The 57,671-nt window shown below is 47.9% G+C and carries 48 protein-coding genes and 2 rRNA genes (1 of these 50 running past the window's edge); 30 read left to right on the top strand and 20 right to left on the bottom strand.

Annotated elements, in window-relative coordinates:
* From H3001_RS07720 to H3001_RS07735, 4 genes are all read left to right on the top strand, one after another.
* A 23S ribosomal RNA gene (locus tag H3001_RS07720) occupies positions 1-109 on the top strand; the annotation flags it as partial.
* A gap of 103 nt (positions 110-212) precedes the next feature.
* Positions 213-322: ribosomal RNA gene (rrf, locus tag H3001_RS07725) — 5S ribosomal RNA — on the top strand.
* Between the two features lie 435 nt (positions 323-757).
* Positions 758-2,083, top strand: coding sequence for an alpha-L-fucosidase (locus H3001_RS07730; protein WP_181214610.1), 1,326 nt, complete (start codon positions 758-760; stop codon positions 2,081-2,083).
* A gap of 256 nt (positions 2,084-2,339) precedes the next feature.
* Positions 2,340-3,857 (top strand): peptide MFS transporter, encoded by a 1,518-nt coding sequence (locus H3001_RS07735; RefSeq protein WP_181214611.1) that lies wholly within the window; start codon positions 2,340-2,342, stop codon positions 3,855-3,857.
* A gap of 171 nt (positions 3,858-4,028) precedes the next feature.
* Here the strand turns inward: H3001_RS07735 and H3001_RS07740 are convergent, their stop codons facing one another.
* Complete coding sequence (locus H3001_RS07740) at positions 4,029-5,570, bottom strand: peptide MFS transporter (RefSeq protein WP_181214612.1); 1,542 nt, start codon at positions 5,568-5,570, stop codon at positions 4,029-4,031.
* A gap of 245 nt (positions 5,571-5,815) precedes the next feature.
* Here H3001_RS07740 and pnuC point away from each other — a divergent pair, with 245 nt between their 5' ends.
* Complete coding sequence (pnuC, locus tag H3001_RS07745) at positions 5,816-6,406, top strand: nicotinamide riboside transporter PnuC (protein WP_178244174.1); 591 nt, start codon at positions 5,816-5,818, stop codon at positions 6,404-6,406.
* Between the two features lie 10 nt (positions 6,407-6,416).
* Positions 6,417-7,094, top strand: coding sequence for a thiamine diphosphokinase (locus H3001_RS07750; protein WP_178244175.1), 678 nt, complete (start codon positions 6,417-6,419; stop codon positions 7,092-7,094).
* Positions 7,095-7,158: 64 nt separating this feature from the next.
* Here the strand turns inward: H3001_RS07750 and H3001_RS07755 are convergent, their stop codons facing one another.
* The 7 genes from H3001_RS07755 to H3001_RS07785 form a co-directional block, all read right to left on the bottom strand.
* Positions 7,159-7,764: a tetratricopeptide repeat protein gene (locus H3001_RS07755; protein ID WP_181214613.1), complete on the bottom strand. Its 606-nt coding sequence runs from the start codon at positions 7,762-7,764 to the stop codon at positions 7,159-7,161.
* A 117-nt stretch (positions 7,765-7,881) separates the two neighbouring features.
* Positions 7,882-8,589 (bottom strand): LytR/AlgR family response regulator transcription factor, encoded by a 708-nt coding sequence (locus H3001_RS07760; protein ID WP_181214614.1) that lies wholly within the window; start codon positions 8,587-8,589, stop codon positions 7,882-7,884.
* A gap of 12 nt (positions 8,590-8,601) precedes the next feature.
* Entirely contained in the window at positions 8,602-9,660 is a 1,059-nt protein-coding gene (locus tag H3001_RS07765) for a sensor histidine kinase (RefSeq protein WP_246368522.1), read from the bottom strand.
* A gap of 65 nt (positions 9,661-9,725) precedes the next feature.
* On the bottom strand, positions 9,726-10,907 hold the full coding sequence (locus H3001_RS07770; protein ID WP_181214615.1) for an ABC transporter permease: 1,182 nt from the start codon (positions 10,905-10,907) through the stop codon (positions 9,726-9,728).
* Between the two features lie 18 nt (positions 10,908-10,925).
* Positions 10,926-11,672, bottom strand: a complete 747-nt coding sequence (locus tag H3001_RS07775; RefSeq protein ID WP_178244179.1) for an ABC transporter ATP-binding protein — start codon at positions 11,670-11,672, stop codon at positions 10,926-10,928.
* Positions 11,673-11,690: 18 nt separating this feature from the next.
* The gene (locus tag H3001_RS07780; RefSeq protein ID WP_181214616.1) at positions 11,691-12,920 is read right to left on the bottom strand and encodes an efflux RND transporter periplasmic adaptor subunit; all 1,230 of its coding nucleotides are present in this window, start codon (positions 12,918-12,920) and stop codon (positions 11,691-11,693) included.
* A 40-nt stretch (positions 12,921-12,960) separates the two neighbouring features.
* The gene (locus tag H3001_RS07785) at positions 12,961-14,307 is read right to left on the bottom strand and encodes a TolC family protein (protein ID WP_178244181.1); all 1,347 of its coding nucleotides are present in this window, start codon (positions 14,305-14,307) and stop codon (positions 12,961-12,963) included.
* A gap of 253 nt (positions 14,308-14,560) precedes the next feature.
* On the opposite strand from H3001_RS07785, the gene recR reads away from it, so the two are divergent.
* From recR to H3001_RS07840, 11 genes are all read left to right on the top strand, one after another.
* A complete protein-coding gene (recR, locus tag H3001_RS07790; RefSeq protein ID WP_178244182.1) occupies positions 14,561-15,178 on the top strand; it encodes a recombination mediator RecR in 618 nt (205 codons plus the stop codon).
* A 104-nt stretch (positions 15,179-15,282) separates the two neighbouring features.
* Positions 15,283-15,735 (top strand): hypothetical protein, encoded by a 453-nt coding sequence (locus H3001_RS07795; RefSeq protein WP_178244183.1) that lies wholly within the window; start codon positions 15,283-15,285, stop codon positions 15,733-15,735.
* A 60-nt stretch (positions 15,736-15,795) separates the two neighbouring features.
* Positions 15,796-16,320, top strand: coding sequence for a GNAT family N-acetyltransferase (locus tag H3001_RS07800; protein WP_181214617.1), 525 nt, complete (start codon positions 15,796-15,798; stop codon positions 16,318-16,320).
* A gap of 363 nt (positions 16,321-16,683) precedes the next feature.
* On the top strand, positions 16,684-17,694 hold the full coding sequence (gap, locus tag H3001_RS07805) for a type I glyceraldehyde-3-phosphate dehydrogenase (RefSeq protein WP_178244185.1): 1,011 nt from the start codon (positions 16,684-16,686) through the stop codon (positions 17,692-17,694).
* A 531-nt stretch (positions 17,695-18,225) separates the two neighbouring features.
* Positions 18,226-19,530, top strand: a complete 1,305-nt coding sequence (locus H3001_RS07810) for a Na+/H+ antiporter NhaC family protein (RefSeq protein ID WP_178244186.1) — start codon at positions 18,226-18,228, stop codon at positions 19,528-19,530.
* 241 nt (positions 19,531-19,771) lie between these two features.
* Entirely contained in the window at positions 19,772-23,260 is a 3,489-nt protein-coding gene (gene ileS / locus H3001_RS07815) for an isoleucine--tRNA ligase (protein ID WP_181214618.1), read from the top strand.
* A gap of 68 nt (positions 23,261-23,328) precedes the next feature.
* Entirely contained in the window at positions 23,329-23,709 is a 381-nt protein-coding gene (locus tag H3001_RS07820; RefSeq protein ID WP_178244188.1) for a TraR/DksA family transcriptional regulator, read from the top strand.
* Positions 23,710-23,830: 121 nt separating this feature from the next.
* Complete coding sequence (locus tag H3001_RS07825) at positions 23,831-24,478, top strand: lipoprotein signal peptidase (RefSeq protein WP_178244189.1); 648 nt, start codon at positions 23,831-23,833, stop codon at positions 24,476-24,478.
* Positions 24,475-25,347 (top strand): DUF4296 domain-containing protein, encoded by an 873-nt coding sequence (locus tag H3001_RS07830; protein ID WP_181214619.1) that lies wholly within the window; start codon positions 24,475-24,477, stop codon positions 25,345-25,347. Before H3001_RS07825 ends, H3001_RS07830 begins: the two co-directional genes overlap by 4 nt.
* Before the next feature lie 8 nt (positions 25,348-25,355).
* The gene (locus H3001_RS07835; protein WP_181214620.1) at positions 25,356-25,748 is read left to right on the top strand and encodes a hypothetical protein; all 393 of its coding nucleotides are present in this window, start codon (positions 25,356-25,358) and stop codon (positions 25,746-25,748) included.
* A 13-nt stretch (positions 25,749-25,761) separates the two neighbouring features.
* Entirely contained in the window at positions 25,762-26,418 is a 657-nt protein-coding gene (locus H3001_RS07840; RefSeq protein WP_246368523.1) for a DUF1847 domain-containing protein, read from the top strand.
* 179 nt (positions 26,419-26,597) lie between these two features.
* Here H3001_RS07840 and H3001_RS07845 read toward each other — a convergent pair whose 3' ends face one another.
* Both H3001_RS07845 and H3001_RS07850 read right to left on the bottom strand, forming a co-directional pair.
* Positions 26,598-28,067, bottom strand: coding sequence for a S41 family peptidase (locus H3001_RS07845; RefSeq protein WP_181214621.1), 1,470 nt, complete (start codon positions 28,065-28,067; stop codon positions 26,598-26,600).
* 105 nt (positions 28,068-28,172) lie between these two features.
* Entirely contained in the window at positions 28,173-29,549 is a 1,377-nt protein-coding gene (locus H3001_RS07850; protein WP_181214622.1) for an MATE family efflux transporter, read from the bottom strand.
* 172 nt (positions 29,550-29,721) lie between these two features.
* Here H3001_RS07850 and miaA point away from each other — a divergent pair, with 172 nt between their 5' ends.
* The 4 genes from miaA (at position 29,722) to serS (ending at position 33,908) form a co-directional block, all read left to right on the top strand.
* Complete coding sequence (gene miaA / locus H3001_RS07855; RefSeq protein ID WP_178244194.1) at positions 29,722-30,648, top strand: tRNA (adenosine(37)-N6)-dimethylallyltransferase MiaA; 927 nt, start codon at positions 29,722-29,724, stop codon at positions 30,646-30,648.
* 84 nt (positions 30,649-30,732) lie between these two features.
* Positions 30,733-31,665 (top strand): diacylglycerol/lipid kinase family protein, encoded by a 933-nt coding sequence (locus H3001_RS07860; protein WP_178244195.1) that lies wholly within the window; start codon positions 30,733-30,735, stop codon positions 31,663-31,665.
* Between the two features lie 35 nt (positions 31,666-31,700).
* Entirely contained in the window at positions 31,701-32,510 is an 810-nt protein-coding gene (gene kdsA, locus H3001_RS07865) for a 3-deoxy-8-phosphooctulonate synthase (RefSeq protein WP_181214623.1), read from the top strand.
* Between the two features lie 123 nt (positions 32,511-32,633).
* On the top strand, positions 32,634-33,908 hold the full coding sequence (serS, locus tag H3001_RS07870) for a serine--tRNA ligase (RefSeq protein ID WP_181214624.1): 1,275 nt from the start codon (positions 32,634-32,636) through the stop codon (positions 33,906-33,908).
* A gap of 104 nt (positions 33,909-34,012) precedes the next feature.
* Here serS and uvrB read toward each other — a convergent pair whose 3' ends face one another.
* Positions 34,013-36,037: an excinuclease ABC subunit UvrB gene (gene uvrB, locus H3001_RS07875; protein WP_181214625.1), complete on the bottom strand. Its 2,025-nt coding sequence runs from the start codon at positions 36,035-36,037 to the stop codon at positions 34,013-34,015.
* Between the two features lie 171 nt (positions 36,038-36,208).
* On the opposite strand from uvrB, the gene H3001_RS07880 reads away from it, so the two are divergent.
* From H3001_RS07880 to H3001_RS07890, 3 genes are all read left to right on the top strand, one after another.
* Positions 36,209-37,042: an outer membrane protein assembly factor BamD gene (locus H3001_RS07880; protein WP_181214626.1), complete on the top strand. Its 834-nt coding sequence runs from the start codon at positions 36,209-36,211 to the stop codon at positions 37,040-37,042.
* A gap of 30 nt (positions 37,043-37,072) precedes the next feature.
* A complete protein-coding gene (locus H3001_RS07885; RefSeq protein ID WP_178244200.1) occupies positions 37,073-37,408 on the top strand; it encodes a DNA-directed RNA polymerase subunit omega in 336 nt (111 codons plus the stop codon).
* Positions 37,409-37,521: 113 nt separating this feature from the next.
* A complete protein-coding gene (locus H3001_RS07890; RefSeq protein ID WP_178244201.1) occupies positions 37,522-37,971 on the top strand; it encodes a DUF4293 domain-containing protein in 450 nt (149 codons plus the stop codon).
* Between the two features lie 75 nt (positions 37,972-38,046).
* Here H3001_RS07890 and H3001_RS07895 read toward each other — a convergent pair whose 3' ends face one another.
* From H3001_RS07895 to prmA, 5 genes are all read right to left on the bottom strand, one after another.
* Positions 38,047-38,919 (bottom strand): hypothetical protein, encoded by an 873-nt coding sequence (locus H3001_RS07895; RefSeq protein ID WP_178244202.1) that lies wholly within the window; start codon positions 38,917-38,919, stop codon positions 38,047-38,049.
* A gap of 221 nt (positions 38,920-39,140) precedes the next feature.
* On the bottom strand, positions 39,141-40,775 hold the full coding sequence (locus H3001_RS07900; RefSeq protein WP_178244203.1) for a B12-binding domain-containing radical SAM protein: 1,635 nt from the start codon (positions 40,773-40,775) through the stop codon (positions 39,141-39,143).
* A 149-nt stretch (positions 40,776-40,924) separates the two neighbouring features.
* Complete coding sequence (locus H3001_RS07905; protein WP_178244204.1) at positions 40,925-41,863, bottom strand: ribose-phosphate pyrophosphokinase; 939 nt, start codon at positions 41,861-41,863, stop codon at positions 40,925-40,927.
* 84 nt (positions 41,864-41,947) lie between these two features.
* Positions 41,948-42,556, bottom strand: coding sequence for a thiamine phosphate synthase (locus H3001_RS07910; RefSeq protein WP_178244205.1), 609 nt, complete (start codon positions 42,554-42,556; stop codon positions 41,948-41,950).
* 290 nt (positions 42,557-42,846) lie between these two features.
* Positions 42,847-43,692, bottom strand: coding sequence for a 50S ribosomal protein L11 methyltransferase (gene prmA, locus H3001_RS07915; RefSeq protein ID WP_178244206.1), 846 nt, complete (start codon positions 43,690-43,692; stop codon positions 42,847-42,849).
* Between the two features lie 377 nt (positions 43,693-44,069).
* Here prmA and H3001_RS07920 point away from each other — a divergent pair, with 377 nt between their 5' ends.
* From H3001_RS07920 to H3001_RS07945, 6 genes are all read left to right on the top strand, one after another.
* Positions 44,070-47,153: a SusC/RagA family TonB-linked outer membrane protein gene (locus H3001_RS07920; RefSeq protein WP_178244207.1), complete on the top strand. Its 3,084-nt coding sequence runs from the start codon at positions 44,070-44,072 to the stop codon at positions 47,151-47,153.
* A gap of 23 nt (positions 47,154-47,176) precedes the next feature.
* A complete protein-coding gene (locus H3001_RS07925) occupies positions 47,177-48,796 on the top strand; it encodes a SusD/RagB family nutrient-binding outer membrane lipoprotein (RefSeq protein ID WP_178244208.1) in 1,620 nt (539 codons plus the stop codon).
* A 31-nt stretch (positions 48,797-48,827) separates the two neighbouring features.
* Complete coding sequence (locus H3001_RS07930) at positions 48,828-49,934, top strand: endo-beta-N-acetylglucosaminidase family protein (protein WP_181214627.1); 1,107 nt, start codon at positions 48,828-48,830, stop codon at positions 49,932-49,934.
* Positions 49,935-49,956: 22 nt separating this feature from the next.
* On the top strand, positions 49,957-51,135 hold the full coding sequence (locus tag H3001_RS07935; RefSeq protein WP_181214628.1) for a BT_3987 domain-containing protein: 1,179 nt from the start codon (positions 49,957-49,959) through the stop codon (positions 51,133-51,135).
* A 275-nt stretch (positions 51,136-51,410) separates the two neighbouring features.
* Entirely contained in the window at positions 51,411-52,700 is a 1,290-nt protein-coding gene (locus H3001_RS07940) for a hypothetical protein (RefSeq protein ID WP_181214629.1), read from the top strand.
* Positions 52,701-52,729: 29 nt separating this feature from the next.
* A complete protein-coding gene (locus H3001_RS07945; protein ID WP_178244212.1) occupies positions 52,730-54,337 on the top strand; it encodes an OmpP1/FadL family transporter in 1,608 nt (535 codons plus the stop codon).
* 74 nt (positions 54,338-54,411) lie between these two features.
* On the opposite strand, the gene H3001_RS07950 is transcribed toward H3001_RS07945, so the two are convergent.
* The 4 genes in view from H3001_RS07950 to H3001_RS07965 are tightly spaced (at most 13 nt apart) and all read right to left on the bottom strand, a layout consistent with a single transcriptional unit that may run on beyond the window.
* Positions 54,412-55,482, bottom strand: a complete 1,071-nt coding sequence (locus H3001_RS07950; protein ID WP_181214630.1) for a DUF4421 domain-containing protein — start codon at positions 55,480-55,482, stop codon at positions 54,412-54,414.
* A gap of 12 nt (positions 55,483-55,494) precedes the next feature.
* Positions 55,495-56,484, bottom strand: coding sequence for a Gfo/Idh/MocA family protein (locus tag H3001_RS07955; protein ID WP_181214631.1), 990 nt, complete (start codon positions 56,482-56,484; stop codon positions 55,495-55,497).
* Between the two features lie 13 nt (positions 56,485-56,497).
* A complete protein-coding gene (locus H3001_RS07960) occupies positions 56,498-57,325 on the bottom strand; it encodes a transporter substrate-binding domain-containing protein (RefSeq protein ID WP_178244215.1) in 828 nt (275 codons plus the stop codon).
* Positions 57,326-57,338: 13 nt separating this feature from the next.
* Positions 57,339-57,671, bottom strand: partial view of a putative porin gene (locus H3001_RS07965; RefSeq protein WP_181214632.1) — the 3' portion only. It continues 1,776 nt past the right edge of the window; the window shows 333 of its 2,109 coding nt (coding positions 1,777-2,109); its start codon lies off the right edge, out of view; it ends in the stop codon at positions 57,339-57,341.

The following is a 57,671-nucleotide window of genomic DNA, read 5'->3' on the forward strand; positions in this document are numbered from 1 at the left end:
CAAGATTAGATTTCTCAGGGTCGTCAAAGACGATGACGTCGATAGGATGCAGGTGTAAAGGTGGAGACACCAAAGCCGAGCATTACTAATTGCCCGTTCACTTTCCTTATCCCGCAGGATTGATTCCCGCGGATAAGAATATGGATGATACATACCTTTGGCTTGAGAGTCCAAAGTTTGCTTCTTGTGAGTCATGAATACATAAAGGATATTCAGGTGACTATAGCACGAAGGTTCCACCTCTTCCCATTCCGAACAGAGAAGTTAAGCTTCGTCACGCCGATGGTACTGCAGACTGTGGGAGAGTAGGTAGTCGCCGTTTTATTCAGAATCCCCGGAGTGGTCAACACCCCGGGGATTTTTTTGTTTGTATACCTCTGATTGGTTTGTATGCTTCTGTCTTTGGATAAACTTCTTTCTCATATTTTTTTCGCTGATATTTTCTGCATCGTTATTTTTAGTCATCCTCTAGTCATCCTTTCTTATAGCTCGTCATTATTGTCTGTGGATTTCGACTACTCTTGCTGACGCCGAAGTAAGCATCTTTATAGGAGAATGCTGAAATTTATTTTGCTTATCATTGTTGGGAGGGTTGTTTTCCTGCAGACTCTTTCCCAATAAAATTTACTTTTCTTTAACTGAAATAGAAAAACATATCGTATATTTACACTCATAATGGTCTTTTCGGAAAGGGTAGGCGATTTCATGATTGGAAAACCTGCCAGGGGCCATAATAAAATACATTAAAGTTAAAGCTATGAAACACAAATTATCGAAAAAATTACTCCTTTTTTGTTTGGGAAATATGGCATTCTTCTCTTCTCAGCCGCTTTTTTCTCAATCTGGTTATCAACCCTCAGAATTAAATTTGCAAGTCAGAGAACAGTTTAATGATGATCGTTTTGGAATCTTTCTGCATTGGGGCATATACAGTATGTATGCACAGGGAGAATGGTACATGCAAAATGAAGGAATCGACTGTCATGAATATGCCAAGGCTGCTTCCGGATTTTATCCGTCGAAATTCAATGCGCACGAATGGGTTTCTGCTATCAAGGCTGCAGGTGCAAAATATATCTGTTTTACAACTCGTCACCATGACGGTTTCTCCATGTTTGATACTCAATATTCCGATTATGATATCATGGATGCAACGCCATTTAAACGTGATATCGTGAAGGAACTGGCAGATGAATGTGCCAAGCAAGGCATTGCCCTTCATCTGTATTATTCTCATTTGGACTGGACAAGAGAAGACTATTATCCGCTGGGACGGACTGGCAGAAACACCGGACGGAAAGGCCATGGAGAATGGAGTACTTATTTCCAATTCATGAATAACCAGCTGACAGAGCTTCTGACTAATTACGGTCCGATCAGAGCCATCTGGTTTGACGGAGTGTGGGATCAGCCGGATGATTTCAACTGGAATCTTGGAGAACAGTATGCATTGATTCACAAATTGCAGCCGGGTTGTCTGATTGGTAATAATCATCATAAGACACCTAATGCTGGTGAAGATTTTCAGATGTTTGAACGGGACCTGCCTGGAGAAAACAAGGCCGGCCTGTCGGATGAAAGCGTAATCAGCAAACTTCCCTTGGAAACTTGTGAGACAATGAATGGAATGTGGGGATATAAGATCAAGGACCAGAACTATAAATCGGTATCTGAACTGGTCCGTCTGCTGGTGAGAGCTGCCGGAAAAGGGGCCAATCTTTTGATGAACATAGGTCCTCAGCCCAATGGAGAACTCCCTGCAGCTGCACTTGAACGTCTGAAAGGAATGGGAGCCTGGATGGACAAGAACGGTGAGACCATATACGGCACTGACGGTATGGGAATCTATGCCGACTGGGGAACCGTTACCCGAAAGGGAAATACCCTGTTTATGCATATCCTGGCAGATGTAATGCCTGAGGTGATCAGTATTCCATTGTCGCAGAAAGTAACAAAGGTTTCACTGTACGAGGACGGAGCACCTGTAAACTATCAGTATAACTCCAAGATGAAGTGTCTGACCGTACAGACATCAGGACTGAAAACGGACATTGACCGTATTCTGAAAGTCGAACTGAAATAGTGAGAATATTCTTCAGGAGATGGTGGATAAGTAAATGCATGAGGTGTCATAACCGATATTAATTTATCGCAGATAGACAACTCATGCATTCTCAATCTTGCTTTTTGCTAGCATTTATATCATAAAATGGGGAATAAACTATCCATTTTATCAATAGATGTTACTAAAAAAGTCAAATCCATATGGAAGATTCACTACTTCTGTGTATATTTGCGTTTAATTTATAAATTAATAACCATTAAATTTTTATTTACTTATGTTTGACAAACATCCTAAAGGGTTGGTTGCAGCATCATTGGCGAATTTGGGTGAACGTTTCGGTTTCTATACCATGATGGCCATTTTGGTGCTCTTTTTACAGGCTAAGTTCGCTCTGAGCGGAAAAGAGGCCGGTTTGATTTATTCTACATTCTATTTTTCAATTTACATTTTGGCATTGGTCGGCGGTATTATTGCCGACAAAACCCGTAATTACAAGGGAACCATTCTGACAGGTATTGTACTGATGGCATTGGGATACCTGATGCTGGCGATTCCTTCTGACACTCCTGTGCAGAATCCGACACTGATGTTGACAGTTACATGTGCCGGACTTTTTGTAATTGCTTTTGGTAATGGTCTTTTTAAAGGAAACCTGCAGGCCTTGGTAGGTCAGATGTATGACGATCCGAAATACTCAAGCATGCGTGACTCTGGTTTCTCACTGTTCTATATGTTTATCAATGTAGGTGCGATTTTCGCTCCGATGGCAGCTGTAGGTATGCGTAACTGGTGGCTGATGAAGAATGGTTTTGAATATAATGCTGATCTTCCTGCTCTGTGTCACGGATACCTGGCCGGAACTTTACAGCCTCAGGCTGCGGAAACATTGACTTCATTGGCTGCATCTGTCAGCGGCGGACCGGTAGCCGATCTGGGTCAGTTCTCCAGAGATTATTTGAATGTCTTCTCTACAGGTTTCCATTACGCCTTTGGTATTGCAATCATTGCAATGGCCATATCATTGCTGATCTATGTGGTTAACCAGCGCAGATTCCCGGATCCAAGCAAGAAATCAGCAGCCAAGACAGCTGCTTCTGCAGCTACCGTAGAAATGAGTGCACAGGAAGTGAGACAGCGTATCCTTGCCCTGTTCGCAGTGTTCGCAGTGGTTATCTTCTTCTGGTTCTCGTTCCATCAGAATGGTCTGACACTGACTTTCTTTGCAAAAGAATATACAGAACTGTCATTGTTCGGCATGCCTATTACAGCCGAATTGTTCCAGTCGCTGAATCCGATCTTTGTTGTTACACTGACTCCGGTGGTAATGGCTGTTTTTGCCCGTCAGCGTGCGGCAGGTAAAGAGCCTTCTACTCCGAAGAAAATCGCAATCGGTATGGGTATTGCCGCTACTGGTTTCGTAATCATGGCCATCGGTTCATACGTAGGCAACCTGCCTTTGCATCAGGATATCGTGGCTGCCGGAACATCACCGGTTAAGGTTACTCCATGGTTACTTGTAGCCACTTATCTGGTACTTACCGTAGCAGAGTTGTATATCTCACCGCTGGGTATCTCATTCGTTTCTAAAGTAGCTCCTCCGAAATACCAGGGTATCATGCAGGGAGGATGGCTGGGAGCTACCGCTATCGGTAACCAGTTGCTATTCATCGGTGCTGTATTGTACGAATCTATTCCAATCTGGATGACTTGGACAGTATTTGTAGTAGCATGCTGTATTTCTATGTTTACCATGCTGTTCATGCTGAAATGGCTGGAAAGAGTCGCAAAATAAGCCGGCCGTAAGCGCGATAAGCTTCGGACGCTGAAAAGAAACCGGGCATCTCTCAAAAATACCTCGAGAGATGCCCGGTTTTCTGTTTCAATATTTTCTGTCAGCCGGTTCGGTTTCTTATCTTCTGTTTTTTCTTTTTGATTTTTGGATAATCCCTTGCCGGCATGCAGTTTATTCATTGTTGTCCATCATTCGCTGCAGTTTGCTTGAGAGCAGGAATAAGATGATGGCAGCAGCCCCGCTCATGAAAACGAACAACATGAAGAAGTTGAAAAGGTTTTCCACCTGATAGCCCAGGAAATGCTTGACCACTCCATTCTCCGGATAATACCCGCTGAGCATTCCTGCCAGCTTGTTGGCTGCAGATGTACTGAGATACCATACTCCCATGAGCAAGGAAGAAAAACGTACCGGAGAAAGCTTATAAACCAGTGAGAGCCCGATCGGTGCCAGACACAGTTCTCCCATGGTATGAATGAAATAAAGTCCCGCCAGCCAGAACATGCTGACCTTTACTCCCGGTTCAATGTCTTTTACTCCGAAAGCGATGAACAGGTAGCCCATGGAAAGCAGGAACAGTCCGATAGCCTGTTTGCGTGGAGAACTGGGTTCAACGCCGCGTCTTCCCAGGAACGACCAGATTGAGGCGAAAACAGGAGCCAGGGCAACCAGCATGATCGGGTTGAAAGACTGGAAGTAAGCCGCAGGCATTTCCCAGTTGCCGATGTGACGGTCGGTTTGCTCATCGGCAAAGAATGTCAGCGAAGCCCCTGCCTGTTCGTAAGCCGCCCAGAAGAAGATTACGAAGAACGCAATGATATAAATGATTCCGATTCGGATTTTTTCATTCTTTTGAAGACTGTGGTCGGTAATGATAATAAGAGGCATTACGATCGTAGTTGCATAAATAAGTGAACCGATCCAGTCTGCTCCTTCCCAATAATGACCTGCAGTCGCATTCCAGTTGACAGAGAAAAGAAGGGTAAGCACTACCGTACCTCCAATCATCCACAGAGTACGTTTGGAGAAACCGCTACCGGTATTATTTTCCGCAACTTCCTTCTTCTCAGGCACAGTTCCCACCGGTCTTCCCTCCGGATCACAGATATATTTGTTCTTGAAAATCTGGAAGACAACCGCTCCAATCAGCATTCCGATACACGAAGCCAGGAACCCCCACTTGAAGTCCTCCGGATGTCCTGTATTACCGATAAGCCCGCATACCAGAGGAGCCAGGGTAGAGCCTACATTTACTCCCATATAGAAAATGGTGAAAGCCGCATCTTTCCGTTTATCGTTATCTGCATAAAGCCGGCCTACCATTGTCGAGATATTAGGCTTGAAGAAACCGTTTCCCATAATCAGCAGTCCCAGACCGCAGAACATCAGCCACTTGGCCAGTTCAGTCTGATGGAAATAGCAGGCACTGAGGAAAAGCAGGAACTGCCCGATAGCCATTACCAATGCCCCGATAACGATAGACCGCCGGTTTCCCCAATATTTATCGGCGATGTATCCTCCGATGAGCGGAGTCAGGTAGACCAGCCCCGTATAACTTCCATACACTTGGGAGGCCATTTCTTTGTCGAACAGCAGTGCCTGCACCATATAAAGCATGAACAGCGCGCGCATTCCATAGTAACTGAATCGCTCCCACATCTCAGTCACAAATAAGAGATAAAGTCCTTTTGGATGTCCTTTTGTTTGATTCATTCCTTTTTAATTGATAAAATGTCATTTGATAATTTGCCTGCAAAAGTAAAAAAATCATGCAGAAATTCCAAGTAAAAATGATTTTACGGCCTGTATTCACTGTCTTACGGTAATTCTGCCTGTCTGGAGTCTGTCTGGTTGGGATAATCTTGATTCAGGCGTTTTGAAGCTTTTCTTCTGTCATATCCCTGAAGAATATACTTACTTTGTATGATAGTTTCCCGACTTCCCCTTATCTTTGCACCATGAATTACTTGGAACTCTTGGGCACTCTTGTCGGAGTGGTTTATTTGTGGCTGGAATACCGTGCCAGCATCTACCTGTGGCTGGCCTGTATCGTCATGCCTGCCATTTACCTGGTGGTGTATTATCGTGCAGGCCTCTATGCCGATTTTGGAATCAACATTTATTACCTCTTGGCGTCCGTATATGGCTGGATGGTGTGGAAAAGAGGGGAGCGCCGGAGGCACAGGGAGGCCATTCCGGCGGCAGATGCTTCCTTGCCGATTACCTCTATGCCGGGGCGGATGTATCTTCCGCTTGCGGCGGTTCTGATAGTCTGCTGGCTGGGAATCGCCTGGATACTGATCCGTTATACAGACAGCAATGTACCCTGGATGGATAGCTTTACCACGGCATTAAGTATTGTGGCGATGTGGATGCTGGCCCGCAAGTATGTGGAGCAATGGTGGGCATGGATGATTGTGGACTGGGTATGCTGTGGGCTGTACCTGTATAAAGCCCTTTACTTTACCTCCGCTCTTTATGCCCTGTATGCGGTCGTGGCCTTTTTCGGATGGAGAAAGTGGTTGAAATTGATGGAAACTGAAAAATAGAATTGCAGCAATGGACAAGACAGACAATACTCAGGAGAAGCTGGAAAAGAAATATGCCTCTTTCCTGCCATTTGTTCCGGAAACGGTGGTCGTAGGCAATGGTGAATTCCCGGTGCATCCGCTTCCTTTGTCAGTACTCGACAAGGCAACCTTTGTGGTGTGTTGTGACGGGGGTACCAATGCCCTGGTGGCAAGCGGGCGCGTGCCGGACCTGATTGTGGGGGACGGGGATTCGTTGTCGGAAGAGAATCGTTCCCGTTTCCAGTCTCGGCTTTATGTGAATCCCGACCAGGAAACGAATGACCAGACCAAGGCGGTCAGCTGGCTGGCCGCACGGGGCATACGGCGCCTGGCTCTTCTGGCGGCTACCGGAAAGCGTGAGGATCATACGCTGGGCAACATCAGTCTGTTGCTGGAATATCAACGGATGGGATTGGAAGTAGTGTTGCTGACAGACTACGGTTATTTTCTGCCGGCAGAAGGAAATCGGGGATTTGCCGGTTTCCCGGGACAGCAGGTCTCTGTATTCAACTTTGGTGCCACCTGCCTGAAGAGCAGGGGATTGAGATATCCCATATATGATTTTACGGCCTGGTGGCAGGGCACGTTGAATGAAGTGACGGGAGCGTCTTTCAGCATATCGGCAGAAGGTGCTTATCTGGTATATGGCACGTATGAACCCAAATAAAAAAAGAGGATGAACTGCTTTTTGAAAAGCGTCCATCCTCAGTAACTTTATATACCTCAGAAAATCATTTGGCTGCAGTCGCACCCTGATAACTTTCTGTCACTTTATCAAAGAAGACCGGATCGGGGTTGGTTTCCAGCAACTGCATCAGCAGGTCGTATACATCGGCATGACTGTCCAGTTTCAAGGCCGTCTGCAAGTCGGCCAGGGAAGCTTCGTACTGTCCGTTGTTCATCAGAATCTCCGCGCGGGTCTTATAGTTCTCCACATCCTTGGGAGCCAGGCGTATAGCCTCGTCCAGATCCTTTTTTGCCAGGTCATAAGCCTGGGTATGCATATACAATGTACCGCGTGTGTAATGTGCGAATGAATGATATTCGGCATCCTCTTCGGGAATCAGTTCCATACAGGTATTGGCGGCATGCATCGCCAGTTTCAGGTCGCCGTAATAACTGCAGACCAAAGCCATGTAGCAGTGTGCGTATCCATTGTCCGGATGTTCGTTGATTTCCGCATTCAGCAGGTGATAAGCCTTTTCCGCATTTCCCTCGTTCAGTGCTTCTACACCGTGAATGTAATTTTCACTTTGGGGACGTTCGATGGCCTGTGCATGTATAGCAGGAAACAATGCTACCAGGCAGCAGAAAATGTTTGTAATCAGTGTTCTCATAAATCTTAGATCGTTTAGTTGTGGCGGCAAAACTAGAAACTTTTTTCGGAATGGGCAAACCTCCTTGCCGATTTTTTTTATGTTTTATATCATGACTTTTGTCGGCACACAGGGGCATCAGAGGGTTTTCCCGTTCAGGTAATCCTGCAGTTCCTGCCGGTGACTTTCCGATACGGGGATGTACTCTTTCCCGAAGACAATCCGTCCGCGGTCGATGACCCGTATTTTGCTTTTCTGGACGATGAAGGAGCGGTGCACCCTCAGAAAGAGGGAGGCGGGGAGCTTCTCTTCTATCGATTTCATGCTGATTTGCGACAGGATGGGCCGGGATTCGTTCTCAAGGTAAAACTTCACGTAATCTTTCAGGCCTTCAATGTACAGAATCTGGGAAAGCTGGATCTGCACCAGTTTGTAGTCGCTCTTTACGTAGATATAGCGGTTGTCGGTCTGTGGTTCGTTGTTTTTCAGTTCAAACCACTGGACCGCCTTGTTGACCGACTCAAGGAATTCTTTGTAGCTGATGGGTTTCAGCAGGTAGTCGAGGGCATTTACCCGGTAGCCGTCGAGTGCATACTGGCTGAAGGCCGTAGTAAACACAATGCGTGTGTCTGCGCCCACCATTCTCGAAAATTCAAGTCCGTTCAGTTCCGGCATCTGTATGTCCAGGAACAGCAGGTCGACCGCCTCGTTCTGCAGTCCTTTCATGGCTTCTACCGCACTGGCATATTTCCCTTTCAGGATCAGAAACGGAGTTTTCTGTACGTAAGCCTCCAGCAGGTCGAGTGCCAGAGGTTCATCATCAACAATTGCACATGTAAGCGTCATAGGTTACTCTTTTTATTTGATACGGATAGACAAGTAAGACGTATAGGTACGGTGGTCCTCACTGAGGGAAACCTTCCACGTATATTTTCCCGGGTATATCAGTTCCAGTCTTTTCTTCACCTGCTCCAGTCCGATACCGCTTCCGCTCTTGTCCGATTTGTTCTTCGGGTGGTTGCTGTTGCTGATTTCGCAGCAGACAGTATCCTTTTCCTCCCGGATGCAAATATGGATAAAACTGGGCTCCGTGGAACTGATTCCGTGCTTGAACGCATTCTCAATGAGGGAAATGAACAGCAACGGGGCAATGGGCGTCTGACTGTTCCGCTCCGTCTGTATATCTATTTTGGTCTGTACGTCCTTGTGTACACGGATGCGCATCAGGTCGATGTAGTTCTGGATGAAATCGATTTCCTTGCACAGCGGCACATGGTTCAGCTGACTCTCGTATAAGACATAACGCAGCAGCCGGCTCAGGTCTTGTACGGTTTGCTGTGCCTTTTCTGTATCAAAGGCAATCAGGGCATAGATATTGTTCAGCGTATTGAGCAGGAAATGAGGGTTCAACTGATTTCTCAGGTTTTTCAGTTCGGCTTCCTGGCGTGCCGTTTCCGCCTCCTGCCACTGGCTGCTCATGCGGATGGTGGCTCCCAGTCCTGCCGTCAGTCCCAGCATGACCAGGTCCCGGGCAATGAAGACCATCCGGGGAGGGCGGGGGAAACCGTTGTTGACCGGCTTGAGGTTTTGGGTCGCCTCGTGAATCTCACGCATGTAGGGGAGAAGCCATCCATGCTGGAAGCACATGAATCCGGCAATCATGACGACATTGTATACCAGATACCTTACATACCGTTTCTGCATGTAGTACTGTGGAACCAGCAGGCAATAGTTCAGGTAAAAGATGATGCAGAATATGACAGGCATTTCTACATGATAAAGATAATTTTTCCAGGAAAAATGGCTTGTCCAGTCCTCGAAAATAAGCGGAGAGGCAAAGATCAGTATCCAGATGACCACGTGGATGTATACGGCCAGTGGCTTTGAGGAGCGCTCCATCGGGTTGTTTGGCATCATATTCATGGCTTTCTCAGGTGTTTTTTTATCTCCACCCTGTCTGTGCAGGGCGGAGATATGTCAGGTTATTCGTAGCGGATTGCTTCAATCGGGTCAAGGCAGGCCGCCTTCTTGGCCGGATACCATCCGAAGAAGATACAAAGTTGTATATATACCGGCCAGTGAACTACAACTTTTACGATCCAGCAGGCTCCACAGCCGATGAGCACGCCTATCAGACCTCCGGTGATGCTGATCAGTACGGCCTCTATCAGGAACTGGCTGAGGATGTCGATGCCTCTGGCACCTACTGACATCCGCAGTCCGATTTCCCGCGTGCGTTCGGTCACGGATACGTACATGATGTTCATGATACCGATACCTCCCACAACCAGTGAGATTCCGGCAATGCAGGCCAGCAGGGTAGTCATCAGTCCGGTGGTCGAACTCAGCATCGAACTCAGCTCCTGTTGTGAGCGGATGGAAAAGTCATCGTCGTCGGTGGCTTTCAGCTTATGCTCTCTTCTCAGGATACGGCTGATTTCATCGGTGGCATAGTCGGTCATGTCTTCCGTCAGTGCCGATGCAAAGATACCTTCCAGGTAAGTGACCGCCAGCAGTCTTTTCATCACGGTAGTATAAGGTGCCAGTACAATGTCGTCCTGGTCCATACCCATTGAGTTATATCCCTTGGATTTGAGCACACCCACTACCCGGAAAGGAATCTTGTTGAAGCGGATGATTTTCCCTATCGGACTTTCTCCGTCGGGGAAAAGGTTGTCTACGATGGTTTTTCCGATGACGCACACTTTGGCCGATGTCTTGATGTCGGCCTCGGTAAACATGTCTCCCTGCTCAACAGTCAGCTGGCGGATTTTCAGGTAGTCGATACTGACTCCGCTAACGGAAGAAGGGTAGTTGTTGGCCCCGTGAATCAGCTGGCCGGAGGAAGAGACCTGCGGACTGATGGCCGAAAGGTACGTACATTCTTCGCTCAGTGTCTGGTAGTTTTCCAGTTTCAGCGTCTGCATTTCCGACGGATCCTGACGGACTCCTCCACGCATTTCACCTCCCGGATGAATCATGATCATGTTGGAACCCATTTCAGAAATCTGTGCCTGAATGCTCCTTTTGGAGCCTTGACCGATGGCCAGCATGGTGATGACCGACGCGACACCGATGATGATGCCCAGCATGGTCAGAAATGCCCGCAGCTTATTGTTGGTCAGGGCTCTTAAGGCGATTTTTAAAAGATTATTGATGTTCATGTCACTTCTTTTTGAGGGTTAGTCTTCGTCGTTGCGGGGCAGTTGGGCCAGGGTCTCCGCAGCCGACAGAATCTTCGGGTTGATACTGTCTTCGATGACGTGGCCGTCGCGCAGCCGGATGTTGCGGCTGCTGTATTGGGCCAGGTCCGGATTGTGCGTCACGAAAATGATGGTACGTCCTTCGCTGTGCAGTTTCTGGAAAAGCACCAGAATCTCAAAGGAAGTACGGGTATCCAGGTTTCCGGTGGCTTCGTCGGCGAGGATCACTGCCGGGTTGTTGACCAGGGCACGGGCAATGGCCACACGCTGCATCTGTCCTCCCGACATCTGATTGGACTTATGTTCCAGCCGGTCGCCCAGGCCCACGGCTTTCAAGGCTTCAATGGCACGCTGCCGGCGCTCGCTGGCCGTTACATTCGGATTGTACATCAGCGGGAGCTCTACGTTTTCCACTGCCGTAGTCTTCGGCAGCAGGTTGTAGTTCTGAAAGACAAACCCGATTTTCCGGTTGCGCAGCACGGCACGTTGCGATTTGCTCATGGTCCGGACAGAAATCCCGTCCAGGTAATACTCTCCGCTTGTCGGGGTGTCCAGGCACCCCAGCGTGTTCAGCAGGGTCGATTTTCCGGAGCCGGAGGTTCCCATGATCGTGACAAATTCTCCTTCCTGGATGGAAAATGATACTCCCCGGAGAGCATGTACAGTCTCTTCTCCGACAATGAAATTTCGCCTGATATCTTGTAATTGTATGACCGTCTTGCTCATAGCTTTTCGTTCTCTTGATTATTCCTGTTTACTGTTCTTGTTTTTGTTGCGGTCGGGTGGGCCGAGCATGAACGGACTGCGTTCGCCTTGCTCCTGCATGGCCGGACCGGCCTGCAACTGGGTCTCTGCCTCACTCACTACCATTGTACCTTCGGTGATGCCGCTGATAATTTCGGTATGGATACCGTCACTCAGACCGATTTCTACCGGATGTGCCTGGAATACATGGTTTTCGTAGGTCCATACTTTATGCGGTGCGTCACAGTCGTTTACTACGTCTTCCTTACCCAGAAGCGGTTTTTCCGGAGTGAAGCGGAGGGCTTTCGAAGGAATGCAGAGCACCCCTCTTTTGTCGGTAATGTAGATTGATACATTGGCTGTCAGTCTCGGCTTCAGTTTCAGGTCCGGATTGTCGGCCGTGATGACCACTTCATAGGTAACCACACTTTCGCTGGTGGTGGTACTGCTGGTCGAAGATGAACTCTTGGTGCTTCCCAGACGGACCTGCCGGACGTATCCTTCGAAGGTATCTTCCGGATAGGCATCTACGGTGAAGCTGACACGCTGTCCTTCCTTGACCCCGCCTATATCGGCTTCGTCCACGTCGGCAACTACCTGCATTTTGGTAAGGTCGGCGGCAATGGTGAAGAGGGTCGGTGTCTCGAAGCCGGAAGCTACGGTCTGTCCTTCTTCCACATCCTTGCTGGTGACTACTCCGTCAATCGGAGAGGTGATGGTGGCATACGACAGGTTTCTACGGGCTTTGTCGTAGGCAGCCTTCGCACTCTCGTAGCTGCTTCTGGCACGCTGGTAGTTGTAAAGATATTCTTCGTATTCCTTGTTGCTGATCAGTCCTTTTTCATGCAGTTTCAGGTTCCGGTCATAATTTTTCTTCTGGTACTCAAATTCGGCCTTGGCCCCTTCATAGTTTCCTTCTGCCGATTTGAGGTCGCTTTCCAGGGTTACCTTATCCATTTCAGCAATCAGTTCTCCTTTTTTGACTACAGAGTTATAATCGATGTAAATCTTGTCAATAATACCGGATACCTGCGTTCCCACTTCTACCTCAGTTACCGGTTCGATGGTTCCGGTCGCAGTAATGGAGCTGCTGATGGCTCCTTTTTCTACTTTTGCTGTGAGAAACTGGATACGGGCTTTCTGTTTTGAGCTGCTCAGCAGGCCATATCCGGCTCCTGCCACCACGATGAGGGCAGCCAGCACCGTTGTTATTTTCTGTTTCTTGTTCATTGTGATGAAAGTTTATATGATAAGATTGTAGTTGTTTGTCTTACAGTTCGATTTTATCGTTGGCATAGAACATCAGCAGGGAGCGGTTCAGGATGGCCATGTATTTGGCCTGTATGCGCTCTTGCTGTGCGCTGAGCAGGTTGTTCTTCTCGGTCAGCAGTTCTACCGTATTTTTCATTCCCAGGCTGAACTGCTCATTGACCAGGTTATAGCTGCTCTGGCAGCTCTTCAGCTTGCTGTCGGCGGCAACGAACTGCTGCTGGGCGTTAGTGGCATCCAGCCACATGGTCTCGATGTTCCGGTACAGTTCCTTCTCGGCGTTCGTCATGTCAAGTTGCGTACTCTTGTATTGTATTTTCGCTTTTTCTACGGCACTTTTGGTCTCCCGGTTCTGGAAGATAGGAATGCTCAGCGTCAGTCCGATGCTGTTGTTCCATCCGTTCTTTACCTGTTCGCTGAAAGTGAAGTCACTGCCGCTCGTATGATTGGTTCCGATTCCCGCACTCAGACTGAGGTTCGGCATGTATCCTGATTTGGCAATCTTGACGGAAAGGTCGGCAGAGCGGATACTGGCCTTGTTGCTCTGGATTTCCGGACGGATGGCAAGGGCCGACTCATATACGAACTGCTTGTCGGGCAGGGGAGCCAGGACGGTCTCTTCGTTCAGTTCCGGTACGCTGAGCACCAGTTCTTTGCCGTTGTCTATTTCCAGAAGCTGTTTCAGCTGCAGGTTATAGTCGGCAAGGGTGGCCCGGGCAGTGACCAGCTGGTATTGGTCGTTGCTGACCTGCGACTCCAGCTGTGCCAGTTCACTTTTGGAGATGTCGCCCGCTTCCAGCAGCTGCACACCCCGCTCGTACTGAGCCTTGCTCAGCTCCACTGTATTTTCATTGATGTGTACCGACTCCTGTGCATACAGAATCTGCACATAGAGCTTGGTGATTTCTTCCTGCAGCAGGTTCTCCTGCTCCTGTACCGTCAGTGCAGCCATCTCCTCTGCAATCTGCTGCTGCTTGATGGTGTTGCGGCGGCGGTTTCCGTTCCATACCGTCCACGAAGCATTCAGTCCATAATTGCCGTTGTAAGATGTATTGTTGTTGCTGCTGATAATCTCGGTTCCGCTTACACTGGCACTGTTTTCCTGATAGGGGCGGTTGACTACATTCTGGCTGGTGCTGAAAGACAGACTGGGGAAAAGAGCCGCTTTGGCTGTCTTGACATCAATCTTGCTCTCTTCCAGTGAAAGCCGGTTCTGTTGTAACTGAATATTCTGCTCCATGGCATACTGGAGGCAGTCATCCAAAGTCCATCTTAGCGTGTCACTTTGTGCTGAAGCCGCTTCCGTCACGAGGAAGGCGGCCATCATCCATGCAATTCCTTGTTTCATCAGATTTCTATATTGGTTTTGATGATACAAAAATAAAAGTCCCTTGATGGGATTGCAACTGGAATAGATGAGGCGGATTTTTTCGGAGAGGAACCCTTGTTTTTTACCGATAAATTCCCCGAAAGCTTCCTCGTACGGGGATTTACGGACAGAGAAGGGGGAATTTTCGATGTTCGCGGGTGCGTTTGTTCGGTTTTTCAGTTTTTTTCCTACCTTTGTGTGTCAATTTAAAGTATAGTGTGGAAGTAAAACGATGAATCAACAATATCCTTCTTTGTTATTGGAGAAAGCGGTCGGGGAGTTTGCCAAATTGCCGGGTATAGGCCGGAAAACGGCTATGCGACTGGTGCTTCACCTGCTTCGGCAGGATTTGCAGACGGTGGAGGCTTTCGGTAATTCGGTCATGACCTTGAAGCGTGAGGTAAAATATTGTAAGGTGTGCCATAACATATCGGATACCGATGTTTGTCAGATTTGTTCCAATGCGGCAAGGGATGCTTCTACCGTGTGTGTGGTAGAGAATATCCGTGACGTGATGGCTGTAGAGAATACCCAGCAGTACAAAGGGCTGTATCATGTGCTGGGCGGGGTAATCTCTCCGATGGACGGGGTAGGCCCTTCGGACTTGCAGATCGACAGTCTGGTGGACAGGGTACGGACGGGAGTGGTGAAGGAGGTCATTCTGGCCTTGAGTTCTACGATGGAAGGCGATACCACCAATTTCTATATTTACCGCAAACTGGCGCCGTATGAGGTGAAACTGACCATGATTGCCCGGGGAATTTCCATTGGCGACGAACTGGAATATACGGACGAGGTGACGCTGGGACGTTCCATTGTCAACCGCACGGTGTTTACCGGTACGATGTAATCTCCGCTTTTGGGGAAACTTTTATTAAAAAAATGAAGTGAGAATGAGACGGTAATCGTCAGTCGCCCGATGAATGACGGTTACAGGATAATAGAGACAAGATTATGACACGTGAAATAAAAAAACTGCTTTTTAGGCTGAGAGTTGAATATGCTTTGTTCTGGGTACTGGCCTTTTTGCTGGTAGTCAGTTACGAACTGGAATGGTTGCCGCAGGGCACTCTGGCAGGGGATGCCCAGGCGGAGTATGTGGTACAGATCAGTTGCGTACTGCTGTCCATCGTATTGATTCCCTTATCCCTGCGCCTGTTTAATCTGTCCCTGACGCGCTATGTGCGGACCTTGCCGCTGGTGGAGGCCATCCAAAGCTACCGCCGCTGGAGCGAGATACGTCTGTCGCTGCTGCTGGCTCCCGTGCTTTGGGATTTGTCGGCCTACTACTGGACGCTGGATACGACCGGTCTGCTCTGTGCCGGTATGGTCTTTGTGGCTGCCATGTTTTGCGTGCCCGGACAGGACCGCCTGCTGAGTGAGATGAATCTGGAGGAACAGGAGTAAGAGCACCTGGTGCCCGCAAGGGAGTTTTTATCAATGAATCATGATTATTAAAGACCGCAGATGAGAAACGATTTTTCGACAGACCGCATACTGCTTCGTGCTCCGGAACCGGAAGACCTGGAGCTGATGTTCTCTCTGGAGAATGAAGAGGATGCCTGCAATGCGTCGGTGGCTACCGGACCGTATTCCCGTTATCAGTTGAAGAAATACATCGCCGAATCGGAAAACGACCTGTTTGCCGACCATCAGCTCCGGCTGATGATCGAGTGGAAGGAGGAGCGGAAGACAGTCGGCATCATCGATGTCTTTGATTTCTCTCCGCGGTACCGGAGGGCGGAACTGGGGATTATTATTAAAAAGGAGTACCGGCGCCAGAAATTTGCCCATGAGGCTTACCGCCTGCTGGAAATGCATTGCCGGAACCTCGGCTTCCGTCAGTTGTATGCATACGTTTCACCTAATAATATATCCAGTCTGCGTTTCCTGCAGGCGGAAGGATTCCAGGTGACGGCTACTTTGCCCGACTGGCTGTGGGAAGGAGGGAAGTTTACGAGCGTGAATTTGCTCCAGAAACTGTTTGTCTGAGGAATCGGCAGGCATGCGGGAGCGGTGCCGGAGGGGCAGATTCAAACTTGAATGCAGGAGACGGGGCTTCCCTGGGGGAATCCGAAAAGGGAAGACAAAAGCCATAAAAACGCAATGTGCAATGTGGGGATGGCAAAATACGAGGTTTGTCTGCCTGCCGGGGAGGATTAATCGAAGATGAACAAAAAAAGCATCGGTTTTTTTTGGTTTTTTCGTACATTTCATGTTTGATATTAGAAAGAATTTCTTACTTTTGCATCGCAATCAAGATTTACGGGGTGATAACAACACCTGCAAATTGACTTGAGAAATAGCATAGAGTGTTTATAAATTTATATTATAAATCTTTTAAATTTAAACAAAATGATTAAAGTAGGTATTAACGGTTTCGGTCGTATCGGCCGTTTCGTATTCCGCGCAGCTCAGAACAGAAACGATATCCAGATCGTAGGTATTAACGACTTGTGCCCAGTAGATTACTTGGCTTACATGTTGAAATATGACACTATGCACGGTCAGTTCAACGGCACTATCGAAGCTGACGTTGAAAACAGCAAATTGATCGTTAACGGTAAAGAAATCCGCGTAACTGCTTGCAAAGATCCTAAAGAATTGGCTTGGGATGCAGTAGGTGCTGAATACGTAGTAGAATCTACTGGTTTGTTCTTGACTAAAGAAAAAGCTCAGGCTCACATCGAAGCTGGTGCTAAATATGTAGTAATGTCAGCTCCTTCTAAGGACGACACTCCAATGTTCGTTTGCGGTGTTAACGAAAAGACTTATGTTAAGGGTACTCAGTTCGTTTCTAACGCTTCTTGTACTACTAACTGCTTGGCTCCTATCGCTAAGGTTTTGAACGACAAATGGGGTATCACTGACGGTTTGATGACTACAGTTCACTCTACAACTGCTACTCAGAAAACAGTTGACGGTCCTTCTATGAAAGACTGGAGAGGTGGTCGTGCTGCTTCTGGTAACATCATCCCTTCTTCAACTGGTGCTGCTAAGGCTGTAGGTAAAGTTATCCCTGCATTGAACGGTAAATTGACTGGTATGTCAATGCGTGTTCCGACTTTGGACGTATCTGTAGTTGACTTGACTGTTAACTTGGCTAAACCGGCTACTTATGCTGAAATCTGCGCTGCTATGAAGGAAGCTTCTGAAGGCGAATTGAAGGGTATCCTGGGTTACACTGAAGATGCAGTTGTTTCTTCTGACTTCTTGGGTGACACTCACACTTCTATCTTCGATGCTAAAGCTGGTATCGCTTTGACTGATACATTTGTTAAAGTGGTTTCTTGGTATGACAACGAAATCGGTTACTCTAACAAAGTATTGGATCTGATTGCTCACATGGCTTCTGTAAACTGCTAATCAGTTAATTGACCATATAGCGAAGGCCGTCCGTTTTCCGGGCGGCCTTTTTTTTGTATGCTTCCGGCGGAACTGGGGTGGAGGACTGCGTGCCGGTCGGTGGTACGAGGGTGTATAAGGGAATATTCTTTTCAAGTATCCGGAGAATAAGTTTCCGTAACCTCGTTGTATTTTTCAGGCAACAGGGAGTATAACTGGCTTGCTGTCGTGGTTTTATCAGTTAACGGCGCGGATTAATAAAACCACGGTGCTGAGCGATGAAATCGGGCAGTGGACGGATTTTTCTTTCTGCGGATGCTTTCTTTTTTCTGCGGGCAGGTGAGGGTATCTGCCGCCTCCGGAGAATAAATGTTTCGTCTTTATGGGACACTTTATCAGCGGTATCGGCAGGGATTCATTTATTTACAATTCTTAAACTTTTAGGGAAAATCTTGTGCTTCCGGATATAATCTGTTAATTTTGCACCCTGTATTTATCTTTATAATCTAACAATAGGAAAATCCCGGACGGGAATATTGGTTTTTTTTGAATATGGAATTAAATAAACTGACCCCTATAGTGAATAAGCCCAATGGGTGGGCATTGATGCCTCTGGTCGTTTTCTTTTTGCTTTATTTTGTTGTCTCTCTGATTATTAATGATTTCTACAAGATTCCTATAGCAATTGCCTTTCTGATATCTTCTATCTTTGCGGTAATTACGACCAAAGGACTGTCGCTGAACGACCGTATCCTGCAGTATTCGCTGGGAGCGGCCAACAAGAATATCATGCTGATGGTCTGGATCTTTATTCTGGCGGGGGCCTTTGCGGCATCGGCCAAGGCCATGGGAGCCATTGATGCTACCGTGGGACTGGCGATGATGTGTTTGCCCAGTCAACTGCTGCTTGCCGGAATCTTCTTTGCCTCTTGCTTCATTTCGTTGTCCATCGGAACCTCGGTCGGTACGATCGTGGCCCTGGTGCCCATTGCTACGGGAGTGGCCGAGCGGGCCGGGATAGACGGGGCGTTTATGGCGGCCCTTGTGGTCGGAGGTGCCTTCTTCGGTGATAATCTGTCGTTTATCTCGGATACTACCATCGCTGCTACCCGGACCCAGGGGTGTGTGATGCGCGACAAGTTCCGGGCGAATTTCATGATAGCGGTACCTGCTGCCCTGCTGGTACTGGGATATTACGTGTTTTACGGAATGGATGTGCAGGTGGCTCATCCGGTTACCTCCGTGGACATTGAAAAGATCATTCCTTATATTATCGTACTGGGAGCTGCCATTGCAGGAATAAACGTGACGCTGGTCTTGCTGCTGGGAATCCTGTCAACCGGAATCATCGGCATTATGGACGGATGCTTCGATTTCTTCGGCTGGTTCAGTGCCATGAATGGTGGTATATTGGGAATGGGTGAACTGATCATTATCACGCTGATGGCGGGCGGACTCCTGGAACTGATCCGCTTCAACGGAGGAGTCGACTATATACTGTACCGGCTGACCAATCATGTGAAGAGCAAGAGGGGGGCGGAGCTGAGCATCGCCTTGCTGGTGAGTATGGCCAACTTCTGTACGGCCAACAATACGATTGCCATCATTACCGTCGGTCCGCTGGCTTCGAACATTGCCGAGCGCTTCCGGGTCGACAAGCGTAAGAGTGCCAGTCTGCTGGACACTTTCTCGTGCGTGGTGCAGGGAATCATTCCTTACGGGGCGCAGATGTTGATTGCGGCAGAGCTGACCGGACTTTCTCCGCTCAACATTGTCGGATACCTGTATTATCCGATGGTGCTTGGTGGGGTGGCCTTGCTGAGTATCCTCTTCCGCTACCCGCGGCAGTTCTCGTAAGAGAGGAAGGAGGAGAGGGGCCGGATGACGGGATGCGGCCTGTGCATGTATCGGAAAAGTGGGGGAAGGACTGTGATACCCGAATATAAATAGTGTGAAAAAAGCGGTGTAAACCATTGGCTGTATCGGGAATTATATCACAAAAGTTTTCTGTATATCCATTTTTCTTATAATTTTGCAACTTGATTTCTTGGATGAGAATCATAGAGATAAAATGATATAAGATAAAAACAACATAGCTATGAGTAAGAAATTTACTGAATATTCGCAGCTCAACCTTTCTGATGTAAACAAGGAAGTGCTGAAAAAATGGGACGAAAACGATGTTTTCTCTCGTAGTATGACGGAACGGGAAGGATGTCCTTCGTTTGTGTTTTATGAAGGTCCTCCTTCAGCAAATGGTATGCCGGGAATTCACCATGTGATGGCTCGTACCATTAAGGATACGTTCTGCCGTTTTAAAACCATGAAAGGTTATCAGGTGAAGCGTAAGGCTGGATGGGATACTCACGGACTGCCTGTGGAACTGGGTGTGGAAAAGGCCCTGGGTATTACCAAAGAGGATATCGGTAAGACGATTTCGGTAGCGGAATACAACAAGCATTGCCGTACCGACGTGATGAAGTTTACTAAGGAGTGGACGGACCTTACTCATAAGATGGGTTACTGGGTGGACCTGGAAAATCCGTACATCACTTATGACAACCGTTACATCGAGACTTTGTGGTGGCTGCTGCAGCAGTTGTACCAGAAGGGACTGTTGTACAAGGGATATACTATCCAGCCGTATTCTCCGGCAGCAGGTACCGGATTGAGTTCTCACGAGTTGAACCAGCCGGGCTGTTACCGTGACGTGAAGGATACAACGGTGGTAGGACAGTTCAAGATGAAGAACCCGAAACCGGAAATGGCACAGTGGGGTACGCCTTACTTTATCGCATGGACCACTACTCCGTGGACATTGCCTTCGAATACGGCACTGTGTGTCGGCCCGAAGATTGACTATGTGGCCGTACAGACTTATAACGGTTATACAGGAGAGAAAATCACTGTGGTACTGGCCAAGCCGTTGCTGTATGCACACTTCAACAAGAAGGCGGAAGAACTGGCACTGGAAGACTACAAGCCGGGCGACAAACTGATTCCGTTCAAGGTGGTAGGTGAGTATAAGGGTACTGACCTGGTAGGAATGGAATATGAACAGCTGATTCCTTGGGTGAAACCGGTGGAAGTAGCGGAAGACGGAAGCTGGAAGGAAGCTTCTCAGAAGGCTTTCCGGGTAATCCCTGGCGACTATGTAACTACGGAAGACGGTACGGGTATCGTACACATCGCTCCGACTTTTGGTGCGGATGACGCGAATGTGGCACGTGCAGCCGGCATCCCTTCTCTTTTCATGATCAACAAGAAGGGTGAGACTCGTCCGATGGTTGACCTGACCGGTAAATTCTATTTGCTGGAGGAACTGGATGAGGCTTTCGTAAAGGAATGTGTCAATGTAGAGGCTTACAAGGAATACGAAGGTGCCTGGGTGAAGAATGCGTACGATCCGCAGTTTACGGTAGACGGCAAGTATGACGAGAAGGCTGCACAGGCGGCTGAGTCACTGGATATCGTGATCTGTATGATGCTGAAGCAGGGCAACCAGGCATTCAAGATAGAAAAGCATACGCACAACTATCCTCATTGCTGGCGTACGGATAAGCCGGTGTTGTATTATCCGCTGGATAGCTGGTTCATCCGTTCTACGGCTGGCAAGGAGCGTATGATTGAACTGAACAAGACCATCAACTGGAAACCGGAATCTACCGGTAGCGGACGTTTCGGCAAGTGGCTCGAGAACCTGAACGACTGGAACCTGAGCCGTTCGCGCTACTGGGGTACTCCGCTGCCTATCTGGCGCAGTGAGGACGGTGAGGAAATCTGTATCGGTTCCGTACAGGAATTGTATGATGAAATCGAAAAGGCCGTTGCTGCCGGATTTATGTCGGAGAATCCTTATAAGAAACTGGGATTTGTTCCGGGTGAATATACGAAGGAAAATTATGAGAAGATCGACCTGCATCGTCCGTATGTAGACGATATCGTACTGGTATCGGAAAGCGGTAAGCCGATGAAGCGTGAAACCGACCTGATTGACGTATGGTTTGACTCGGGTGCGATGCCTTATGCACAGTTGCATTATCCGTTCGAGAACAAGGAAATCGTAGACAACCGTTCTTATTATCCGGCCGATTTTATTGCCGAAGGAGTGGACCAGACTCGTGGATGGTTCTTTACCCTGCATGCAATCGCTACCATGGTATTCGACAGTGTGGCTTACAAGAACGTAATCTCTAACGGTCTGGTGCTTGACAAGAACGGCAACAAGATGTCCAAGCGTCTGGGTAATGCGGTTGATCCGTTCGAAACCATCGAGAAATTCGGTTCTGACCCGTTGCGCTGGTACATGATTACCAACTCATCTCCGTGGGACAACCTGAAGTTCGACAAGGAAGGTGTGGATGAAGTACGCCGTAAGTTCTTCGGAACGCTTTATAACACGTATTCATTCTTTGCACTGTATGCCAATGTGGACGGATTCTGCTATGCGGAAGAAGACGTGCCGATGGATCAGCGTCCGGAAATCGACCGCTGGATTCTGTCGCTGCTGAATACGCTGATCAAGGACGTGGATGCATGCTACAACGATTACGAACCGACTAAGGCTGCCCGTATGATTACGGACTTTGTCAACGATAACCTGAGTAACTGGTACGTGCGTCTGAACCGTAAGCGTTTCTGGGGAAGTGCCATGTCAACCGACAAACTGTCGGCTTATCAGACACTGTATACCTGTCTGGAAACCGTGGCCAAACTGATGGCTCCTGTGGCTCCGTTCTATGCCGACCGTCTGTATACCGACCTTATCGCGGTTACCGGCCGTGACTCAGTGGTATCGGTACATCTTGCCAAGTTCCCGGTTGCCGACGAAAGCATGATCAACAAGGAACTGGAAGCACGCATGCAGATGGCACAGGATGTGACTTCTATGGTACTTGCATTGCGCCGCAAGGTGAACATCAAGGTACGCCAGCCGCTGCAGTGTATCATGATACCGGTGGTAGATGCAGAACAGAAGCGTCATATCGAAGCGGTGAAGGATCTGATCATGAGCGAGGTGAACGTGAAGGAGGTTAAGTTCGAAGAAGGTGCATCCGGCATTCTGGTGAAGAAGGTGAAATGTGACTTCAAGAAACTGGGCCCGAAATTCGGAAGGCAGATGAAGGCAGTGGCTGCTGCAGTGGCAGAAATGTCACAGGAGGCAATTGCCGAACTGGAAAAGACCGGCAAATATGCCTTTACTCTTGACGGAGGTGAGGCAGTGGTTGAGGCGGCCGATGTGGAAATCTTCAGCGAAGATATCCCGGGATGGCTGGTTGCCAATGAAGGTACGCTGACCGTAGCTCTTGAGGTAACCGTGACCGAGGAACTCAAGCGCGAAGGTATCGCCCGTGAGCTGGTCAACCGTATCCAGAATATCCGAAAGAGCAGCGGTTTTGAAATTACCGATAAGATAAATATCACCTTGTCGAAAAATTCGAATACAGATGATGCTGTAAATGAATATAATAATTATATTTGCAACCAGGTTCTGGCAAACTCTCTGGTATTGGTGGACAATGTAGAGGGCGGCACAGAACTGGAATTCGATGATTTCAAATTGAATATTAATGTGATAAAACTGTGATATGAACTCACCCATCCGGGCTATGGGGCCGGATGGGTACTATTATTAACTTTAAAACTTTATATCTTATGGCTGAAAAAACAAGATACTCGGATGCTGAACTCGAGGAGTTCCGTGCCATTATCATGGAAAAACTTCAGCTCGCAGAACGCGACTATGAGAAATTGAAAAGCAGTATAATGAACACTGATGGCAACGATACCGACGATACATCACCTACATACAAGGTGCTGGAAGAAGGTGCCAATACGCTTTCGAAAGAAGAAACGACTCGTCTGGCTGCCCGTCAGCTGAAGTTTATTCAGAATTTGCGTGCGGCATTGGTGCGCATTGAGAACAAGACTTATGGAATCTGCCGCGAAACCGGTAAACTGATTCCTGCGGAAAGACTCCGTGCGGTACCTCATGCTACATTGAGCATTGAGGCCAAACAAGGCGGAAAGAAATAATTTTGGTGCAATTGTCATTCAGAGCGGAGTGAAGGAATACTGTGAGGCCGTGTGTAAGCGTGGTTTCCGCAGCAATTCTTCTGCCTGAGTGACAATTGTGTTTTTTAGGTTAGTTTGATTTATGAAGAAATTTTTGACACAAGGTTGGCTGGCGGCATGGATTGTCATGGCGGTACTGATCATTGACCAGATTATTAAAATCAGTGTGAAGACTCATATGCTGTTGCATGAGAGTATCCACATTACCGACTGGTTTTATATTTTATTTACGGAGAATAACGGCATGGCATTCGGCATGGAGGTCCTGCCCAAGTTTTTCCTTACGGTGTTCCGTATCATCGCGGTAATTGCCATTACGGTATATCTGTACCGCCTTACACACCGGAAGGAGAAAGTGGCTACCGGTTTTATCGTGTGCCTGGCGTTTATCCTGGCCGGTGCCATCGGCAATATCATCGACTGTGTCTTCTATGGTGAGATTTTCAGTGCCAGTACCCGCGATCAGGTCGCTTCCTGGGTTCCGCTGGGACAGGGATATGCCGACTGGCTGCACGGAAGGGTAGTGGATATGTTTTATTTTCCCATCATCGACACTTACTGGCCCGACTGGATGCCTGTATGGGGCGGAGAACGGTTTATCTTCTTCAGTCCGATTTTCAATTTTGCCGATGCGGCAATCAGTTGCGGCATGATTGCCCTGCTGATTTTCTACAGCCGTTACTTGAGTGGAGAAACACATACCGATAAAGTGAAAGGAGAAAAGAAATGAGAAGCGCCCGAAAATATGCGTCTGCGGTGGTACTGGGGATGGTGCTGATGTGTGCTTGCGGAAAGCAGATTCCGGAGGATATCATCCAGCCCGATGCCATGGAGAATTTATTGTATGATTATCATCTGGCGGGAACCATGGGAAATTCCCTGCCTTATAATGAAACGTACAAGAAAGAAGCATATTATGAATATGTCTTCCGCAAGCATCACGTCACTCAGGCGGAGTTCGACTCTTCCATGGTCTGGTATACCCGTCACAGTGAAGTGCTGTCGGATATCTACAATCGTCTGAAAGAGCGTTATATGAAGGTGGAGGACCAGCTGAAACTGCAGGCTGAGAAGCGTGAGGGAGGACTGAATGTCTTTCTGTCGGGCGACAGCATGGATGTGTGGCAGGGCAGGTCGCTGGTCTGGCTGACTACAGCCGGACTGGGTAACAAGGTGGCGTTTGACTTGAAGGTGGATACGACTTTCCATCCGATGGACAGGCTGGTCTTGTCGGCTGACTTTACCTGGCTGCCTGAAAAGGCGGTTGCGGGCCGTTCGGCTGTCATGGCTTTGAAATTTACGTTCCAGAACGACAGCGTGGTGGGAAAGAGTTACCGTATTACGGCTTCCGGACATTATGAACTGGAACTGCAGCCTGATTCGGCATATGAGTTTACGGATGTCAGCGGATTTATTCATTATAACGGTTTGCCGGGAGATGCTTCGGACTTGCTGGTCAACCGGATTACCCTGAAGCGTTATCATATGGACGGGAATGTGCCGGTAGCCGGTGCTTCAGCTGCACCGAAATTGTCGGAAGAACGGAAGGTTCCCGTAGAAACCAAATTGAATGAGCCGAAGCTTTCTTTTGGGAAATAATTGTCAGCATGATGAAATTAGCAAGTCATAGAATATATGATGCAAGATTGTCCCGTCTTTATTCCTTCCAGGTATTGGAAAGGAGGAAGGACGGGACCTTCCGTATATATCCTTTCCGGGAGGAGATATCCGGGACGGAATGGTTGCCGGGGATGTTGATTCTCGCTCCGTTTGCCGTGACCCGTGTGCCGGGAGAGGGGTTCCGGGATTTTCTGACTCGCCTGAAGGTTGCGGCCGGGGAGGAGGCTGCCGGTCCGGTGGAAGAGGAACCTGCCATGAATGCAGGAAATGGGGAAGAAGGATGGCAGGCAGGAAAGGAAACCCGGGTATATTGGATTACGCCTTTTAATGTGACAGACATGGAGTTTCTTCCGGATTCACAGATCCGTGAACTCCGTTGAAACGAAAAATGATATGGAAGATATGGAAAGTGAAAAACAAAGGGAGGTGCAGCATTCTTGTACGGATTGCGGCACTCAGAACTGTAAGTTCCAGAACCGGACTTACCCGGATTTCTGCTTGACGACGCATTTGCAGGAGGAAGACGCGCAGTGGGCTCTGGAGCGTTACGGGGAGGACAGGAATCATGAGATTATGGTGGCAAGTGCTGAAGTGGAGTACGAAGGGTATTGCCAGTGGACGCGGGTACAGGAGATTATGGAATTTGCCCGGAAGATCGGGGCCCGGAAAATCGGTATTGCCAATTGTATCGGACTGATCCGTGAAGCGCGTATGTTTGCCCGTATTCTCCGTGCCAACGGTTTTGAACCGTATGCGGTGATCTGCAAGGTATCCGGTACCCCTAAATCATCGGTCGGCATTCCTAAGGAGTGTGAGCGTATCGGGGCGGCTATGTGTAACCCGATTCTGCAGGCCCGGCTGTTGAACCGGGAGCATACGGACTTGAATGTGGTCATCGGTCTCTGTGTGGGACACGACAGTCTGTTTTACCGGTATTCGGAGGCGTATGTGACTACCCTGGTGACCAAGGACCGTGTGACGGGTAATAATCCGGCAGCTTCTCTTTATACTGCGGAATCTTATTATAAGAAAAAATATCATCTGGACTGAAATCAGTGTGCGGTGCATGTACTGCGATAGTCTGATTGGATGGATATTGTTGAAGTAAGGGAATAGAAAGCCCCCTTCCATGCGTTGCCCGATGAGGGTGGCAATGAATGGAAGGGGGCTTTTTTTATGAGGATGTTATTCCGGAGCAATTCCGGAACAGACAGTGTGCTTTCTACCGCTTACAGGACGGGAGGAAGGAGGATGCGTTTTCCGAAATTGGCTTTTTGCGGAGTCGGCAGTTCTTCCATTATCGTCTTTCCGCTGCGGCTTGCAGGAGCATCCGGATATTTCTTGCCTGCACGTGTCAGGGCGACTTTCAGCATGGCTTCGTTTTCATCTCCCAACTGATAGGGCTGCATGGGATCGTCTTCTGCCTTGACGTTCGGCACCATTCCGTCGGGCATGCACGGAGTCTGGTCGGCTGCGTTTTTGTAGACACTTACCATTACGTACATTCCCCACTCCTGGATGGCGGGCGGCACTTTATCGTAGGCGTCTTTGGCCGAAAGCATCCATCCGGTGCAGTACTTGCCATGCGATTGTTCACCGATGAGTTCCACATCCATGTAAGGCATAAGACCTCCCAGAAGGGCTTCTGAAGCCGATGCGGAATTCTTGGTAATGATTCCGTAAATTTTCTTCAGGCCGATGTTCGCGTCTTTGGTACTGATGTTCAGTCCTTCCTGCGGGTAGCTGTACTCTGTCTGGAAGCGGGTGATGTTGTCTTTTCCATGCTGCTTGAAATAGGCGGTCATCTCTTCGTTGAAGTCTTCTTTCTCAAAGATTTCGTGGCTGCTGACTGCGGCTTGCGGGGCGTACATGGACCCCATGGCGTTTTCTGTGATGACGTATCCTCCACCGTTGTAACGGAGGTCCAGGATGAGTTCCTGCACGCCTTCCGACTTGAATTTCTTGCTGATTTCCACCAGTTCGGGGATGGATTTCAGGTCGAAACTGCTGTATGCCAGGTAGCCTACCTTCTTTCCGTTGAACTCGAAGGTGCAATGATGAAGGACGGGGTTCTCGTACATTTTTACGGCCGTAAGCTGGACCGGCTTGCTTTTCGGCTTGAGCGATTTCGTACTTGGGTCGATGGTGGCCAGGGAGAGTGTGATGGATGCGGAGTTGAACAGTTCCTGATAGTTGTCGGTACTCAGTTCTTTTCCGTTGATCTGGTAGATGAGGTCACCTCTCTTCAGTCCGGCCTTTGCTGCAGGGCTGTCCTTGTAGACGAAGGCAACGGGAGCAATGCACTGGTTGCTGCTGTCACTTACCCGGTAGACGACTGGCTGGTAGCCGAAGGTGGTGGATACTCCTCCCACGTTTTCGGTAAACTGCTTCATGTCGTCGGTCAGCATGGTCCATTTGTCAATCAGGGTGTTTTCTTTGTGATACCGGATTTCCGATACGGTCTTTATCGGATCCGTATTGGTGTTCGGGTCCAGTCGTGCAAGGTCACCCGCCACTTCTTTGTTCCAGTAATAATAGTTCTGCAGGATTTCACCGGCAAACAGGTTGGCGTAATACATCTCATCGGTTGTGCTTCTTTCAGTTTGTGGTGCAGGAGGATCCTGGTCTGAACAACCGGAGAAAAGGCTGCCTGCCAATACCAGACAGGCCAGCTTCCATGTGAAGTTGATCTTTTTCATAATGATAAATAGTTAGTTAAGTGTTACGCTGCAAATATATGAATTCTTATGTAAAATCCATGCAAATGAATGCATATTTTTTGCATATAACGAAAAATTATATCATTATGACAACTGTTGGCAGCAGTTTATTTGATTTTTTTTCAGGATTTTGGGAAACTGCCAGACAAAAATGAGGGTGCAGCAGATGGCCGCCGTGGCGTCGGAGATTCCTTCTGCGGCATATATTCCCGTAACTTCCATGAAATGTGGCAGGATGAGCGCCAGGGGAACCAGCAGAATGACCTTTCGCAGCAGGGCGATGAATACGGATACTTTGGCTTGTCCCAGGGCGACAAACATGTTCTGACAGGCACGCTGGAGACCGAAGATGGTCATTCCTCCCAAAAATATGGGCATCGCACGACTGACGGTTTCAATGAGTTGAGGGTCGCTGGTAAAGATGGAGGCAACCAGGGACGGGAACAGAATCATGAAGGTGACCAGCAGGAAGTTGAAGAGGAACATGACGGTAAGTACAATCTTGAAGCATTCCTTGACGCGAGAGACACTGCCGTGTCCGTAGTTGTAGCTGACAACGGGGACAAAGCCTTGGGCAAAACCGGTGAGGGGAACACTGACGATGAGCATGGCGCTTTGCATGATGGCCAGGGCACTGACGTGGATGTCTCCGAATGTCTTCAGGCTGCTGTTGAGGACGAAGCCTACCAGGCTTTCTGTGCTGGCCATGATGAAGGGAGAGATGCCCAGTGCCAGTACGGAGAGAATGATTCCTTTATGGGGTTTCATGTATTTGCGTTCCAGGGGCAGTGAGGCACGTGGTGAGGTGAGAAAGCGGAGCACCCAGATGGCACTGCAGGCTTGTGACAGGATGGTTGCCAGTGCGGCGCCTTTTACTCCCATGCCGAAAGTGAAGATGAACAGCGGGTCGAGCAGGATGTTCAGTATGGCACCGATGAGTACCGAATACATGGCAATGGCTGGTCGGCCCTGGGTGTTGATGAAGGGGTTCAGTCCGACGGACAACTCTACGAACAGGGTACCTGCCAGGTAAATGGAGAGGTAGTCGGTGGCATATCCGATGGTACGCTCGGAGGCACCGATGGCATACAGGATCGGCTCCATGAACGTATAGACGGTCAGTGAGGTCAGAAGGGTGAAGCAGACCAGCATGAGGAAGCCGTTGCCCAATATCTCACCGGCCCGGCGGCGGTTGTCCTGCCCGAGTGCGATGGCTGCCAGTGGGGCACCTCCTCCGCCTACGATGGCCGAGAAAGACGAGATCAGGATGATGACCGAACCGGTGACTCCGATACCGGCGAGGGCATCGGTTCCGATGTCTGGAATGTGACCGATGTAGATGCGGTCTACCAGGTTGTAAAGCAGGTTTACCAGTTGTGCCATGACGGCGGGCAGTGCCATCCGGAATACCAGCGGTAGCATCCGGTCGGTACCTAATCGGGCTTCGTAGGAATTGTTCATCGTTTGTTGCTGTTTTAAAAGGTCGTGCAAAGGTAATCATTTATCGGTATTGTCGGTCGGTTCTGCAGGGAGTGTTTTATCCCGGACAAATAAAAACAGGTATAGTTTATAGGGATGTGTCTAAAAAAACATATCTTTGTAAACAGAACTTATGGATGAGTGAAGACGTAAAATGATGAACTATGAACTGATTACGATACTGGGTCCTACGGCTTCAGGAAAGACGCCGCTGGCTGCAGCCCTTGCGGCTCGTCTGCAGACGGAGATTATCAGTGGTGACAGCCGGCAGATTTACCGTCGCATGGACTTGGGTACCGGTAAGGACTTGGCCGATTATACGGTGGGCGGTTATCGGGTGCCTTATCACCTGATTGACATCGCCGAACCGGGATATAAATATAATGTGTTTGAATTTCAGCGGGATTTTCTGGAGGCTTTCCGGCAGATACGTGAGAAGGGCAAACTTCCCATCCTTTGCGGGGGAACCGGCATGTATCTGGAGTCGGTGCTCAAAGGGTATCGGCTGATGCCGGTGCCGGAGAATCCGGAACTGAGGGCAGAACTGGAGGAGAAGAGCCTGCCGGAACTGACCGAAATGCTGAAACAATATAAGAAACTGCATAATTCGACCGATGTGGATACGGTGAAGCGGGCCATCCGTGCCATCGAGATTGAGGAGTATTATCTCCAGCATCCGGTGGCCGAACGGGAGTTCCCCGAAATCCATAGTCTGGTCATCGGAGTGGATATCAACAGGGAGCTTCGCCGGGAAAAGATTTCCAGACGACTGAAGCAGCGCCTGGAGGAAGGTATGGTGGAGGAGGTGCGTGCCTTGCTGGCAGAGGGTATCGCTCCCGAAGACCTGATTTACTACGGTCTGGAATACAAATACCTGACGCTGTATGTGACCGGTGAACTGACCTTCGATGAGATGTACCGTCAGCTGGAGATTGCGATTCATCAGTTTGCGAAGCGCCAGATGACCTGGTTCCGCGGAATGGAACGCCGCGGTATTCCGATTCACTGGATTGAAGCGGCTGCACCGGTGGATGAAAAGGTGGAGCAGATCCTGAGCCTGCTGAATGCGGAGGAGAAATGAGAGAGTATAGGTGCTTGCGAAGGCATGCGGTATTTGCCGGAGGTCCTCGGAGCCTGATAATAATAATTCAAAAATAACTGGAGTATGGCAGTAGAACCAACCCGTTGGGGAGTGATTTATAATCCGAAAGCCGGAAGCCGGAAGGCGCAGAAGCGCTGGAAGGAGATACGTGACTATATGGAGGAACGTAAGGTCCAGTTCGATTATGTCCAGTCGGAGGGATTCGGATCCATAGAGCGTCTGGCAAGGACAATGGCGAATAACGGCTATCGTACGATTGTGGTGGTAGGCGGTGATGGCGCGATCAATGAAGCGGTGAACGGCATCATGCATTCGGAAGTGGAGGATAAGCGGGACATTGCATTGGGGATTATTCCTAATGGAATCGGAAACGATTTTGCCCGGTACTGGGGACTGGATTCGGATGACTACAAAGGGGCGGTGGATGTGCTGATCAATCGCAGGCTGCGTAGAATTGATGTGGGAAACTTCTGTTATACGGAGGAGAACCGTACGATTTGCCGGCACTTTGTCAATGCGGTTTACATTGGACTGGGGGCGAGGATTGTGCGGATTACCGACGGTACGCGCCGTTTCTGGGGAATTCCGCTGCTGTCGTATCTTTCCTCCTTGATTCTGGTGGCCTTTGAGCGGAAGCTGCACCGGATGCACCTGAAGGTGAACGATGAACACATCCGGGGAAACCTGATTGCGGTGGCCATCGGCAGTTGCCGGGGTTATGGACTGACTCCCAGTGCGGTGCCTTATAACGGGTGGCTGGATGTGTCATTGATCTACCGGCCGGAATTGAAACAGTTGATTTCGGGTCTGTGGATGCTGCAGCAGGGAAGGTTGCTGAACCATAAGATTGTGAAGCCTTACCGGACGCGTAAGGTGAAGATCATGCGTGCGCAGAATGCGGAAATCAGCCTCGACGGACGTATATGGGGCGACAAGCATTTCCCGATAGAGGTGACCATCGACCTGGAAGCATTGACGCTGATCATTCCTAATTGAAAATACAAATTTGAATATACAGATAATAAACAGTTATGATACAAACAATTGCGGATTTAACGAAAACAGATAATTTTTTCCTGCTGGCCGGCCCTTGTGTCATTGAGGGCGAAGACATGGCGCTGCGGATTGCGGAACGAATCGTGAAAATTACCGACCGGCTGAATATTCCTTATGTATTCAAGGGGTCATACCGTAAGGCCAACCGTTCTCGTCTGGATTCCTTTACCGGAATCGGAGATGAGAAGGCACTGAAGGTGCTTGCGAAGGTGCGCCGGGAGTTCGATGTGCCGGTGGTGACTGATATTCATGCGGCTTATGAGGCGGCAATGGCTGCTCAGTATGTGGATGTGCTGCAGATTCCTGCTTTTCTCTGCCGTCAGACCGACTTGCTGGTTGCTGCTGCCCGTACCGGAAAAATCGTGAACATTAAGAAAGGACAGTTCTTGTCTCCGGGGGCCATGCGTTTTGCGGCGGACAAGGTGGTGGAAGCCGGTAATGACCAGGTGATGCTTACCGAACGGGGAACTACCTTCGGATATCAGGACCTGATTGTGGACTATCGGGGAATCCCTGAAATGCGCAGTTTCGGACATCCGGTGATTCTGGACGTGACTCATTCGCTGCAGCAGCCCAACCAGACATCCGGAGTGACCGGAGGCATGCCGCAACTGATTGAGACGGTTGCCAAGGCGGGAGTGGCTGTCGGTGTGGACGGACTCTTCCTGGAAACCCATGAAGATCCTTCGGTAGCGAAAAGTGACGGGGCAAACATGCTGAAACTGGATTTGCTGGAAGACCTCCTCGTAAAACTGGTGCGCATCCGTCAGAGTATAATCGGCTGAACGGAGCAGGAGCATAGAATCTGAGAAAGACCATCAGATTCTTTGGATATTCTTTTTGTTTGTGTGGATAAAAGAATATCTTTGCACACCGAAATAAATAAAGGGATACAAAAATAACAAGATATGCTTACTATAAAACAAATTACAGAAAATACCGAAAAGGTTATCAGTGGATTGGAAAAGAAGCACTTCGCCAATGCTAAGGAAGCCATTGCACAGGTGCTCGAGTTGAACGACAAACGTCGTAACGCACAGAATCAGTTGGATAAGAACCTGGCTGAAATCAATGCTACTTCGAAGACCATCGGTATGCTGATGAAGGAAGGCAAGAAGGAAGAGGCAGAGGCTGCCAAGGCTCGCGTGGCTGAAATCAAGGAAGTGAGCAAGACTTTGCAGGCCGAAATGGACCAGGCTGCCGAAGACATGCAGAACGTACTCTATACCATTCCTAACGTACCTTATGATGAAGTACCGGAAGGCAGCTGTGCCGAAGACAATCTGGTAGTGAAGATGGGAGGTATGGAAACCGAACTGCCGAAGGATGCGCTTCCACATTGGGAATTGGCAAAAAAATACGATTTGATAGATTTCGACCTGGGTGTGAAGATCACAGGTGCCGGTTTCCCGGTATATAAAGGCAAGGGTGCCCGTCTGCAGCGTGCACTGATTAATTTCTTCCTGGACGAAGCACGTGCTGCGGGTTACGAAGAAATCATGCCTCCTACAGTGGTGAATGCCGCTTCCGGATACGGTACAGGTCAGTTGCCTGACAAGGAAGGTCAGATGTATCACTGCAATCTGGATGATTTGTATCTGATTCCTACTGCTGAAGTTCCTGTAACTAACATCTACCGTGATGTGATTCTGGATGAAAAGCAGTTGCCGATCAAGAATTGTGCCTATACACAGTGCTTCCGTCGTGAAGCCGGTTCTTACGGTAAGGATGTGCGCGGTCTGAACCGTCTGCATGAATTCTCTAAAGTGGAACTGGTACGTATCGACAAACCGGAACATTCCAAACAGTCTCACCAGGAAATGCTGGATCACGTAGAAGGCTTGTTGCAGAAACTGGAATTGCCTTACCGCATCCTGCGTCTGTGTGGAGGTGATATGAGTTTCACTGCCGCTATCTGCTATGACTTCGAAGTATATTCTGAAGCACAGAAGCTCTGGTTGGAAGTAAGTTCTGTATCTAACTTCGATACTTACCAGGCTAACCGTCTGAAATGCCGCTACCGTAACGCAGACAAGAAGACTGAACTGTGTCACACACTGAACGGTTCGGCTTTGGCTCTTCCGAGAATCGTAGCTGCATTGCTGGAAAACAACCAGACTCCGGAAGGTATCCGTATTCCGAAGGCATTGGTTCCGTATTGCGGATTCGATATCATTGACTGATAGTAAATTACTCTTAGATGATAAAAATCAGGGCCTGCCACTGTGGCAGGCCCTGTCTGTATAGAAATCACAGTCGCCCACGCGGGCCACTGTGATTTTTTTTCTTATGCTTTGGTCTTCAGCAAGTCTTCCAGACGCAGCAACTCATCGCGGTATTGTGCCGCTTCGATGAATTCCAGTTTCTTGGCAGCTTCCTGCATCAGCTTCCGGGTACGCTCGATGCTCTTCTGCAACTGCTCCTTGCTCATGTAGCTGATAACCGGATCGGCAGCCACCACGGTCGGTTCCGTATATGCCTGGTAAGCCTTTGCATCGGTCTTTTCCGCAGGTCCGGTTTCCGTAGCCAGCAGGCTGTTCCGGTTTTTCTTGACCTGTCGGGGCGTAATGCCATGCTGCAGGTTGTAATTCATCTGCTTCTCCCTTCGGCGGTTGGTCTCGTCAATGGTCTGCTGCATGCTGTCGGTAATCTTGTCTGCATACATGATTACCTTTCCATTTACGTTTCGTGCCGCTCGTCCTGCAGTCTGTGTCAGTGAACGGTGCGAACGGAGGAAGCCTTCCTTGTCCGCATCCAGGATGGCCACGAGGGAAACCTCCGGCAAATCCAGTCCTTCACGCAGCAGGTTGACCCCAACCAATACGTTAAAGACGCCTTCGCGCAGTTCCTCCATGATCTTGACACGCTCCAGAGTCTCTACGTCACTGTGAATGTACGTGGTACGGATGTTGTGCCGCAGCAGGTACTCCGTCAGTTCTTCGGCCATACGCTTGGTAAGTGTAGTAACCAGCGTACGTTCTTCCGCTTCGATGCGCTGCTGGATTTCCTCCATCAAGTCGTCAATCTGGTTGAGGCTGGGACGTACTTCAATCACCGGATCCAGCAGACCGGTCGGACGGATTACCTGTTCCACAATGACTCCTTCACTCTGAATCAGTTCGTAGTCGGCCGGTGTCGCACTGACATAGATGACCTGCTTGGCCAGTTCCTCAAACTCCTCGAACTTGAGCGGACGGTTGTCCATGGCTGCCGGCAGACGGAACCCGTATTCCACCAGATTCTCCTTTCGGGCACGGTCGCCTCCGTACATGGCACGGATCTGCGGTACACTGACATGACTTTCATCGATGACAATCAGGAAATCCTCCGGGAAGAAATCCAGCAGACTGTAGGGGCGTGTACCCGCTTCTCTGCCGTCGAAATACCGGGAATAGTTCTCGATACCCGAACAATGTCCCAGTTCGCGCAGCATCTCCATATCGTAAGTCACCCGTTCGTACAGTCGCTTGGCCTCATACGGCTTACCGATTTCCTCAAAATGAGCCACCTGCTTGGTCAGGTCATCCTCAATCTGATGAATCGCCCGGAGCGTACTCTCCTTGGTTGTCATGAACAGGTTGGCCGGGTAAATCTTGTACTCTTCAAAACTGCCTACCCGGGTGCCCGATACCGGATCGATTTCCTCGATGGCATCGATTTCATCGTCCCAGAACATGACACGCAGGATGTGGTCCGTATAGGCCAGGTAAATGTCAACCGTATCTCCCTTCACCCGGAAGTTTCCCCGGTTCAGTTCGATGTCATTTCTCACGTACAGACTGTCGACCAGGTGCCGCAGGAACACATTTCGGTCCAGCAGTTTCCCTTTCTTGATGTCAATTACGTTGTTGTAAAAATCTGCGGGATTTCCCATACCGTAGATGCATGAAACCGAAGACACCACAATGACGTCTTTTCTTCCTGAGAGCAGGGCAGAAGTCGCGGCCAGACGCAGCTTGTCTATCTCGTCATTGATGGAAAGGTCCTTTTCGATATACGTATCAGTCGACGGAAGATAGGCTTCCGGCTGATAATAATCGTAGTAGGAAACATAATACTCGACTGCATTATTGGGAAAGAAATTCTTGAATTCACTGTACAACTGTGCGGCCAGGGTTTTGTTATGGCTCAGGATCAGCGTCGGCTTGTTGACATTCTTGATGACATTGGCAATGGTGAAAGTCTTTCCGGAACCGGTTACCCCCAGCAATGTCTGTGCCGGCGCTCCCGAGAGCACGCCCTGGGTGAGCTGTGCAATCGCTTCCGGCTGGTCGCCCGTCGGCTGGTAGTCTGAGATAAGTTCAAATTTCATAAAATCGGTTGCATGGTTGGTTTTGTTCCGGTAAAATTACACAATATTTTCATGGCGCCGCCTCCCGTGAAACGCTATTTTAAAGGAGTAAGTGATTTTTAAATTAAAAAGTGTTCACTTATTGCATTATTCATTGGAAAAGAGTAATTTTGCGCAACTATATCGATTAATATGAAAAGAACTATCATTATAGCGCTTTTCTCTGCCGGAATATTATCTTCATGCGGAGAATACAATAAGGTGCTGAAAAGTACAGACTACGAATATAAATACGAGGCTGCCAAAGGATATTTTGCCAAAGGTCAGAGCAACAAGGCCGCTGTCATTCTGGAGGAACTGATACCGATTATGAAGGGTACTTCCAATGCAGAGGAATCACTGTATATGCTGGCCATGACTTATTATAATCAGGGGGATTATGTGACTGCTTCGCATTATTTCAATACTTATTATACCACTTATCCGAGAGGTGTATATACCGAACTGGCCCGTTTCCACAGCGGAAAGGCCCTGTATCTGGATACTCCGGAACCGAGACTGGACCAGAGCAGTACGTTCAAGGCCATCCAGGAACTTCAGATGTTCATGGAATATTTCCCGGGAAGCAACCGGAGAGACCTGGCTCAGGAGATGATTTTCACCCTGCAGGACAAGCTGGTAGAAAAGGAATACCTGTCGGCCAAACTGTATTACGATCTGGGTTCGTACACCGGAAACAGTTCTTACAGCAGTACCGGAAACAATTACCAGGCAGCAGTGATTACGGCTCAGAATGTATTGAGGGAGTACCCTTATACCAAGATGCGTGAGGAACTGTCTATCCTGATTCTCCGTGCCAAGTACGACATGGCCAAGGAAAGTGTGGCTGAGAAGAAAGAGGAACGTATGCGGGAAGCCATCGATGAATATTATGCATTCAAGAATGAGTTCCCTGACAGCAAGTATACCAAAGAGGTGGAAGCCATCTTTAAGGCTGCCAACCGCTTCGTGAACGATGAATATTAATCATAACTGTTTATAATTAAATAATAAATTATGGATTACAAAAAAACAAATGCTCCTACCAACACTGTTACCCGTAACTTGATGGAAATGTGTGAGGATACTGGCAATATTTATGAAACCGTAGCCATTATCGGTAAAAGAGCCAACCAGATTGCGGTTGAAATGAAGAACGATCTGTCAAAGAAACTGCAGGAGTTTGCTTCTTACAACGACAACTTGGAAGAAGTGTTTGAGAACAGAGAACAGATTGAAATCTCACGTTATTATGAAAAGTTGCCGAAACCTACTCTGATTGCTGCGCAGGAATATATCGAGGGTAAGGTTTACCACAGAAATCCTGCCAAGGAAAAAGAAAAATTGCAGTAATTGTCAATATAGGGAAGAACGCAAAATCGCCAGCATGCAAATGACGGGATTCCGGGAATGTTTTGCATCACGCGCTTTTGTGTTCTTTTCATTTAAAAACAGAGGAATTTATTATGATACAACGAATTCAGACGGTTTATTTGCTGATTGTCGCTATTCTGATGGTGCTGATGATGTCTTTCCCTATCGGATTTTTTTATACGGAAGCGGCTGTAGCCGAGATGTCTAACCTTTCAGTGGCATTGCCTGACGGTGCTTTGGATTATACTCCCTGGGCATTGTTTGTACTGCTGATGCTGGTGGCTGTGCTGTCTCTGGCAACCATCTTCCTGTACAAGAAGCGGATGCTGCAGATTCGCCTGACATTGTTCAGCTCGATTGTACTGATCGGATATTACGCTACTCTGGCTTTCTTTGTATACAGCACACTGAAGGGATACGGAAGCTTCACTTATTCGTGGACCGTTTCCTTGCCGGTAGTATCTATCATCCTGAACTGGCTGGCTATCCGTGCCATCGGAAAGGATGAGATGCTGGTCAAAGCTTACGAGCGTTTGCGATAAGAAGAATCTTATACCCGGTATATGAAGCCGGCGGAAGTGACAGGAGGGAATCCCCCGACACTTCCGCCGGTTTTTTTATGCGAGATTTTTACCGAACCGGTAATACCCGAGCCACCAGTTGCCTGCCGTAAGCAGCCCCAGCATTCCGCTTGCTACTCCCAATATTACCTGTGGGGTGAGGCCCTCCGGTCTGTTTGACGGACCGAGGAAACGAAGGTCAACTGCAGACAAGGCGATTCCGAGCACCACTAAAATCCCCAGCAGAGATCCCGCTGTCTTAAAGAAAGCCCTTTTATGGAAAAAGGTGCCTCCCAAGATAAACAGCGAATGCACCCACACATATCCCATTGCGACGGTAAACAAGTACAACGCATGCGGGTAACCCTCCGGATCCGTTACCGGTTGCTGATGCTGGTCGATGAACATTCTCAACAGATTGGGCAGACAGTACTGCTTGATTTCTGTGGGTGTATCTAGCAAGTAGGCTACCGTTATCCGTGTGACTTCTGCCAGTGGCAGGCAGATAGCGAAGGCTACCGGTACGCTGAGTACCACGTACAAGGCACGGCTTACAAATTTTTCACCCAGCGTTGCAGGAAGCCTCTGATAGGCTATCTTTTTCTCCTGAGTATTCATGCTTTCTGCAATCAGCGAAGCCGAGTATCCGGACAGGATGAGCCACAGCAAACCGACAACGGCCAATATGCCCTGACAGTATTTCTGATAATGTGCTTCGGCTCCCAGTCCGGCAGGAGTGTCGGCGTGAGCCAGAGTGTCGAGAATGAAAAACAGGCACAAGGTGAGATAACACCCAAGCAGGCGGTATATATTTTTCCTTTTGTTTTCCATCAGGTCTTTCTGAAATACGGAGAGCATTCTCCGGAAACTGAAGTGGATGTAGTTGGTACGATTCATCATGTAATAATAAAAAGTAAAAATCTTAATCACAAAGTATTCCTTTATTTATGATTTAGGGACATTGTGCAACATCCCTTTGTCTATTCTGTTAGTTTTTTGCAAATATATTCATTTTTCTGAGCCGACAAAAAAAGCGGAATATTTTTTAAGAAATCAGGGATAGTCGGCAAAACAGAACTCCCCATCATACAGTGATGCTTTGCTGTACAATGGGGAGCCTTATCCTTTGTCGGAGAATATACTTCTATTTTTTAATTTTCTGCGCGGAATACCGGATGAGCATCCTGTGTCTCCGTATCAAAGCCAAACCAGTAGTTGGTTGCCTGTTCCTCCCTTCCCGGGAGCAGACAGAGCTTCATGGATTCCCGATACAGGCCGTAGATAACGTTCCACTGCTCGGGAGGAGTGACATGTTTCGTACGGATGCGCACAGCCGGCTGTTTCTTCAATGACATTCCAGCCTCAATCCACGCCAGTTCCGCCTCTGTTTCATACTCCGGATAGTGTGTCCGGCAGAATTCATACAATAGGATTCCCCTTTTCTCCAGTCCCATCGGTTGGTCGGCCACCCCTTTCTCTATCAGGTATGCCAGCATCCGGGGGAGAAAGTCACCCTGCTCCACAATCAGTTTCCGGGTAAGCGGCTGCCAGACCGGTGTATTGTAAAACGCATCCAGCAAACGCGAGAGCAGTCTTGCCGTCTGCAGTTCGTCGGGAGTAATCTCACGGGTTCGCAACACTTCATAAGGTGGGAAAGGAGCATATTGAATTCCCAGTTCACCGGCCCTTCTTCTCATCTCAGTTCCCGGCAGCAGTTTGAGGGATTCCAGCTGAATCTCTCCCGCACGGAACGAGGCAAGGGTACGGATGTCTTCGAATATCTCTTCCAAGTGATACAGCGGAAGTCCGGCTATCAGGTCCGCATGCGTCTCCATATTGTCCAGGGAACATAAAAAGCGCAAGCCTTCCAGCGCATCCGACAGTTTTCCCATCCGTCGGGCAGTAACCAGCACTTCCTCGCGCAGGCTCTGGATACCGGCTTCCAGGTGCAGGAGTCCGGCAGGCATGGCTTTCAGTTCCTGCTTCAGTTCTTCAGTAAGCAGCGCCGGATGCATTTCGAGGTGAAAGCAGATGTCAGGAAATTCCCTGAACAGGCCGAGCAGCGCCTTGGCATGCCGGTTGTTGTAGTTGAAGGTACGGTCGAGCACGCGGATGTTCCGTATGCCATGCTGATGGATCGTTGCTATCCGTTCCCTGATCTTCTCGATTGGGAGGGAGCGCACCGGTTTTTCCCCTCCACTGACACAGAATGCACAAGTATTGAAGCATCCCCGCGTTGTCTCAAGTTGCACGAAAGGCTTTCCCCAGTTGAAGAACGGACTCGTCTCCGGCGCAGCCAGCCGGTCGAATGCAATGACTCGGGCCAGTCCGTTGTCCTGATAAATACTCTCTTCCCCTTTCAGGTAACAGAGTCCGGTAATTCCTTCCCACATCTCTTTCCGGTTCCAGTATTTCAGCCAGAGAGGGAACATTTCTTCTCCTTCTCCACGGAATACACAGTCCACAAAGCGGTTGCGCCGCAGAAACTCCTCATTGTCTCCCAGAAACTCCGGTCCCCCCAGGATGATGCGGCAGTCGGGCAGCAGGGCCTTGGCCCGCGCAAGCACATGAAGCAGGACTTCATGATTGAAGAGCCAGCAGGTAGCCGCAATGATATCGGGTTGTTTACGGAAGATTTCGCCGGCAGTCATGCCGCTGTTTTCATTGATGGTAGCCGAAACGATGTCCCATTCATAGGAGGGTTCGTCGATCTGCGCATGTAAGGCAGGAAGGGCCAGGGAAGAATGTGCGTACGAACAGTTGAGGTCCAGCCAAAGTATTTTCATGTCTGTGATAGCAAGAAGAAAAAAGAAGGGTTCTACATAAAAAAGCATTTGTCAAAGCCGGTCCGCTGTCTCACCCGAAGGGAAAAGCAGCAAAACGACTTTGACAAATGAATGAATCTCCACATCCGGACGGGATGCGGTTATGCGTATTAAATCAGGTACTGTGAGCTGATAGATTCGTTTGTCATCACGCGGCGGATGGTTTCAGCAAACATGTCAGCGATAGACAACTGCTTAACCTTTGCGCAGCGGTTTGAATAAGGAATACTGTCAGTAAATACCATTTCTTCCAGCTGTGAGTTCTGAACGCGTTCTGAAGCAGGACCAGACATCACGCAGTGTGATGCGATGGCGCGTACTGAACGTGCTCCGGCTTCTTTCATGATATCAGCAGCCTTAGTGATTGTACCGGCTGTATCTACCATATCGTCAATCAGAATTACGTTTTTGTCTTTTACGTCACCGATAATCTGCATAGAAGCAACCACGTTTGCTTTTTCACGAGTCTTGTGGCAAAGTACCAGAGGAACATCCAGGAATTTAGCATAAGTGCTGGCACGCTTTGAACCACCTACGTCAGGAGTAGCGATTGCCAGGTTTTCCAGGTTCAGTGACTGGATATACGGAGCAAAGATAGTAGACGCATACAGGTGGTCAACCGGGATGTCAAAGAAGCCCTGGATCTGGTCTGCATGCAAGTCCATAGTAATCAGACGGTCGATTCCAGCAACGCTCAACAGGTTGGCAACCAGCTTAGCACCGATAGAAACACGCGGTTTATCCTTGCGGTCCTGACGTGCCCATCCGAAGTAAGGGATTACTGCGATGATGCTCTTTGCAGAAGCGCGCTTGGCAGCGTCAATCATCAGCAGAAGTTCCATCAGGTTGTCTGAGTTCGGGAAAGTAGACTGTACGAGGAATACGTGCTGTCCGCGGATAGACTCTTCGTATGACACTGCAAATTCGCCGTCAGCGAAGTGGGTGATGTTCATGTTACCCAGTGGGCATCCTAAACTGTTACAGATCTTTTCTGCGAGGTATCTCGAGTTTGTACCCGAAAATACTTTAAAAGGTGATGTTTCGCTCATTGTAAAAAAATGATAATATTGCCGTTAATTTAGAAAACAAATTTACTTTAATTCTTTAATCCTGACAAATGAAATACGGAATATTTAATCCGCCAGTTGCTTCAGCTTGCGGAAATGATCCAGCAGCTTCCGGTAATTCTGGTCGTAGGCCGGGTCAAACTTGTTCCACAGCCCTCCCATGATGGCGGCTCCCCCAAATCCGTAGTCTTTTACCGACAGGATGTTGTCTTCATCAATGCCTCCCAGAGCTACGACGTGCTTGTCGATGATTCCCTCTTTGGCCGCCTGTCTGATTTCTTCGGGGGTATATGCCGAATAATAATTCTGTTTGGATATACTGTCGAATACCGGACTCAGGAATACGTAGTCGTATTTGTCCTTGCAGTTCTTGACTTCCTGCAGTGAGTGGCACGAAGTACTCAGGTGTCCGGAATAATTGGGGGGAGCTACCGGATTCCGGTGGTTCAGATGAATCCCCTTTAATTTATATTCCTCCTTCAGATAAAAATGCCCATGTACCACGATATGCTTTCTGTATTTCTCGGGAATGAGAGTCAGAAGCCGCTCCGCATAGGTAGGAGTGGTGTTGGGCTTGCGCAAATGGAGGATGTCCAGCCCTTCCTCAAATAATTTGGTTATTATTTTATCTTCTTCCACGAAATACGTGGGGGTGGTAATCAATATCAGTTTCATGCTGAAAATGTATAATTGCGCGACAAAGTTAGTAACATGTTTGTAATATTCCTAGTGGAAGCCGTGATTTATTTTGTGGAAGGGGGCTTCAGACGGGTATTCCTGCCACTTGAGAGAGGAAGAGTAAAGGACAAAGAAAGAAAAAGAAGCGGGTGAAGAAAAGTGTTCCGACTTCCGGGGCGGGGTTGTATAACCTCCGGTGTAAAGTTGTCCGACCTCCGTATGCAGGTGTTATAACCCGCGTACGGAGGTCGGAGAATCTGTATGCTTGCAGCTAAGATACAACAGTGTTATTTCTTGATCAGTTTAACTGCGGCCCAGCGATTCTTTTCCCGGTAACCGACAAACTCCAGTCCCAGGTTTTCACCGCACTGACGGATGGCATCAATATCTTCTACGTAGAAGCCGCTCATATAGATTTCTGAACCGCTGTGCATGCAGTCTACGTAAGCATGCATGTCATTGAGCAGGATGTTCCGGTTGATGTTGGCAATGACGACATCAAACGGTTCGCGGCCCTTGAGCAGCGAAGCGTCTCCCAGCTCCACGGTAATGTTGTTCAGGTGATTCAGGGCGATGTTGTCGCGAGAATTGTTGACACACCAGTCGTCGATATCGATGGCGGTTACCCGGTCTGCACCCCGCATGCTGGCCAGGATAGCCAAAATGGAAGTACCGCATCCCATATCCAGTACCGATTTACCCTTCAGGTCGGCTTCCAGCAATGCCCCGAGTATCGAACTGGTGGTTTCGTGGTGTCCGGTACCGAAAGCCATCTGCGGATTGATTACGATATCGTACTCTGCTTTCGGATAATCCTTGTGGAAGGTACTGTGGATGACACAGCGTCCTTCGATGACGATGGGCTGGAAGAAATTCTTTTCCCATTCTTCGTTCCAGTTCTTGTCTTCCGGCTCGGTGATGGTATAAGTAATCTGGGTATCGGGCATCGGGAAGTCGGAAAGAATGGCCTTTAAGGCCGCTTCATCAAACAAACTCTGCTGCACATAGGCCTGCATGCCTCCTTCACATTCCACGAAACTTTCAAATCCGATTTCTGCCGTCAGTGCAGAGAGGACATCAGACGCTGTTTCGGAATAGGGGAGTATGGTAAAGGTTACTTCAAAATATTTCATAGGGTTATTTAAATTATGAGATAATACATTATTAATATATAGTAAATAGATCCCGATTGTCACACGGTATCTCGGATATATTCTCTATACATGGACAAATGTACTAAAAAACTTTGGAATCGGCAGAGGTAAAAAAAGAAAGAAAGGTAATTTTTATTTTCTCTCTAAAGTAGAAAAATAATTTTTTTTGAAAAAAAATACGTATTTCCGAAAACATTTTAGCGATTTCGTTGTTTTAATAGTAAAAGCATTTATTTAAGTTATGGCAGTTTAAGGTTGTTACTTTATATTATATAATAATACTATGTGTTTAATTTAATTTTTGGCTTGTTAATCTTTAAAAGACAGCCTTGTGTAATCATTTAAATCTTTAATTTATGAAAGTGAGCAAGTTCTCGCATTTATTCTTGTTGCTGATGGCTTCAGGAGGTGCAGCTTTTGCGCTTCCGGGAGGATATCCGAACATGGATATCTCATCAGTTTCTGCCCAGGCAGATAAAGTTACGGTTAAAGGAGTTGTAGTTGATGTTAACGGTGAGCCTTTAATTGGGGTAAGTATTCTTGAAAAGGGGACAACGAACGGTACGATTACAGACATCGACGGTAATTTTACATTGACAACTTCCCGTTCGGCATCTTTGGAAGTCTCTTATGTGGGTTATAAAACATTGTCTTTGGCGGTAAAACCGGACATGGGCCGTATTGTAATGCGCGAAGACACTGAAGTGCTTGATGAGGTAGTGGTGACTGCATTGGGTATCAAGCGCTCGGAAAAAGCATTGAGCTATAACGTGCAGAAAGTGGACAATGAGGCTATTACCGCAGTAAAGGATGCAAACTTTGTAAACAGCCTGAACGGTAAGGTGGCTGGTGTGAACATCCAGCGTAGTGCTTCCGGTGTCGGAGGTGGTACACGCGTAGTAATGCGTGGTAACAAATCCATCCAGGGTGACAACAACGTATTGTATGTGATTGACGGTATTCCGATGGGTAACCAGGCCGACCGTAAGGGAGATGGTACAGGATTTGGTTCGGGTACAACTTCCGGTGAAGGTATCGCCAACTTTAACCCGGAGGATATTGAAAGCCTTTCTGTACTGACCGGACCTTCGGCTGCCGCTCTGTACGGTGCGAGTGCTGCGAACGGAGTCATCCTGATCAATACAAAGAAAGGTGCTGAAGGAAAGACACGCGTGAATGTATCTTCATCTGCAGAGTTCTCCAAGCCGTTTGTGATGCCGGAATTCCAGAATACATATGGAAATGTAGCGGGAGAGGCTTCTTCATGGGGAGCCAGACTGGATACTCCTTCTTCATTCAACCCGGTTGATTTCTTTAATACGGGTACTACATTTACCAATTCGTTCAACCTTTCTACAGGTAATGCCAAGAACCAGACTTATCTTTCTGGAGCGGCAGTTAACTCGAAGGGAATTGTTCCGAACAACAAGTATCACCGTTACAATGCGATGGTCCGCAATACTTCGAAACTGTTCAAGGATAAGTTGACAGTGGACGTATCGTTCAGTTATGTACGTGAATATGCCAACAACATGTTGTCTTACGGTACTTATTTCAACCCGATCGTGGGATTGTACCTGTATCCGAGAGGCGAGAACTTTGAAAAGGAAAAGTATTTCGAACGCTACGATGCTGAACTGGGCTACAACGTACAGTCTTGGGGACCGGGTGATTTCGGTATCGCTGCACAGAACCCTTACTGGATTGCATACCGCAACATTCGTCCGGAAGTAAAAGACCGTTATATGATGTATGCATCTTTGAAGTATGATATTACCAGTTTCCTGAATGTAACGGCACGCGGACGACTGGACAATACTTATACTGAGAAAGAAGACAAGCGCTATGCTTCGACTAACGGTACGTTTGCCAAACCTAAGGGAAGATATTCATACTCTAATCAGAGTTTCAAGCAGAAATATGCGGATATCATGGTGAACTTCGACAAACAGTTTGCAGAACTGTATCATGCAACGGTCAATGCGGGTGCTTCGTTCGAAGAATATGATACCAAGGGAAGAGGTTACGGCGGACAGTTGCTGCTGATTCCGAATAAGTTTACTTATGACAACATTGACCCGACTACCGGTGCTCCTTACCAGGATGGAGGTGACAGCCGTAAGATGAATGCAGCCGTATTTGCTTCTGCAGAACTCTCCTGGAGATCGGCTCTGTTCCTGACACTGACCGGACGTGCGGACAAACCGTCACAGTTGGTAAATACTCAGCATCCGTGGATTTTCTATCCGTCAGTCGGTGTGTCTGCACTGGTTACCGAACTGCTTCCGGAAAATATCAAGGAGGCTATCTCGCCGACATTGAGTTTCCTGAAGGTGCGTGCTTCTTATACGGAAGTAGGTTCTCCGATTCCATATACCGGATTGACACCGGGTACGATTACCAGAGAACAGGAAGGTGGAGTCATTAAGCCGTATAAGTATTATCCGTTGTCGGATCTGAAGCCGGAAAGAACACGTTCTTATGAATTGGGTATTGACAGCAAGTGGTTTAATAATACAGTTTCAGTAGGTGTAACATTATATAAATCAAATACATATGACCAGTTGCTTGAAGCAAAACTTCCGGAATCTGCAGGATATGACTTCTTGTTTGTTCAGGCAGGTAATGTAGAGAACCGGGGTATTGAGCTTTCATTGGGATATGACCAGACTTTCGGAAACGGATTTAATTACTGTACTTCGTTTACGGCTACTGCCAACCGCAACAAGATTATCAGCCTGGCTTCGAATGTGCTGAATCCGGTAACGGGAGAATACATCGACCTGAGTGATATCCGGGTAGGACGTTTCCGCCTGCGTGAAGGAGGTGAAATCGGTACTATCTATGCGGAAGAGCGTCTGAAACGTGACCAGGACGGATATATCATTTACAATGAAGGACAGCCGCTGACTACCGAATCAACCGAACCTTATAAACTGGGTAGTGTGAACCCGAAGTGGAACCTGGGATGGAGAAACGGATTCTCTTATAAAGGATTTAACTTCAACTTCCTGTTGACAGCCCGTCTGGGTGGTATCGTGATTTCAAAGACACAGGCGATGCTTGACCAGTATGGTGTTTCCAAGGCTTCTGCCGATGCACGTGATGCCGGAGGCGTGATGGTAGGAAATGTACTGGTACAGCCAAAGGATTATTATGAATCAGTAGTAAACCTGGATGCTTATAATACCTATTCAGCTACCAATGTGAGACTGCAGGAAGCAAGTCTGGGATATACATTCCCGAACAGATGGTTCAAGGGTACTTCTTTCAATAATGTGAACCTGTCGGTTTATGGAACCAACTTGTGGATGATTTACAACAAGGCTCCATTCGATCCGGAACTGACGGCTTCTACAGGTACATTTGGCCAGGGATACGATTACTTTATGTTGCCTAGTCAGAGAACCATTGGTGTAAGTTTGAAATTTGGATTTTAATTGACGATTAACTGTTTAATAATATGAAAATCAAGAAATATATATTCCCGGTGGTTTCATTGTTGGCATTGGCTTCATGCAATTATCCGGAAGTCAACACAAATGTGTATGGAATCACTGAAGAAGAAATGAAGCAGGGAGGCTTGCTTTACGGTGCTCCGTTCATGGATATGCAAAAACTGGTTATCCCAATCGGTTCACCTACCGAGACCACAGGACCCGGAAATGACCTTGCCAATACGGATATCATGTCGGGAGGTAACTATATCGGTTACTGGGGTATGAACAATAACTGGAACTTTAATACGGAGGCGAGCTGGAACTTTACGGAACCTCGTATGAATTATGCTTATCAGAACCTGTATTCAAAATTGTTCAGATCGTGGAACAGTATTTATAAATATACTAAGGATTCGGAAGACCCGGCTGACAAGCAGGTGGAAGCATTGGTAAATGTAGTAAAGGTAGCCGGATGGTTGCGTGCTACTGACGTGTTCGGACCGATTGTATATACCAAAGCGGGAGATGGAGACATTGCTCCGAAACTGGATAAGCAGGAAGTGGTATATAAGACAATGATGGCAGATTTGCACAATTCTGCAAAAACATTGAGCCAGGTTACTTCAAAGGTGCTTTCTGCATATGATGTCATTTATGATGGAAATGCGCAGAACTGGGCGCGTCTGGCAAACTCGTTGTTGCTTCGTATGGCTGTGCGGGTACATTTCAAGGATGAGGCTTTGGCAAGAGAATATATCGCAAAGGCTTTGGATCCGCAATATGGTGGAGTAATCGAGAATGAATCTCAGGAAGCTAAGATTCAGAGTACGGAAAAGATGCCGCTGATGAACTCCATGCTGCCTATGGTAGTAGATTATAAGGAGGCTCGTCTGGGAGCTACTATCTGGGCGTATTTGTCTGGTTATGGTGATCCACGTCTGAATGCGTACTTTACAGAAGGTGTGTATTGGGGATCAGCCGATTTCTATGCAATCGCTCCAACCAGTGATAAAGCAAAGAGGGAGGGAGCAAATTCGGCTGAATATGCAGCTCGTCCGAAAGTGGATGCCAATTCACCGTTGTTCTGGTTCCGTGCTTCGGAAACCTATTTCCTTAAAGCTGAGGCTGCTTTGTATGGCTTTATTTCAGAAGATGTACAGTCTCTGTATGAGGCAGGAGTAACTCAGTCGTTCAAGGAAAATGGGGTAAGTCTTGGCAGTTACCTGAGTAATGAGAAACTTCCTAAAGATGCTACAAGAGATGTGCTGAAATTCAACTATGGTTACACTTGCGTAATCAGTACAGGAAATGTGGCTCCTAAATGGAATGCAGGTGCAGGAAAGGAAAAGCAGTTGCAGCAAATCATTACACAGAAATACCTGGCACTGTATCCGAATGCGGTAGAAGCTTGGACAGAATATCGTCGTACTGGTTATCCGTATTTGATGAAGCCGGCGGACAAGAGTGCCTACTCTCGTATCAATGGAGAAGCGAGTATGATTACACCCGAGCGTTTCCGCTTCTCTCCGCAGGAATATGGTACAAACCCGAACATGTCTGAGGTACCAAGCTTGTTGGAAGGAGAAGACCAGGGAGCTACTCGTTTGTGGTGGGTACGCAGTGACAGACCTAAACAACCTTAAATGAATAATTAAGTCGATAAATAGTAATATTATGAAATTAATGAAATATTTCGGCGCACTGCTTATTGCGTCAAGTTTTGTAGGATGTTCTGACTGGAACACTCCGGAAAGAGAGGTTTTCGAAAACCAGGAAGGCCTTGAAAAATATATACCGTTGTTGGAGGCAAAAACTGAAGCAGACCTGACTCCAACCATGAGAGAGTATTTTGCCAAAATCCGTGAATACCGTAAGACACCTCATGTGAAGGGATTCGGATGGTTGGGTAACTGGACAGGAAAGGGTAGCAATGCTCAGAACTATCTGAAGATGTTGCCGGATAGTGTAGACTTTGTTTCACTGTGGGGTACTCGCGGTAATCTTTCTGAAGACCAGAAGACTGACTTGAAGTTCTTCCAGGAAGTAAAGGGATGTAAGGCTTTGCTTTGCTGGATTGTGCAAGACTTAGGGGACCAGATGACACCTCCGGGAAAAGACCCTCGTACTTATTGGATTACAGAACAGGGTCAGGGTGATTTCAGCAAAGGTGTAGTGGCTTATGCCAATGCAATCTGTGATACGATTGAGAAGTATAATCTGGATGGCTTTGATTTGGACTATGAACCGAATTATGGTCATAGTGGAACTTTGGCAAATGGAAGTATTATCGGCCCGAACTCTGGACAGAATCAGAACATGCATCTTTTCATTAAGACTATGTCTGACCGTCTGCGCCCGGCCGGAAGAATGTTTGTGATGGATGGACAGCCTGATTTGCTTTCTACGGAGACTTCAAAAATGGTAGATCATTACATTTATCAGGCATACTGGGAAAGAAGCACAGGTTCTGTAATCCGAAAAATCCAAAAAGGTTCTCATTTGGAGGACTGGGAACGCAAGACCATTCTGACTGTGGAATTTGAACGTGGTTGGCGTACCGGTGGTGTTTCGGGATATACAAGTGTGCGTTCCGAAATCAATGCACTGCCGGAAGGTCGTCAGATTCTGGACTATGCAACAATGGACTTACCGAGCGGACGCAGAATCGGAGGTGTCGGAACTTATCATATGGAGTACGACTTTGCCAATGACCCTCCTTATAAATGGCTGAAGATGGCACTTAATTATGGAAATCAATTATTCCCAGGAAATTTTGACTAATTAAAGAAGAATAGATTATATTATGAAAAGAAATATTTACTTAGGCATCCTTCTCGGGGGGCTGATGCTGACTGGATGCCAGAATGAATTATATAAAGATCCGGTAGCTGACTATCAGTCGGGACAAGGAGCATATATTGCAAGTGATGAGATGACTCAGATTTTTGTGGAAGAGGGCAAGGAAATATTGGTGAAGAATATTATTCTGAACCTGACACAGAAAGAGGATGCTGAAAATACGATTCAGGTAGAGGTAGGCAGCCAGGCACAGCTGGATGCGTATAATAAAAAGCATGCTACAGAATATCTGATGCTTCCTCCAGAAATGTATGAGGTATCTAAGGAAGTGAAATTCGGTGCTTTGATGGCTTCGCAGATTCTTCCGCTGAAACTGAAAAATGTGAAATTCTCCTTACAGGGTAATTATGCATTGCCTGTGAAACTGGGAGGGGGAAGTATCAGTGCAATTCCCGGACAGGATGAGGCTTTGCTGGTATTGGAACAGCGTATTAATACGAAGTGCTTGAGAATGAGTGGTAGCGGAAGCGAGAAGGCTGATATGTTCCCGAATGATTTCAAGGTAGATCAGTGGACAATGGAAATGATGATAAACCGTTCTCAATATCGCTTAAACAACCGTGCTCTTGGAGGAACTAAACTGGTTCCCGGTTCAAGTACATTGGATGAAATTTATACTCGGTTTGGAGATGTAACCATTGATCCGAACCAGTTGCAGATGAAGACCGGTAGTTCTCAGATTGATGTGCCGAAAGACAAGTTTGCCGCACAGCCTAATGAATGGTATATGTTGGCTTTCGTATACGACGGTAAGAAAAATTCTATTTATGTAAATGGTGAACTGGTGGCCGACCGTGAAATCCGTACCGGCCCTTATGGCATGATCGGTTTCTGGATCAGTGGAGCGAATGAACTGATTCGTGAAGTTCGTTTCTGGAAAACGGCACGTACACCGCAGCAGTTGAAAGCCTATGCTTGGAAGATGGTTGACGGAAATGATGACAATCTGTTGTTGTATTATCCGCTGAACGGTAAGAAGAGAAATGTAGAGACCGGTGAAATTACGGAGGATGAATCACAACTTTGGGACTGGAGTAAGAATGGCAAGCATTTGCCTAAACCGTCAGGCGCTATTTTTGACGATAACAATGGTGACGGCTTTACTTTCCCGTTGGATAAATAATAACTGAATTCGTTAGATAATATTGAGTGGCAGGAGATATCTGAAAGGATGTTTCCTGCCATTTGTTTATAATCATTAAAGGGCAAAAACGCTGTGCAGTAAAATGAAAAATCTGCCATTTCATTATAAAGAAGAGGCAGGTTTTAGCGGCTTTTGTTCCCTGTTTTAGGGAAACCCCTATACTGAAATAGGGAATTTCTGCATGCGGATCTGTAGATTCTTCTTATCTTTGTATTGGATAAAAAGGAAGTGATAACAATTAAAAACAGATGCATATGAAAGGAAGAATATTGGCTTCGTTGGTAATGGCCTGCTTGCCGTGGCTGGCTATGGCACAGAGTAATGACGACCTCTATTTCGTTCCGAAGAAGGAGAAGAAAACGGAAAAGAAGGTAGAGAAGGCACCTGTGACGAAGCAGAATACTACAACGGTGTATGCAGCTCCCGGTTCTACGGTCGTAGTGAAAGATGCGGCGGGAAATACGCGTGACATTGATGAATACAACCGGAGGTTTACGGCAAGGGACAATAAGTTCTCGGTGCAGAATGATACACTTTATATTGAAGAAAAGCCCTACGGTGAACGCGGCGAATGGGTGAATGGATTTGAAGGTACACAGGACGACTATGAGTATGCCATGCGTATCGTACGTTTCCGCAGTCCCCGTTATGCGATTCCGGTAAGCAGCCCGTTGTACTGGGACGTGGTGTACGGTGCTTATCCGTCGTGGTACTGGAACGTGTACGACGATGGAATGTATGCGTATATGTTCCCGACTTCCAGCAACCCGTTGTGGTGGGACTGGAGATGGAACTGGGGTATTTCAGGACCGCATTGGAGCATCGGATTCAACTGGGGACCGTCATGGTATAGCAGCTGGTATTCTCCGTCGTGGTATGGAGGTTATTGGGGCGGAAGCTATTGGGCCGGTTACTGGAGCGGATACTGGAATCATTATTGGGGCTATTGGGGTCCGGGATGGCATCATCATCCTCCTTATTACGGATGGGCCGGAAGTGGCTGGAGCCGTCCGGGATATACGGACAACCGTCCTTCGAGATATACCAATTATACCTCTTCCCGCAGAAGTGGGGTTTCTGATGGCAGATACATTGTGCCTTCGGGCAGTTCTTCTTCCCGCAGGGGAGCTTCTATCGGAAGGGTAGTCACTCCGGGAAACAATAACGTTTCCGTATCTGTACGTCCGTCGGGACCGTCTACCCGTCCGTCCGGAGGAGTGGGCAACATGGATCGTGTGGGAGTCAGCTCAGACCGTTTGAGACCGTCGTCAGGAACCGTTACCCGTCCGTCGAGAGGTGGCAATTCCAGTTACGTACGTCCGAGCAGTACGGTAGACCGGACCGGATCAATCTATAACCGTCCGAGCAGCACCCGCCGCAGTTCCGACTATAACCGTTCGAACAGCAGGGTAGGTAATACCAACTCGTACAGTCCTAGAACTTCAGGCAGTTCGTTCTCACGAGGAAGCAGCAGTACCCGCAGTTCAATGGGTGGAGGAAGTGTCCGTTCAAGTTCAAGAGGAGGCGGATCAAGTAGAAGATAAGCAGGATTGACTGATAAAAAATGACCAAAATGAAATCGAAAATAATATTAGGAATGCTGGCAGGGGTCTGTGCTTCTGCCGTATCGGCCCAGAATCAGTACGGGGCTTTGAACTTTTTGGGAAATGATATCAACGGAACGGCACGTTTTGTCGGTATGGGAGGAGCCATGAGTGCGCTGGGAGCGGATTTGTCGACCATCTCTACGAACCCTGCAGGTATCGCTCTGTTCCGTGGAAATGATTTTGCTGCTACTTTCGGATATAACAGTAATGTAGCAAAGAGTGACTGGGGAAACAGCGTAATGAAGGAAACCCGAAATAAGGCTTCTTTCGACCAGATTGGTGTAGTATGGAGTACGAAAGTAGGTAACAAGACGGATGTGCGTTATGTAAATTTTGGATTCAATTATCATAAACGGGCCAATTTCAACCGGCAGTTTGCGGCAAAGGGTAACTTGAACGGGAATTCCTTGTCCGGCCAGATGGCTTCCATGATGGCTAATTCCGGAATGTATAATGTATATGGTGACTTTAAGAAGCTGCTGGACAGTGATAATCCGTATACCGACAGCTATTATTTCGGAACTCCGTACCTGGTGGCTATGGGAGCCAGAACCGGATTGCTGGATGTGGCATATAATAAGACTCCTGGAGGAAAAGAGGAGATTACGCAGTTTGTAGGATGGAACGGAAAGGATGGTGAATACTTCAGCCGTGAATCGGGATCCATCAGTGAATATGATTTCAACCTGTCTTACAATGTCCGTGACAGATTTTATTTCGGATTGACACTGGGCCTGTATGACATCGATTATAAGCGGACTTCTTCTTATGGAGAGCATCTGACAAGCGGAGGCTATGTGGGAAGCATGACGCTGAACAATACTACATCGACGGAAGGTATGGGAGTGGACTTGAAGTTCGGGGCAATTATCCGTCCGTTCGAATATTCTCCGTTCCGCTTTGGTATTGCCATACATACGCCTACATGGTATAACATGTCCGACCGATATATGGCGGTATTGGCTACCGATTTGTCATCAGCATCCCAGCCGTATACAGAGAACCTGATGGATTATTTGCCCGGAGGACAGTATGCGTTTGATTATCGTTTCGTAACGCCGTGGCGTTTCAATCTGAGTATGGGTACTGTAGTAGGTGGAGTCATGGCTCTGGATGCGGAGTATGAATTTGAAAAATATTCGGCTGCAAAGTTGCTGAATACGGAAGGATACGACCTGAACGGAACCAATGCCATCAGTGAAACATTGAAGGGAGTGCATACCTTCAGGGTAGGTATGGAGACAAAGGTTACATCGGCTTTCAGTGTACGTGCCGGATATAACTTCCGTTCGGCCCCCATTACTGATGATGCCTTCAAGAATATTATGGTTACCGATGAAACAAGAACGGATCCTGAATACATGAACCTGAAGTCGCGGCAGGCCGTTTCTGTCGGACTGGGTTACAGGGGCAGAGTGATTTATGCGGATATCGCTTACAAATACGATTTTTATAAGGCTGATTTTTATCCTTTCGATGGTGGAATTGACCAGAGTGGAAATCTGTTTGTTCCGGCTACCAAGGTAACCAATGAGCGTCATCAGGTATTGTTTACTTTAGGGGCACATTTCTGATTGTGTATCGCTTTCATTGTGAAACGTCAAAATATGGATTAATAGGGGATATGGATTTATTTCATATCCCTTTTTTATTTTCCTCGGTATTCGCGGCGTTTCCAGAAATTGAATCCGGCATAGACGCGCAGGCTGCCGAATGAATTGGTCATTGATATCCGGTCTTTCCGGTAGTCGTAGGTGTTGATTACCAGTGATGCTCCGACGTAGTATTTCTGGTTGTTCCATACAATTCCTGCACGGGTAATCAGGTCGAAGTTGATGTCTTTGATCCAATCCATCCATTCAGTGTCCAGCGGATTCTCTTTTCCGTTGATTTTGGCTTTCTTATAAGCGATGGCAGGCATCAGGGAAAGGTTCAGCAGGCAGTTCTTCGCAAATACCCAGTTGTAGCCGTATCCGAAACTTAAATTGTAATCGTGATACTGCAGGTCGTTGAACTTCAGTGAGGGACGGAGCTGGGCTGCCATATCATCGGGCAGTTTGGTATAATCGAACGAAATGTGATGCCGTGAATAAGAGAAGCCTGCCATGAACGAACCGCAGCTCTTCCGCTGGTTCGTACTCTGGCTGTAGGCGGCAGGATAAGAAAAGTGCTTGCTGTTGAAAATCCAGTACGTGTTCAGTCCGATAATCTTGCTCTGGAAGCCTTCGAATTTCTGACCGATGTACGTATCCGGAAGGTTGAAATTGGAGTAAGACGTAATCCGGAAATCATTGCCGGTCTTGCGGTAGTACAAATCGAGTCCGATACGGGCACTGTACAGGTTGAACACATATTCTTCCTTGTTTGTTTCGCCCGTGCTTTTCCCTATCAGGTCCGGAATACTGAAAGACATTCCCAGAAAAATCCATCTCCAGCCGAAGTAGGCTCCGATTTTCGGTGTGACCGAAGGAGCCAGACTGATACTCTGTGTCTGATTGTCAAGGTGAGCCTTCAACCGGTAGCGTTCGTACCAGAAACTTTGCTCGGCCATGACCGTCAGGTTATAACGGTTGGGGGAGATATACGTAGTATCCGTCTCGCTGAAAAGTTTTACCACTTGTTGCATGAAAGTCCCTTTGCTTTTCTCCGTCTGTGCCTGAGCGGGCATGCAGACAAAGAAAAGCAACAGCAGGCAATTCTGTAACAAAGGTTTTTTCATGAGACGTACCGTTTAAAGCTTGTTCAGAATACGGTCCATTACCCAGTTGGTCGGGGTCGCACTGATACCGTCACAGGTACAGATGGCCTTTCCCTGCAGGTGCTCGATGACCGCCTTGATCAGTGGCAACTGTACGTGTGGAGGATTCGGAGGCAATATCTCTTCCCGTCCGCGTTCGGTATGGAGGGCTATCGGAGCATATGTGAAGACTGAAAAACAGATCATCCCTTTGTCGCCGATGATTTCGATACGGTCTTCCTTGGCCGATTCGTGAGCCACGAAACACCATGAACCTGACCCCGGCAGTCCTGAGGCGAACTTGAAGCAGGCACTGATGGTATCCTCTGCCTGATACAGTTTTCCGCGGTTGCTCTTGTATCCTTCGGCTTCAAGAATACAACCGAACATGTCCTGAAGCAAATCCAGCTGATGAGGTGCCAGGTCGTAGAAATAACCTCCGCCTGCAATATCCGGCTGTACACGCCAGGGAAGATTGGTACTGTTGTAATCCAGGTCTCTCGGGGGCTGGGCAAAACGTATCTGAATGTTGATGACATTACCGATTTCACCGTCATCCACCAGTTGTCTTACTTTCTGGAAGTAGGGGAGGTACCTGCGGTAATATGCCACAAAGCACGGAACTCCCGTTTCCTGAGAGATACGGTTGATGCGTGCGCAGTCCTCGTAGCTGGCCGCCATCGGCTTTTCGATGTATACTGGCTTGCCGGCCTTCATCGCCATAATGGCAAAGGTAGCATGCGAAGACGGAGGTGTTGCAATATAAATCGCATTTACATCTTCATCTCCTATCAGTTCCTGTGCATCGGTATACCATCGGGGAATGTTATGACGCTTTGCATATGACTTTACTTTTTCTTCGTCACGGCTCATGACGGCCACTACTTTTGATCCGTCTACCATATTAAAGGCAGGTCCGCTTTTTTTCTCGGTAACCTCACCGCAGCCGATGAAGCCCCATCGTACATTCTCCAGCTTGTCCATATCAGCTTATGTTTTAATTGAAGTATTTTTTATAAAGTTTCTTGTAGTCGTTCGTCTTTGTATATTTGTCCAGCCAGGCATTCAGGCTGTCGGCCAGTTCGGTAGAGGTTTTGCTCACGCCCCATGCATACAGTTGCGTGAAACCGATACCGGTCTGTATGTCCAGTTCCGGGAAATCGCCAATCGAAGCCTGTGCAATGCTTTCGTCGCATACCGTATAGGGAATGTCTCCTCCGGCTACCATGGCCATCAGTTGCTCAGGACCGTAGTCCTTTATTTCCTTAATGTATATGGTATCGGCGATTTCGTTCATCAGATTATGAATGCGAAGCAGGGCAGGAGAGTTTTCCGTAATATACAGTGTCTTGTGTGCCAGTTCCAGCGGATTCTTGATATAGGTACTGTCATTTTCGTCCTTGGGCTTGCGCTGTACCAGCACCTGCTTCCCCAAAGCCAAGGTATGCGTGAAGAGCAAGGAGTCTTTCGAACGTGTGGTTACCAAGGTACCTGTGGCCAGTACGTCGTACTGTCCTTGCAGAATCCCTTTCAGACGTTCTTCGTAACTCATCTCCGGAGTAATCTCCAGCCGCAGGCCTTGCGCTTCAGCAAACTCATGCAGCAGCTCATAGTCGAATCCCTGTACGGTATCTCCCGCCACATGGTAGCTGATGGCATTATACTCCGTCACGGCCCGCAAGACCCCCGAGGCTTTGATTCCTTCATAGCTGCGCGGCTCTCCCGAAAGAGGGGCTTTCTCCCGATGGCTTCCTGTCCATACGATTCCGACTGCAATCGCAACAGCCAGCAGCGTGTATTTTATGGCTTTGTGTGTCTTTCTCATAAGCGGTTTCTCGTTAGTCAAAGAAATACCAAGATATACCAAACTTCAGCAGACGCGGGTTCAACGGGTACTTCGGAATCTGGAAGTAACTTCTTTCGCCTTCTCCCTGTACCAGGTTGTACATCTCGATAAAGAAACGGGTACGCTTCAGATGGATATTGATGTATCCGTTGACCAGCGGATAGCCACCGAGTTTATACCGTGTCTCCTTGTTCTGCAGGTAGAACTGTCCGAGGGCCGGCATATAGTCGGGTGCATAATATTCTGTATAGTAGCGTATGTCTCCACCAAATTCGATGCGGAGTACCTTGGCCAGTTTGAACTTCAGGTAGAGGTTGTGGTAAAG

Source organism: Phocaeicola faecicola (genome assembly GCF_013618865.1).
Lineage (GTDB): Bacteria > Bacteroidota > Bacteroidia > Bacteroidales > Bacteroidaceae > Phocaeicola > Phocaeicola faecicola.

What these genes read in the sequence shown, in the direction of transcription:
- H3001_RS07780 (WP_181214616.1), bottom strand. Translation starts at nt 12,920, where the DNA reads ATGAACAAGAAACAGAAAATAACAACGGTGCTGGCTGCCCTCATCGTG.
- H3001_RS07755 (WP_181214613.1), bottom strand. Translation starts at nt 7,764, where the DNA reads ATGAGAACACTGATTACAAACATTTTCTGCTGCCTGGTAGCATTGTTT.
- H3001_RS07930 (WP_181214627.1), top strand. Translation starts at nt 48,828, where the DNA reads ATGAAATTAATGAAATATTTCGGCGCACTGCTTATTGCGTCAAGTTTT.
- H3001_RS07945 (WP_178244212.1), top strand. Translation starts at nt 52,730, where the DNA reads ATGAAATCGAAAATAATATTAGGAATGCTGGCAGGGGTCTGTGCTTCT.
- H3001_RS07910 (WP_178244205.1), bottom strand. Translation starts at nt 42,556, where the DNA reads ATGAAACTGATATTGATTACCACCCCCACGTATTTCGTGGAAGAAGAT.
- gap (WP_178244185.1), top strand. Translation starts at nt 16,684, where the DNA reads ATGATTAAAGTAGGTATTAACGGTTTCGGTCGTATCGGCCGTTTCGTA.
- H3001_RS07840 (WP_246368523.1), top strand. Translation starts at nt 25,762, where the DNA reads ATGGAAGATATGGAAAGTGAAAAACAAAGGGAGGTGCAGCATTCTTGT.
- H3001_RS07845 (WP_181214621.1), bottom strand. Translation starts at nt 28,067, where the DNA reads ATGAAAAAGATCAACTTCACATGGAAGCTGGCCTGTCTGGTATTGGCA.
- uvrB (WP_181214625.1), bottom strand. Translation starts at nt 36,037, where the DNA reads ATGAAATTTGAACTTATCTCAGACTACCAGCCGACGGGCGACCAGCCG.
- H3001_RS07730 (WP_181214610.1), top strand. Translation starts at nt 758, where the DNA reads ATGAAACACAAATTATCGAAAAAATTACTCCTTTTTTGTTTGGGAAAT.
- H3001_RS07890 (WP_178244201.1), top strand. Translation starts at nt 37,522, where the DNA reads ATGATACAACGAATTCAGACGGTTTATTTGCTGATTGTCGCTATTCTG.
- ileS (WP_181214618.1), top strand. Translation starts at nt 19,772, where the DNA reads ATGAGTAAGAAATTTACTGAATATTCGCAGCTCAACCTTTCTGATGTA.
- prmA (WP_178244206.1), bottom strand. Translation starts at nt 43,692, where the DNA reads ATGAAATATTTTGAAGTAACCTTTACCATACTCCCCTATTCCGAAACA.
- H3001_RS07825 (WP_178244189.1), top strand. Translation starts at nt 23,831, where the DNA reads ATGAAGAAATTTTTGACACAAGGTTGGCTGGCGGCATGGATTGTCATG.
- H3001_RS07935 (WP_181214628.1), top strand. Translation starts at nt 49,957, where the DNA reads ATGAAAAGAAATATTTACTTAGGCATCCTTCTCGGGGGGCTGATGCTG.
- H3001_RS07835 (WP_181214620.1), top strand. Translation starts at nt 25,356, where the DNA reads ATGATGAAATTAGCAAGTCATAGAATATATGATGCAAGATTGTCCCGT.
- miaA (WP_178244194.1), top strand. Translation starts at nt 29,722, where the DNA reads ATGATGAACTATGAACTGATTACGATACTGGGTCCTACGGCTTCAGGA.
- recR (WP_178244182.1), top strand. Translation starts at nt 14,561, where the DNA reads ATGAATCAACAATATCCTTCTTTGTTATTGGAGAAAGCGGTCGGGGAG.
- H3001_RS07800 (WP_181214617.1), top strand. Translation starts at nt 15,796, where the DNA reads ATGAGAAACGATTTTTCGACAGACCGCATACTGCTTCGTGCTCCGGAA.
- kdsA (WP_181214623.1), top strand. Translation starts at nt 31,701, where the DNA reads ATGATACAAACAATTGCGGATTTAACGAAAACAGATAATTTTTTCCTG.
- H3001_RS07830 (WP_181214619.1), top strand. Translation starts at nt 24,475, where the DNA reads ATGAGAAGCGCCCGAAAATATGCGTCTGCGGTGGTACTGGGGATGGTG.
- H3001_RS07850 (WP_181214622.1), bottom strand. Translation starts at nt 29,549, where the DNA reads ATGAACAATTCCTACGAAGCCCGATTAGGTACCGACCGGATGCTACCG.
- H3001_RS07785 (WP_178244181.1), bottom strand. Translation starts at nt 14,307, where the DNA reads ATGAAACAAGGAATTGCATGGATGATGGCCGCCTTCCTCGTGACGGAA.
- H3001_RS07900 (WP_178244203.1), bottom strand. Translation starts at nt 40,775, where the DNA reads ATGAAAATACTTTGGCTGGACCTCAACTGTTCGTACGCACATTCTTCC.
- H3001_RS07940 (WP_181214629.1), top strand. Translation starts at nt 51,411, where the DNA reads ATGAAAGGAAGAATATTGGCTTCGTTGGTAATGGCCTGCTTGCCGTGG.
- H3001_RS07795 (WP_178244183.1), top strand. Translation starts at nt 15,283, where the DNA reads ATGACACGTGAAATAAAAAAACTGCTTTTTAGGCTGAGAGTTGAATAT.
- H3001_RS07955 (WP_181214631.1), bottom strand. Translation starts at nt 56,484, where the DNA reads ATGGACAAGCTGGAGAATGTACGATGGGGCTTCATCGGCTGCGGTGAG.
- H3001_RS07905 (WP_178244204.1), bottom strand. Translation starts at nt 41,863, where the DNA reads ATGAGCGAAACATCACCTTTTAAAGTATTTTCGGGTACAAACTCGAGA.
- H3001_RS07810 (WP_178244186.1), top strand. Translation starts at nt 18,226, where the DNA reads ATGGAATTAAATAAACTGACCCCTATAGTGAATAAGCCCAATGGGTGG.
- H3001_RS07775 (WP_178244179.1), bottom strand. Translation starts at nt 11,672, where the DNA reads ATGAGCAAGACGGTCATACAATTACAAGATATCAGGCGAAATTTCATT.
- H3001_RS07740 (WP_181214612.1), bottom strand. Translation starts at nt 5,570, where the DNA reads ATGAATCAAACAAAAGGACATCCAAAAGGACTTTATCTCTTATTTGTG.
- H3001_RS07880 (WP_181214626.1), top strand. Translation starts at nt 36,209, where the DNA reads ATGAAAAGAACTATCATTATAGCGCTTTTCTCTGCCGGAATATTATCT.
- serS (WP_181214624.1), top strand. Translation starts at nt 32,634, where the DNA reads ATGCTTACTATAAAACAAATTACAGAAAATACCGAAAAGGTTATCAGT.
- H3001_RS07950 (WP_181214630.1), bottom strand. Translation starts at nt 55,482, where the DNA reads ATGAAAAAACCTTTGTTACAGAATTGCCTGCTGTTGCTTTTCTTTGTC.
- H3001_RS07760 (WP_181214614.1), bottom strand. Translation starts at nt 8,589, where the DNA reads ATGACGCTTACATGTGCAATTGTTGATGATGAACCTCTGGCACTCGAC.
- H3001_RS07960 (WP_178244215.1), bottom strand. Translation starts at nt 57,325, where the DNA reads ATGAGAAAGACACACAAAGCCATAAAATACACGCTGCTGGCTGTTGCG.
- H3001_RS07920 (WP_178244207.1), top strand. Translation starts at nt 44,070, where the DNA reads ATGAAAGTGAGCAAGTTCTCGCATTTATTCTTGTTGCTGATGGCTTCA.
- H3001_RS07820 (WP_178244188.1), top strand. Translation starts at nt 23,329, where the DNA reads ATGGCTGAAAAAACAAGATACTCGGATGCTGAACTCGAGGAGTTCCGT.
- H3001_RS07765 (WP_246368522.1), bottom strand. Translation starts at nt 9,660, where the DNA reads ATGATGCCAAACAACCCGATGGAGCGCTCCTCAAAGCCACTGGCCGTA.
- pnuC (WP_178244174.1), top strand. Translation starts at nt 5,816, where the DNA reads ATGAATTACTTGGAACTCTTGGGCACTCTTGTCGGAGTGGTTTATTTG.
- H3001_RS07750 (WP_178244175.1), top strand. Translation starts at nt 6,417, where the DNA reads ATGGACAAGACAGACAATACTCAGGAGAAGCTGGAAAAGAAATATGCC.
- H3001_RS07770 (WP_181214615.1), bottom strand. Translation starts at nt 10,907, where the DNA reads ATGAACATCAATAATCTTTTAAAAATCGCCTTAAGAGCCCTGACCAAC.
- H3001_RS07860 (WP_178244195.1), top strand. Translation starts at nt 30,733, where the DNA reads ATGGCAGTAGAACCAACCCGTTGGGGAGTGATTTATAATCCGAAAGCC.
- H3001_RS07735 (WP_181214611.1), top strand. Translation starts at nt 2,340, where the DNA reads ATGTTTGACAAACATCCTAAAGGGTTGGTTGCAGCATCATTGGCGAAT.
- H3001_RS07885 (WP_178244200.1), top strand. Translation starts at nt 37,073, where the DNA reads ATGGATTACAAAAAAACAAATGCTCCTACCAACACTGTTACCCGTAAC.
- H3001_RS07925 (WP_178244208.1), top strand. Translation starts at nt 47,177, where the DNA reads ATGAAAATCAAGAAATATATATTCCCGGTGGTTTCATTGTTGGCATTG.